Source organism: Pseudomonas sp. Root562 (assembly GCF_001427125.1).
In the GTDB taxonomy this organism is placed as follows: Bacteria; Pseudomonadota; Gammaproteobacteria; order Pseudomonadales; family Pseudomonadaceae; genus Aquipseudomonas.
Genome location: NZ_LMGK01000022.1, coordinates 384,155 through 429,759, shown reverse-complemented (window position 1 = coordinate 429,759; position 45,605 = coordinate 384,155). Strand labels below are relative to the sequence as shown.

45 protein-coding genes (1 of these 45 cut by a window edge) are annotated in these 45,605 nt (G+C 59.7%); 25 read left to right on the top strand and 20 right to left on the bottom strand.

Annotated features, from left to right (window positions below; all coding sequences use genetic code 11):
• Positions 1 to 150: 150 nt before the first annotated feature.
• On the bottom strand, positions 151 to 1,014 hold the full coding sequence (locus ASD60_RS19565; protein WP_056855581.1) for a universal stress protein: 864 nt from the start codon (positions 1,012 to 1,014) through the stop codon (positions 151 to 153).
• Positions 1,015 to 1,176: 162 nt separating this feature from the next.
• On the opposite strand from ASD60_RS19565, the gene ASD60_RS19560 reads away from it, so the two are divergent.
• Positions 1,177 to 1,785: a tRNA-(ms[2]io[6]A)-hydroxylase gene (locus ASD60_RS19560; protein WP_056855580.1), complete on the top strand. Its 609-nt coding sequence runs from the start codon at positions 1,177 to 1,179 to the stop codon at positions 1,783 to 1,785.
• Between the two features lie 23 nt (positions 1,786 to 1,808).
• On the opposite strand, the gene ASD60_RS19555 is transcribed toward ASD60_RS19560, so the two are convergent.
• From ASD60_RS19555 to ASD60_RS19535, 5 genes are all read right to left on the bottom strand, one after another.
• Entirely contained in the window at positions 1,809 to 2,297 is a 489-nt protein-coding gene (locus tag ASD60_RS19555; protein WP_056855579.1) for a GFA family protein, read from the bottom strand.
• 81 nt (positions 2,298 to 2,378) lie between these two features.
• Positions 2,379 to 2,996, bottom strand: coding sequence for a DNA-3-methyladenine glycosylase family protein (locus ASD60_RS19550; protein ID WP_056855578.1), 618 nt, complete (start codon positions 2,994 to 2,996; stop codon positions 2,379 to 2,381).
• A gap of 36 nt (positions 2,997 to 3,032) precedes the next feature.
• The gene (locus ASD60_RS19545) at positions 3,033 to 4,115 is read right to left on the bottom strand and encodes a bifunctional transcriptional activator/DNA repair enzyme AdaA (protein ID WP_056855604.1); all 1,083 of its coding nucleotides are present in this window, start codon (positions 4,113 to 4,115) and stop codon (positions 3,033 to 3,035) included.
• Positions 4,116 to 4,188: 73 nt separating this feature from the next.
• Positions 4,189 to 4,809, bottom strand: coding sequence for a LysE family translocator (locus ASD60_RS19540; RefSeq protein WP_056855577.1), 621 nt, complete (start codon positions 4,807 to 4,809; stop codon positions 4,189 to 4,191).
• Between the two features lie 87 nt (positions 4,810 to 4,896).
• Positions 4,897 to 5,793, bottom strand: a complete 897-nt coding sequence (locus ASD60_RS19535) for a DMT family transporter (protein WP_056855576.1) — start codon at positions 5,791 to 5,793, stop codon at positions 4,897 to 4,899.
• 90 nt (positions 5,794 to 5,883) lie between these two features.
• Between ASD60_RS19535 and ASD60_RS19530 the strand changes: the two genes are divergently transcribed.
• Together ASD60_RS19530 and ASD60_RS19525 are read left to right on the top strand one after the other, a co-directional pair.
• Positions 5,884 to 7,215 carry an aminotransferase-like domain-containing protein gene (locus ASD60_RS19530; RefSeq protein WP_056855575.1) on the top strand — a complete coding sequence of 444 codons (1,332 nt, stop codon included), beginning with the start codon at positions 5,884 to 5,886 and terminating at the stop codon, positions 7,213 to 7,215.
• 90 nt (positions 7,216 to 7,305) lie between these two features.
• The gene (locus tag ASD60_RS19525; protein WP_056855574.1) at positions 7,306 to 7,893 is read left to right on the top strand and encodes a LysE family translocator; all 588 of its coding nucleotides are present in this window, start codon (positions 7,306 to 7,308) and stop codon (positions 7,891 to 7,893) included.
• On the opposite strand, the gene ASD60_RS19520 is transcribed toward ASD60_RS19525, so the two are convergent.
• On the bottom strand, positions 7,894 to 8,727 hold the full coding sequence (locus tag ASD60_RS19520) for a helix-turn-helix transcriptional regulator (RefSeq protein WP_056855573.1): 834 nt from the start codon (positions 8,725 to 8,727) through the stop codon (positions 7,894 to 7,896). It abuts the gene before it with no gap.
• Between the two features lie 33 nt (positions 8,728 to 8,760).
• On the bottom strand, positions 8,761 to 9,264 hold the full coding sequence (locus tag ASD60_RS19515) for a VOC family protein (RefSeq protein WP_056855572.1): 504 nt from the start codon (positions 9,262 to 9,264) through the stop codon (positions 8,761 to 8,763).
• A gap of 265 nt (positions 9,265 to 9,529) precedes the next feature.
• On the opposite strand from ASD60_RS19515, the gene ASD60_RS19510 reads away from it, so the two are divergent.
• From ASD60_RS19510 to ASD60_RS19485, 6 genes are all read left to right on the top strand, one after another.
• On the top strand, positions 9,530 to 9,778 hold the full coding sequence (locus ASD60_RS19510; protein WP_056855571.1) for a hypothetical protein: 249 nt from the start codon (positions 9,530 to 9,532) through the stop codon (positions 9,776 to 9,778).
• Positions 9,778 to 10,932: an NnrS family protein gene (locus ASD60_RS19505; protein ID WP_056855570.1), complete on the top strand. Its 1,155-nt coding sequence runs from the start codon at positions 9,778 to 9,780 to the stop codon at positions 10,930 to 10,932. The genes ASD60_RS19510 and ASD60_RS19505 overlap by 1 nt, the downstream gene beginning before the upstream one ends.
• Before the next feature lie 354 nt (positions 10,933 to 11,286).
• Positions 11,287 to 11,742 carry a (2Fe-2S)-binding protein gene (locus tag ASD60_RS19500; RefSeq protein WP_056855569.1) on the top strand — a complete coding sequence of 152 codons (456 nt, stop codon included), beginning with the start codon at positions 11,287 to 11,289 and terminating at the stop codon, positions 11,740 to 11,742.
• Positions 11,743 to 11,749: 7 nt separating this feature from the next.
• Positions 11,750 to 13,918, top strand: coding sequence for a xanthine dehydrogenase family protein molybdopterin-binding subunit (locus ASD60_RS19495; RefSeq protein WP_056855568.1), 2,169 nt, complete (start codon positions 11,750 to 11,752; stop codon positions 13,916 to 13,918).
• A gap of 1 nt (position 13,919) precedes the next feature.
• A complete protein-coding gene (locus ASD60_RS19490; RefSeq protein WP_056855567.1) occupies positions 13,920 to 14,501 on the top strand; it encodes a hypothetical protein in 582 nt (193 codons plus the stop codon).
• Positions 14,502 to 14,575: 74 nt separating this feature from the next.
• Positions 14,576 to 15,157: a GGDEF domain-containing protein gene (locus ASD60_RS19485; protein WP_056855566.1), complete on the top strand. Its 582-nt coding sequence runs from the start codon at positions 14,576 to 14,578 to the stop codon at positions 15,155 to 15,157.
• Between the two features lie 120 nt (positions 15,158 to 15,277).
• On the opposite strand, the gene ASD60_RS19480 is transcribed toward ASD60_RS19485, so the two are convergent.
• From ASD60_RS19480 to gloB, 9 genes are all read right to left on the bottom strand, one after another.
• Positions 15,278 to 15,703, bottom strand: coding sequence for a VOC family protein (locus ASD60_RS19480; protein ID WP_056855565.1), 426 nt, complete (start codon positions 15,701 to 15,703; stop codon positions 15,278 to 15,280).
• 218 nt (positions 15,704 to 15,921) lie between these two features.
• Positions 15,922 to 16,716, bottom strand: a complete 795-nt coding sequence (fabI, locus tag ASD60_RS19475) for an enoyl-ACP reductase FabI (protein ID WP_007937760.1) — start codon at positions 16,714 to 16,716, stop codon at positions 15,922 to 15,924.
• 20 nt (positions 16,717 to 16,736) lie between these two features.
• Entirely contained in the window at positions 16,737 to 18,347 is a 1,611-nt protein-coding gene (locus tag ASD60_RS19470) for an ABC transporter ATP-binding protein (RefSeq protein WP_056855564.1), read from the bottom strand.
• A 1-nt stretch (position 18,348) separates the two neighbouring features.
• On the bottom strand, positions 18,349 to 19,368 hold the full coding sequence (locus ASD60_RS19465; protein ID WP_056855563.1) for an ABC transporter permease: 1,020 nt from the start codon (positions 19,366 to 19,368) through the stop codon (positions 18,349 to 18,351).
• 1 nt (position 19,369) lies between these two features.
• Positions 19,370 to 20,443, bottom strand: coding sequence for a microcin C ABC transporter permease YejB (locus ASD60_RS19460; protein WP_056855562.1), 1,074 nt, complete (start codon positions 20,441 to 20,443; stop codon positions 19,370 to 19,372).
• A 4-nt stretch (positions 20,444 to 20,447) separates the two neighbouring features.
• On the bottom strand, positions 20,448 to 22,289 hold the full coding sequence (locus ASD60_RS19455; protein WP_056855561.1) for an extracellular solute-binding protein: 1,842 nt from the start codon (positions 22,287 to 22,289) through the stop codon (positions 20,448 to 20,450).
• Positions 22,286 to 24,106 carry an extracellular solute-binding protein gene (locus ASD60_RS19450; RefSeq protein ID WP_442966013.1) on the bottom strand — a complete coding sequence of 607 codons (1,821 nt, stop codon included), beginning with the start codon at positions 24,104 to 24,106 and terminating at the stop codon, positions 22,286 to 22,288. The genes ASD60_RS19455 and ASD60_RS19450 overlap by 4 nt, the downstream gene beginning before the upstream one ends.
• A gap of 326 nt (positions 24,107 to 24,432) precedes the next feature.
• The gene (locus tag ASD60_RS19445; RefSeq protein WP_056855559.1) at positions 24,433 to 25,881 is read right to left on the bottom strand and encodes a transglycosylase SLT domain-containing protein; all 1,449 of its coding nucleotides are present in this window, start codon (positions 25,879 to 25,881) and stop codon (positions 24,433 to 24,435) included.
• A 99-nt stretch (positions 25,882 to 25,980) separates the two neighbouring features.
• Positions 25,981 to 26,748: a hydroxyacylglutathione hydrolase gene (gene gloB / locus ASD60_RS19440; protein WP_056855558.1), complete on the bottom strand. Its 768-nt coding sequence runs from the start codon at positions 26,746 to 26,748 to the stop codon at positions 25,981 to 25,983.
• 65 nt (positions 26,749 to 26,813) lie between these two features.
• On the opposite strand from gloB, the gene ASD60_RS19435 reads away from it, so the two are divergent.
• The 5 genes from ASD60_RS19435 to ASD60_RS19415 all read left to right on the top strand — a co-directional run bounded on the left by ASD60_RS19435 (position 26,814) and on the right by ASD60_RS19415 (position 32,202).
• Positions 26,814 to 27,572 (top strand): class I SAM-dependent methyltransferase, encoded by a 759-nt coding sequence (locus tag ASD60_RS19435; protein WP_056855557.1) that lies wholly within the window; start codon positions 26,814 to 26,816, stop codon positions 27,570 to 27,572.
• Positions 27,573 to 27,662: 90 nt separating this feature from the next.
• Positions 27,663 to 28,115: a ribonuclease HI gene (gene rnhA, locus ASD60_RS19430; protein ID WP_056855556.1), complete on the top strand. Its 453-nt coding sequence runs from the start codon at positions 27,663 to 27,665 to the stop codon at positions 28,113 to 28,115.
• Positions 28,116 to 28,304: 189 nt separating this feature from the next.
• The gene (gene dnaQ / locus ASD60_RS19425) at positions 28,305 to 29,063 is read left to right on the top strand and encodes a DNA polymerase III subunit epsilon (protein WP_056855555.1); all 759 of its coding nucleotides are present in this window, start codon (positions 28,305 to 28,307) and stop codon (positions 29,061 to 29,063) included.
• A 254-nt stretch (positions 29,064 to 29,317) separates the two neighbouring features.
• Complete coding sequence (locus tag ASD60_RS19420; RefSeq protein ID WP_056855554.1) at positions 29,318 to 31,573, top strand: Orn/Lys/Arg decarboxylase N-terminal domain-containing protein; 2,256 nt, start codon at positions 29,318 to 29,320, stop codon at positions 31,571 to 31,573.
• A gap of 14 nt (positions 31,574 to 31,587) precedes the next feature.
• Positions 31,588 to 32,202 (top strand): GNAT family N-acetyltransferase, encoded by a 615-nt coding sequence (locus ASD60_RS19415; protein ID WP_056855553.1) that lies wholly within the window; start codon positions 31,588 to 31,590, stop codon positions 32,200 to 32,202.
• Here the strand turns inward: ASD60_RS19415 and ASD60_RS19410 are convergent.
• Both ASD60_RS19410 and ASD60_RS19405 read right to left on the bottom strand, forming a co-directional pair.
• Complete coding sequence (locus ASD60_RS19410; protein ID WP_056855552.1) at positions 32,168 to 33,061, bottom strand: LysR substrate-binding domain-containing protein; 894 nt, start codon at positions 33,059 to 33,061, stop codon at positions 32,168 to 32,170. The two genes, ASD60_RS19415 and ASD60_RS19410, sit on opposite strands and share 35 nt — an antisense overlap.
• An 87-nt stretch (positions 33,062 to 33,148) precedes the next feature.
• Positions 33,149 to 33,376 carry a hypothetical protein gene (locus ASD60_RS19405; protein WP_056855551.1) on the bottom strand — a complete coding sequence of 76 codons (228 nt, stop codon included), beginning with the start codon at positions 33,374 to 33,376 and terminating at the stop codon, positions 33,149 to 33,151.
• 181 nt (positions 33,377 to 33,557) lie between these two features.
• Here ASD60_RS19405 and ASD60_RS19400 point away from each other — a divergent pair, with 181 nt between their 5' ends.
• The 3 genes from ASD60_RS19400 (at position 33,558) to ASD60_RS19390 (ending at position 35,897) form a co-directional block, all read left to right on the top strand.
• Entirely contained in the window at positions 33,558 to 34,118 is a 561-nt protein-coding gene (locus ASD60_RS19400) for an NADPH-dependent FMN reductase (RefSeq protein ID WP_056855550.1), read from the top strand.
• A gap of 116 nt (positions 34,119 to 34,234) precedes the next feature.
• Positions 34,235 to 34,582, top strand: coding sequence for a metalloregulator ArsR/SmtB family transcription factor (locus ASD60_RS19395; RefSeq protein ID WP_056855549.1), 348 nt, complete (start codon positions 34,235 to 34,237; stop codon positions 34,580 to 34,582).
• Positions 34,583 to 34,613: 31 nt separating this feature from the next.
• Positions 34,614 to 35,897, top strand: a complete 1,284-nt coding sequence (locus ASD60_RS19390; RefSeq protein ID WP_056855548.1) for an arsenic transporter — start codon at positions 34,614 to 34,616, stop codon at positions 35,895 to 35,897.
• 41 nt (positions 35,898 to 35,938) lie between these two features.
• On the opposite strand, the gene ASD60_RS19385 is transcribed toward ASD60_RS19390, so the two are convergent.
• Positions 35,939 to 36,889, bottom strand: coding sequence for a DUF1853 family protein (locus ASD60_RS19385; protein ID WP_056855547.1), 951 nt, complete (start codon positions 36,887 to 36,889; stop codon positions 35,939 to 35,941).
• A gap of 118 nt (positions 36,890 to 37,007) precedes the next feature.
• Between ASD60_RS19385 and ASD60_RS19380 the strand changes: the two genes are divergently transcribed.
• From ASD60_RS19380 to ASD60_RS19345, 8 genes are all read left to right on the top strand, one after another.
• Positions 37,008 to 37,898 carry an NAD(+) kinase gene (locus ASD60_RS19380; protein ID WP_056855546.1) on the top strand — a complete coding sequence of 297 codons (891 nt, stop codon included), beginning with the start codon at positions 37,008 to 37,010 and terminating at the stop codon, positions 37,896 to 37,898.
• The gene (locus ASD60_RS19375) at positions 37,898 to 38,869 is read left to right on the top strand and encodes a metallophosphoesterase (RefSeq protein WP_056855545.1); all 972 of its coding nucleotides are present in this window, start codon (positions 37,898 to 37,900) and stop codon (positions 38,867 to 38,869) included. Before ASD60_RS19380 ends, ASD60_RS19375 begins: the two co-directional genes overlap by 1 nt.
• The gene (locus ASD60_RS19370) at positions 38,866 to 39,735 is read left to right on the top strand and encodes a rhomboid family intramembrane serine protease (protein WP_056855544.1); all 870 of its coding nucleotides are present in this window, start codon (positions 38,866 to 38,868) and stop codon (positions 39,733 to 39,735) included. Before ASD60_RS19375 ends, ASD60_RS19370 begins: the two co-directional genes overlap by 4 nt.
• 31 nt (positions 39,736 to 39,766) lie before the next feature.
• Complete coding sequence (locus ASD60_RS19365) at positions 39,767 to 40,027, top strand: YeaC family protein (protein ID WP_056855543.1); 261 nt, start codon at positions 39,767 to 39,769, stop codon at positions 40,025 to 40,027.
• Entirely contained in the window at positions 40,024 to 40,854 is an 831-nt protein-coding gene (locus tag ASD60_RS19360) for a DUF2797 domain-containing protein (protein ID WP_056855542.1), read from the top strand. The genes ASD60_RS19365 and ASD60_RS19360 overlap by 4 nt, the downstream gene beginning before the upstream one ends.
• Positions 40,855 to 40,864: 10 nt before the next feature.
• Positions 40,865 to 43,522 carry an aminopeptidase N gene (gene pepN / locus ASD60_RS19355; protein ID WP_056855541.1) on the top strand — a complete coding sequence of 886 codons (2,658 nt, stop codon included), beginning with the start codon at positions 40,865 to 40,867 and terminating at the stop codon, positions 43,520 to 43,522.
• 743 nt (positions 43,523 to 44,265) lie between these two features.
• Positions 44,266 to 45,318: a WD40/YVTN/BNR-like repeat-containing protein gene (locus ASD60_RS19350; RefSeq protein WP_056855540.1), complete on the top strand. Its 1,053-nt coding sequence runs from the start codon at positions 44,266 to 44,268 to the stop codon at positions 45,316 to 45,318.
• Between the two features lie 28 nt (positions 45,319 to 45,346).
• A protein-coding gene (locus ASD60_RS19345) for an efflux RND transporter permease subunit (protein ID WP_056855539.1) crosses the window boundary here: on the top strand, positions 45,347 to 45,605 show its 5' portion. It continues 2,126 nt past the right edge of the window; 259 of the gene's 2,385 nt are visible here — the first part of the coding sequence; its start codon is at positions 45,347 to 45,349; the stop codon falls past the right edge of the window.

Sequence of the window (45,605 nt, the reverse complement as noted above, 5' to 3'; positions counted from 1 at the left end):
TGGGCGTGCATGCGTTCCGGAGAAGAATTTAATACGGCCAAGCTTTTTAGCGAAAAACATCTCGCGAAAGCTTGACCGTGAACAGAGTATCTACAGGTTTTGTAGGCGGGAGGCTTGCCCGCGAAGACGATCTAACCGACGCGACACCTCTCAATGCTTTGCTGCGATCTCTTCGAGATGATCCTCGACCTCTTGAGGCTTGAGCACCAGTACATCGCTTTCCACCGCATCCAGCACCACTTCCGCGGTATTGCCGATCAGCGTCCCCGATAACCCGGTACGCGCCACCGTGCCAATCACCGTCACGGCCGCCTGCAGCTTGTGCACCATGAACGGAATCAACACATCCGCCGGCCCTTCGGCAATGTGCAGGTGATCGTTGTCGATGTCGAACTCCGCCTGGAACGCCCTGCATTGCTCGCGATAGCGCGCCTCGATGGTTTCGCTGAGCTGCAACGTCGGATCGGACGCCGACAGCATCGGCGAGGGATGGGCGCTGATGACGTGCAGATGCGCTTTGGCCAGGCTGGCGATGTCATAGCCGTAATCGATGATGGTGTTGTGCAGGTGACGGTGTTCGGGGTCGGTGTTGCCGACGTCGACGGCCGCCAGAATCACCTTGTCCTTCCACGAGCCTGAAGTCTTCACCAGCAGCACCGGAGTAGGGCAGTGGCGCAGCAATTTCCAGTCTGCGGGGGTCAGCAGCGCCTTTTTCAGTGCGCTGTCAGGGAAATGCTGCTTGATCACCAGGCCACAACCTTCGGCCTGCTGCACATCGACGATGGTTTCGTGCAGGCTCTGATTCCAGGCCTGTTCGGTGGTGACGCTGTAGCCGTCCTCCAGCAATGCGGCCTTGAGCACACCCAACATGCCGCTGTGATCATGCTTGGGGTCGCACACCAACAAGTGCAAATGCGCCTGCGTTACCCCGGCAATCAACTTGGCTCGTTTGAGCGCCAGGCTTTCCGAGTGTTCGGGCTCGATGACCACCAGAATGCTGCGAATGGCTTGCATGATCGGGATCTCCTGAAAATGAATAAGCATGGCGTTGCTCAACTATAGTTGCTGCCCGGCATTCAGCGACTTGATGCATATCAACGGTCGGTGTCTGGTGGTCTGCCGACAGGCCGGTATAATCGGCGCCCTTCGTTTTGAACCTTTTATCCCGTGGGCCACATGATCCTTCCCGAAATTCACGAGTTCCTTGGCTGTCGCACCCCTGACGGCTGGGTCCAGGCCGCACTGGCCGATCAGGAAACCTTGCTGATCGATCACAAGAATTGCGAATTCAAGGCTGCCAGCACCGCGCTGAGCCTGATAGCCAAATATCACTCCCACGTCGATCTGATCAACATGATGTCGCGTCTGGCCCGTGAAGAGCTGGTGCATCACGAGCAAGTCATGCGTTTGATGAAAAAGCGCAAGATCGAACTGCGTCAGCTGTCCGCCGGGCGTTACGCGTCGGGCCTGCGCAAAGTAGTGCGCAGTCACGAACCGGTGAAACTGGTCGATACGCTGGTGGTCGGCGCGTTCATCGAAGCCCGCAGTTGCGAGCGTTTCGAGGCATTGGTACCGCATCTGGACGAAGAACTGGGCAAGTTCTATTTCGGCTTGCTCAAAAGCGAAGCCCGGCACTTCCAGGGATATCTGAAACTGGCTTACCAGTACGGGGATGCCAAGGACATTGCCCAGGTGATCGACAGGGTTCGCGCCGCCGAGCAGGCGCTTATCGAGTCGGCGGATGTGGAGTTCCGGTTCCACAGCGGCGTGCCGGTAGCCGCATAATCAAAAGATCGCACCGCTGACACTCAGCCACTCAACCCCAACCGTTCATGCCATTGGGCAATCGACTCTTCGGGATAAACATCAAACTGTTTGTCACCCGGTTCGACCTCTGCCTCGACCCAGGACGCTTTTGAACTGAGCATTAAATGCGTATGCACCGGCGGCACCGGCAGCGGTGTGTCGATGGCTGACGCAAACGGGTGAATCAGTTCCGGCCATTCAGGGCTGAACAGCCACAATCCTGAGCCGCAAACCGAACAAAAATGGCGCTCGGCAGTGCTGCGGTGCGCCCGTTTTTCGCCGTCGCCCTTGAGCAGCGCATGGTAAATCGCGATGTTCTTGCGCCCGCGCACTTTCAGGCTGTTGGCGTCACCGGCGATATTGATCGAATAGCCGCCACCGCCCTGGGTCTTGCGGCAGATCGAACAGTAGCAACGTTGATAAGGGTAAGGGTGGGCGCTGGTCAGGCTGAACGACACCGCACCGCAATGGCAGGAACCTTCGAGTTGCATGGCGACCTCCGGCAGGCCATGGGTTTATCCCTTGAGACTAGACCGGTACCAGAATCGTAGCGCCTGTCGCGAGCAGTTTCTCTAATTGCCCGTCACCCGCCACAAATACCACGCAGCGACCGTCCGATAAGGGCTCCACGCCAGTCCGATCTCGATCATCTGTTTGCGCGTCGGCTGTACGTCCAGACCTTTGAGTCGACGATAACCCTCGCGGACCCCGAAATCGTCAGCCGGCAGGATATCCGGTCGATCCAGGCTGTAAATCAGCAGCATTTCAACGGTCCAGCGACCCACACCACGCAGGGTGATCAGGCGTTCGATCAACGCTTCATCATCCATGGCCAGCGCCGTGGTGTAATCCGGCACCACGCCATCCAGTGCCGCTTGGGCGATGCCCTGGATGGTCGCGATCTTGCTGGCGGAAAAGCCGCAACTGCGCAGTCGATCAAAATCCGTGGCGATCAGTTGTTCGGGCCTTGGGAATGCCTGCCCGGGAAACAACGCCAGCAACCGCCCGACAATCGCATCACCGGCCCTGGCGTGCAGTTGCTGGTAGGCAATCGCCCGCACCAGCGATTCGTAGGGATCACGGGCGGCGTGGGGTTGATGCCGGCACGGGCCGACGGCGGCGACATGGCGCCGCCAGTCGTCGTCGATGGACGCGAGGAACTGCGTGGCGGGCATATAGGGGTCGGGCATCAATCATCCTTGCGTACTGACGAACACGGCTTGCGATCAGAAAGCCAATTGCCGGGTGATCTGGTCGGCGGCGCTTTCGAGTCTGAGCAAAAACGCCTTGCGCGGTTGTCCCCCACCATAGCCGGTCAATGAGCCGTCAGCCCCGATTACCCGATGGCAAGGCACTACAATCGAAAGACGGTTCTGTCCATTGGCCAGGCCGACCGCACGACTGGCGCCGGGCTTGCCCAGCCTGGCCGCGATGGCGCCGTAAGTGGTGGTCTTGCCGTAGGGAATGAGTGCCAGCTCAGCCCAGACCTGCCGACTGAACTCGCTCCCGGGCAGGTGCAGCGCAACGTTGAATTGCGTCAGTTGGCCGGCGAAGTACTGCGCCAGTTCCTGTTCGATCTGCTGCAAATGCCCATTGTGCCCAGGCGCCACGGCGTAGCCATAACGGCGCTGCAATTGCTCGACTTCCCGGGTCAGCGCCGGACGGTCGAGAAACTCCAGCAAAACCAGGCCACGACGTTCGGCCATGGCGATCATCGGCCCCAGCGGGGTCGTCAGACGTGTGAACAACAAGGGCTCGCTGTTGGCGGCGCGTCCCGGGGTGATGTGAAACGACTTTTGAAAGGCATCGCGAAAGCCGCTCAGGGATTCGTAGCCGGAGTCGAACGCCACACTGTCGATGGAATCACCTTGTTTGATTCCGCCCAATGCCATGCCCAGGCGCCGGGTGCGCAACCAGGAGTGGAAGGTCATGCCGAAATGCTGTTTGAACCAGCGACGCAGCTTCAGCGGCTCGATCCCTTCGGCCAGCAGTTGGGCGTCGGTCCAGCGCTGCTCGGGATCGGCGTCCACCGACTTGAGCAGGTTCTGCACCCAGTCCGGCGCTATGGCGGCAGCGTCCAGCGGCTTGCACCGCAGGCAGGCGCGGTAGCCCGCCGACAGACATTCATCGGCGTGGGCGAAAAACTCGACGTTTTCCGGTTTAGGCTTGCGCGCCGTGCAACTGGGGCGACAGAAAATCCCGGTTGTCTTGACTGCAGTAAAGAACACCCCCTCGTAGGCGGTGTCGCGTTCGAGCATGGCGCGGACCATCTCGGCATGGGGCGGAAGTAGCGTGCTTTGTAGGTTCATGAGCCCAGCATAGTGCGCGACATCGACAGCCTCCACCGCAAAATCGACAGAGAATTGCGCGCACACCCGTTCCTCAGGTGCGGCGTGCCAGCAGTAAAACTGAGGCCGCCGCCGACAACAGACCGGCGCAGCAGCGATTGAACATCCGTTTGCCCGACGGTTTGGCAAACCAGCGGCGCATGTGCAGACCCATGTAGGCATAGGCCGCGATAGCAACCCATTCGAGCATCAGGAACAACGCGCCCAGCACGGCAAATTGCGGCGTGATGGCGCGGGTCGAATCGACAAACTGCGGCAGGAATGCCGTGAAGATCAGGATCGCTTTGGGGTTGCCCGCCGCCACCAGGAATTCCTGCCGTGCCAGTGCCAGCATGCCGACCGGCGCACCGGTTACCAGGCTTTCTGCCCCAGGATCTGCTCGCCACAGCTGCCAGGCGAGATAGAACAGATACGCTGCGCCGAGAATCTTGATCCCGTAGAACAACAGCTCGGAGGTTTGCAACACCACCGCCAGGCCCGCCGAGGCGAGGGCAATCATTGCGGCGAATGCCAGCAAGCGCCCGATCCCGGCCAGGCAAGCGGTGCGGTAGCCATAACGGGTCGAATTGCTGACCGACAGCAAGTTGTTCGGGCCGGGCGCCATGTTCAGGGCGAAGCAGGCCGGGAGAAAGAGGCTAAGGGTGGCGAGGTCCATGGGGCAGGTTCCAGTTGCGAGAGCGGTATTTTTATCACAGCTGCCGCAACCTCGGACCCGTACAGTCACCGGCAAATTGGCCGAACATCAGCGGGCGAATTTCTTGGCCCCGGCGACACACAGGATCACCGCGACCGTTACCCCAAGCATGCCGATGCTGACGTGTTCATGCAGCAGGGTTGCCGCCAGCGCCAGGCCAAAGAACGGCTGCAGCAGTTGCAGTTGACCGACAGCGGCAATCCCGCCCTGGGCGAGGCCGCGATACCAGAAAACGAAGCCAATCAGCATGCTGAACAGCGACACGTAAGCCAGGCTGAACCAGGCCGGTGTGCTGATGCCGCTGAACGACGCCGGCATCCGCCACCAGGCCAGTGCCGCCATGACCGGCAGTGCGAGCACCAGCGCCCAGGAAATCACCTGCCAACCACCCAGCGTGCGGGACAGCTTGGCGCCTTCGGCATACCCAAGGCCACAGGCGAGGATCGCCAACAACATCAGGATGTCGCCTTGAGGTGAAGCGCTCAGGCCTTGTGACGCGGCAAAACCAACCACCAGCAGACTGCCGAGCACCGAGAACAACCAGAACACTGGCCGTGGCCGTTCGCCACCGCGCAACACGCCGAACACCGCGGTGGCGAGAGGCAGCAGGCCGACAAACACAATGGAATGTGCCGATGTCACGTATTGCAGTGCCAGCGCGGTCAACAGCGGAAAACCCACCACGACGCCCAGAGCCACGATGATCAGCGGCACCAGCTGATGGCGTGCGGGGCGTTGTTCCTTGAACAACAGCAGCAGGCACAGCGCCAGAAGTGCGGCGAGGGTGGCGCGGGCCACGGTGAGGAACACCGGATCGAATTCCAGCACCGCCACCCGCGTTGCCGGCAGTGAGCCGCTGAAAATCACCACGCCGATCAGGCCATTGATCCAGCCGCTGGCATTGCTGTCCAGCGTACGGTTTTGCAGGTTCGAAGTCCTTTCCATGTTCGCTCTCACTCATTGTTTGATTGCACGAAAGTCATGGTAGGGTTGGCAATCGATACAATCAAAAAATTGTCATGGATACATCGCCTCATGCCGAAATCCCGCTATAAAACCCTGGTTGACAGCTTTGCCGCCGACATTCGCGCGGGGCGTTTGCCGCCGGGTACACGGCTGCCGACCCACCGCCAACTCGCCACCGAGCATGGCCTGGCGCTGGTCACCGCCAGCCGGGTGTATGCCGAGCTTGAAGGCATGGGGCTGGTCAGTGGTGAAACCGGGCGCGGGACCTTTGTCCGGGAGACATCGCTGCCGCCTGGCCAGGGCATTTCGCAATCCGTGGTAGCGGCGGGGATGATCGACCTGAACTTCAACTATCCATCGCTGCCGGGCCAGGCCGACCTGTTGCGCCAGGCGTTGCGTCAACTGGCATTGTCCGGGGACCTGGAGTCGTTGTTGCGTTATCAGCCCCACGCCGGGCGCTTGCACGAGCGGGCCTCGGTTGCACGCCACCTGCGTGAGCGCGGAGTGAACGTACCGGCCGAACAGGTACTGATCGTCAGTGGTGCCCAGCATGGATTGGCCGTGGTGATGATGACGTTGCTCAAACCCGGCGACGTGATTGCCGCTGATGCGTTGACCTATCCCGGGTTCAAGACCTTGGCCGAAACGCTGCACCTGGAGGTTTTGCCCATTCCTGTCACGGACAAAGGGCCGGATCTGTCAGCCCTGGACAAACTGTGCCGCATTCGTCCGGTGCGGGCGGTGTACTCGATGCCAACCTTGCACAATCCGCTGGGTTGGGTGATGGACGCAGAGCAGCGTGAGCGACTTGTAGCGATTGCGCGTCAGCATGACCTGATGATCATCGAGGACGCGGCCTACGCATTTCTCGCCGAGAACCCGCCACCACCGTTGGCTGAAATGGCGCCGGAAAGAACCGCGTACGTTAGCGGTTTATCGAAGAACATTGCCACCGGATTGCGCGTCGGTTTTATCGCAGCCCCCACTCACTGGATCGCGGGATTTGAACGCACCGTGATGGCGACGACCTGGAACACGCCGGGGGTGGTGACGGCTATCGCCACGGCCTGGCTGGATGACGGCACGGTGTACCAACTGGAAGCACAAAAACGTGCGGATGCGCAGGCCCGGCAGGCCATTGCCCGCGAGGTGCTGGCGGGCCTGAGCATGGTCAGCCATCCGTCTTCGTATTTCGTCTGGCTGCCGTTGTCCGAAGACGCCCGGGCCGACCGGATCGCCATGGCGCTGATGCGCGAACAAGTGTCGGTGTCGCCTGCCGAGCCCTTCGCAATCACCCCGCATGTACCTCACGCCATTCGCCTGGCGCTGGGTTCGGTAGACATGGATTCCCTGCGTCAGGCATTGATCAAAGTGAAGAGGGTGGTGGGCTACTTCGCCTGACGGTCGATCTGAGGGCAGTTTTGTTCAATACGCACACCACCGGGCGCTTTACCGTGGCGCCTGGTTCATTTGACTGAAAGTAGGTGTGCGATGAGTTTGATCATGTCCATGGCGGCATTTGCGTTGGCCGCTTCGATCACCCCGGGGCCGGTGAATATCGTGGCCTTGAGTTCCGGGGCGCGCTTCGGTTTCAAGGCCAGCCAACGGCACGTGGCCGGGGCGACCCTGGGATTCGTATTGCTGTTGGTGTTGATGGGGTTGAGCTTGCACCAGTTGCTGCAGCTTTGGCCCGCCATGACCCAAGTGGTGCAGTGGGCCGGTGTGGCATTCCTGTTGTACATGGCCTTCAAACTGGCGGCCGACGATGGGCAGCTGGAGGCGAATGATTCAGGTCGCGCGCCGTCGATGCTCTACGGCGCGGTCATGCAATGGCTCAACCCGAAGGCCTGGCTGGCCTGCGTAGCGGGCATGGGCGCGTTCGTTGCCGATGGCGAGGCGCGGTTGGTGTGGCAATTCGCGGCAATCTATCTGGTGATCTGCTATGTGTCGGTCGGCTGCTGGGCTTATGCCGGGACATTCTTGCGCGGCTATCTGAACAATCCGGCAAACATGCGCTGGTTCAACCGGAGCATGGCGTTGCTGCTGGCGGTGAGTGCGGTGTACCTGCTGCTCCCTTGATCAACCGCGATACTGACCTGGCGTCGCTGCCAGATGCTGCTTGAACGCCCGCTGAAAATGCGCCTGATCGGCAAAACCGGCTTCCAGCGCTACCTCGGCGATCAGCTTGCCGTTACGCAACTGATCGCGGGCGAACTGGATGCGCCGGTTGACCAGGAAAGCATGGGGCGTCATGCCGTAGTGCTGCCTGAACGCGCGGATCAGGTAGGACGGTGACAGCTGCGCCGCTGCGCAAATATCTTCGAGCTTGAGCATTTGCGTGCAATGTTCGCGGATGAATTCGGCGGCGCGTTCCAGTTTGAAATTCGGTTCGCGCAATGGCTGATCGACGGGATTGAGTCGCTGTTGCACATCGCTGAAAAACTCCACCGCAGCACTGTGCTTGCGCAGCACGTCCTGTTGCTGATCGACCAGCACCTCATAAAAGCCCAGCAGACCCGCAAACAGATCGGCGTCAGCGGTATGGGTGATCGCAAAGCGGCGAAACGCCAGGTCATCGCTGAACCCCAACTGATGCTGCAAGTCGGTCAGCCATGCAGTCTCGACATACAGCATCAAGTACGACCAGGGCTCGTCATCGATCGGATTGCAGGCATGCACATCGCCTGGGTTCATCAACACCACGGTACCGGCGTTGACCTCGAGCTGCGAGTGCTCGTGGACATAGGTGCTGCGCCCGGCAGTGATCGCACCGATGGAAAAGTGCTCGTGGGAATGCCGGGTGTAGCAGACCTCGCGTCCGTCGGCGATGGCGCGTGCTTCGATGAAGGGCAGGGCGTCATCACGCCAGAAGCGCGGGGCCTTGTCGGTATCCTTGGGCTTTGAGAGCTTCATGGTCAATCCTTGGCAGGTTCGCCTCGGAGTGTATTAGCTCTCACCGTCAAAGGCTCGTTTCAGCGTGGCGATATCGAGCTTTTTCATCTGCATCATCGCGGCCATGGCCCGTTGGGATTTGTTCGTGTCCGGGTCTTTGAGCATCTCCATCATCGCCACGGGCACGATCTGCCACGACACACCGTACTTGTCTTTGAGCCAACCGCATTGCTGGGCCTCGACCGGTCCACCCGCAGACAGCCGTCCCCAGAAATGGTCGACCTCTTCCTGGGTCTGGCAGTTGACTTGAAAAGAGATCGCCTCGTTGAACTTGAACTCAGGGCCACCGTTGAGTCCGGTGAACGTCTGTCCGTCGAGTTCGAAGCTGACCGTCAGCACGGAGCCTTCGGGGTGACCATGGATTTCTTGTCCGGCCTTGCCGTAGTGCGTGATGGCGGTGATTTTTGAGTGATCGAAGATCGCGCAATAGAACTTCGCAGCCTCTTCAGCCTGGCCGTCGAACCACAGGCACGGCGTGAGTTTTTGTACGTGGAGCATGGCGGGTCTCCTTGGCAGGTTTTTGCATGCTGGACTTTCAGCGTAGCCAGCCGCGGCCTCTAGGGTGGTGCCGTAGATCGACAAGTGTGCAAGCAGATGTTGTTGGATTGAAGTCAATATGACTATTCAATGAGTCGTAAAGACTATTATTGGGCAGAGTCGTTTTGACTCGGATTTGTTAACTGATTGATTATTAACGGCTGAATTTCTGGCACGGGACTTGATACCTCTCCAGTACAACTGAACTGCTACAGGAGTACGGAAAATGTTCCATTTCTTCAGCAATCCTCAGAATGTTCTGCAGCTTTCCAGTCGCGTGCTCGTGACTGGCCTGGCGATGCTAATGGCAGGCATCTACGGCGCTTACCTCTATGAAGGCCATCTGTCGATCCTGGCGCTGGTGTCGCTGCATGCGATGACCATCGTTGGGCCGACGTTGCTGAAAATCGGCTATGTCATGCGCCTGCTGTCCCAGCACCAGTTGTACAGGCCTTTCTCGAAGGTGATGGTTTGATGCGCAAACTGGCGGCTGCGCCGATTTTCAGTCTCGGGTTTCGTCCATTCTTTCTGGCGGGCGCGGCGTTCGCTGCGTTGGCGGTGGCGATCTGGGCCTTGTGGTTGTACGGTCGCTTGCCTGGCGCGCAACCGGTGGGCGGCATGCTTGCCTGGCATCGGCATGAAATGCCGTTCGGGTTCGCCGTGGCGATCATCGCCGGCTTCTTGCTGACAGCCGTACCGAACTGGACAGGTCGGCCGGGGCTCAACGGGTGGCCATTGATCGCACTGATGCTGGTGTGGCTGCTGGCGCGTCTTGCCTGGGTCCTGCCGGTGTCGCCTGCTGTGTTGCTGTTGTCGCAGCTTCCGTTTTTGCCCTTGTTGGCCTGGGTGCTGGGCCGTGATCTGGTGGCTGCCGGCAAGCGCGACAATTATCCGGTTTTGTTGATGGTGACGTTGCTGGCCGGGTGTCAGGCCATGACACTTTGGGGCCTCTGGATCGAAGAGCTCGATCTGCAGCGGCGTGGAGTGCTGGCGGCGTTGTGGCTGATCGGTTCGTTGATGAGTGTGATTGGCGGTCGAGTCATCCCGTTCTTCATTCAGCGTGGATTGAATCGGCCGGCTTTACCGGCAGCCAATCCATGGCCGACCCGGGTCTTGTTGGTGAGTGGTTTGCTGGTCACGCTGACATTCCTGGTGGGTTTGCAGGACGTGCCCAGGCTGTGGCTGGCGGCGGTGTTTGCGCTGATGGGGTTATTGCATTCGTTTCGTCTGTGGCGCTGGCATGATCGAGGCCTGTGGCGGGTACCGCTGTTGTGGTCGTTGTATCTGTCTTACGTCTGGTTGGTGGTAGCGGTTTTTGCCATGGTGCTGTGGCACCTCGGGTTGATGGCGCAACAGAGTCTGGCCACTCATTCGCTGGCGGTCGGTGGTGCGGGTGGGTTGATTTTGGCAATGATTGCCCGGGTCAGTCTGGGGCATACCGGGCGCGCGTTGCAGCCTTCCAGGTTTGTGGTGATGGGGTTTGTGCTGATTCTGCTGGCGGGTTTGTCGCGGGTAGTGCTGGTGCCGTTTTCCGGGTTGGGACTCGGGCTTTCGGCGTTGTTGTGGTGTATGGCGTTTGCGGTGTTTTTGTTGCGTTATACCGGGGTTTTGATGGGGCCAAGGGTTTAGAGCTTGCGAAAATTGAGTCGGTTGACCCACCGCATGCTCGCGAAAAACGTCCGGCCAACGCGATCATTCAGACAGTGCGCGTCATCGTTAACGTCCATCGCGGGCAAGCCCGCTCCCACAGGGACCTCTAGCGCCTCAATCCCGTGTATGACCGGGATCACTGTGGGAGCTGGCTTGCCAGCGATGGCGGCCTACAGGCACCACAAAACTCACCATCGGTGACCGGTGGTCGATACACCCCGGCCATCAAGTCATTTTGCGCTTAGCTGTAGGGATAACCCGAGGCGGCGCACAGGGATCAGATCACCGCAGCGACGCCCCTTCAGAACACCGTGAGTCTGAGGACCTTCGCAAATGCTGACCCTGAATATCAATGGCAAGGACCAGGAACTGGATGTCCCCGCGGATATGCCGCTGCTCTGGGTCTTGCGTGATGTTGCTCACCTGACCGGAACCAAGTTTGGCTGCGGCATGGCCCAGTGCGGTGCCTGCACCGTGCACGTCGACGGCACGCCGCTGCGTTCCTGCATCACGCCGGCCACCGCAGTGGCTCACGGGCAAAAAATCCTCACGATCGAAGGGCTCTCCCTCGACGGTTCGCACCCGGTGCAACAAGCCTGGGCCGAACTCGATGTGGTGCAGTGCGGTTACTGCCAGTCAGGGCAGATCATGTCGGCCGCGGCGTTGTTGGCGAAGATCCCGAAGCCGACCGATAGCGACATTGATCAGGCGTTGTCGGGCAATATCTGCCGCTGCGGCACTTACCCGCGGATCCGCGCCGCAGTCAAACGCGCTGCCGAGTTGGGGTGAGGTGATTATGGACAGTCTCAATCGGCTTTCACGTCGCGGTTTTCTCAAGGGCACTGCCGTGCTGGGTGGGGGGCTGGTGGTGGCGTTCGTCATCCCCGGTGCCCACCGTTTTGCCGGGGCGGCGGAGAATCAGGGCAATGTGTTCGCGCCTAATGCATTCCTGCGGATCGGCAATGACAACAGCGTTACTGTACTGCTCGGCCATTCGGAAATGGGTCAGGGGATCTGGACCGGCCTGACCATGTTGATCGCCGAAGAGCTGGACGCCGACTGGTCGAAAATCAAGGTCGAGCATTCGCCAGCCTCGGCTGTTGATTACGGCATGGCCGGGTTCGGCGGGATGCAGATCACCGGCGGTTCCACCTCGACCTGGATGGAATTCGACCGGTATCGCCAGGCCGGCGCGGCGGCGCGGTTGATGCTGATCGAGGCCGCGGCCAAGCGTTTCAATGTGCCGCCTTCGCAGATTCGTACCGAATCCGGCGTGGTCATTGCCGGCGACCAGCGCGCCACGTACGGCGAGTTGGCGGATGATGCCGGCAAGTTGCCTGTGCCGGACCCGGCGTCGATCAAGCTCAAGGAAGCCAAGGACTGGAAGTTGATTGGCAAACCCACCAAACGCCTGGACACCCCGGAAAAAATCACCGGTCGGGCGAAGTTCGGCATGGACGTGCAGTTCGACGGTTTGCTGACTGCCATGGTCGCCCGATCGCCGGTGTTCGGTGGCAAAGTCAAATCCTTCGAAGGTGCCGAGGCGTTGGCGATACCGGGCGTGCACAAAGTGGTGCAGGTGCCGACGGGCGTGGCGGTGATTGCCGATCATTACTGGGCGGCGAAGCTCGGTCGCGATGCCCTGCACGTCGATTGGGACCTGGGGCCGAATGCCGGTCTCGACAGTCAGAAGCTGCTGGAAAACTTTCGCAAACTCGCCGCCACCCCAGGCTTGCCCGCCAGCAAGGCAGGGGATGCCCAGGCAGCGTTGGCCAAGGCTGCAAAGAAGCTTGAGGTCGAGTACAGCGTGCCTTACCTGGCCCACGCGCCGATGGAACCGCTCAACTGCACCGTAAAGATCACCCAGGATAAATGCGAGATCTGGACGGGCACGCAATTCCAGACCCTGGACCAGATGATCGCCGGGAAAATCACCGGTCTTAAACCCGAGCAAGTCGAGATCCACACCGAATTCCTTGGAGGCGGTTTCGGCCGACGGGCCAACCCGACCTCGGATTTTGTCGCCGAAGCGGTGCACGTGGCGAAAGCGGCGGGTGGACCGGTCAAAACCGTGTGGGCGCGGGAGGACGATATCCGTGGCGGTTATTACCGCTCGGCGTTCCTGCACCAGGCGCAGGTTGGCCTGGGTGCGGATGGGCTGCCGGTGGCGTGGAAGCACGTATTGGTCGGGCAGTCGATCATGGCCGGCACTTCGCTCGAAGCGAGCATGGTCAAGGATGGCATCGACAAAACCTCGGTCGAAGGCGTGGCGGACAGTCCTTACCTCGCGGGAATGGCCGATCATCAGGTGGATCTTCATTCGCCGCAAACCGGCATCAGCGTGTTGTGGTTGCGTTCGGTGGGGCACACGCATACGGCTTTCGTCATGGAATCATTGATCGATGAATTGGCCGATGCGGCGGGCAAGGACCCGGTGGAATATCGACGGACACTGCTCAAGGAGCACCCGCGTCATTTGGGTGTCTTGAACCTGGCCGTGGAAAAGACCAACTGGAAAGCACCACTGCCGGACGGTCATGCCCTGGGCGTGGCGGTGCATGAATCCTTCGGCAGTTACGTGGCGCAGGTCGCCGAGGTGTCCCAGGACAACCTGGCAATCCGCGTGCATCGCGTGGTATGCGCAGTGGATTGCGGGATCGCGGTCAACCCGCAAAGTATCACCGCACAGATGGAGTCAGGCATTGCCTTTGGCCTGGGTTTCACCCTGCACAGCCATCTGACGTTCAATGAGGGTCAGGTGGTGCAGTCCAATTTCCATGATTATCAAGTGCTGCGGCTCAACGAGATGCCGATAGTGGAAGTGCACATCGTGCCCAGCAGCGACAAGCCTGGAGGGATCGGCGAAGTCGGCGTACCGCCTACCGCACCGGCAGTGGCCAATGCGGTTTTTGCCTTGACCGGGCAACGCCTGCGGGAATTGCCGCTGCAACTGTCGGGGGTGTGAGATGAAACGACACCATTGGTTGCTCGGCTCGGTGTTGTTGCTGGGTCTTTTTGTTTATGCGACGGAGCTATTTGCCGAGGACAAGGCGGCATTGAAAGCCTTCGACACCGTGCAACAAGTCTTCCAGAGCCCACGTTGCCAGAACTGCCACATTTCCGGCGATGCGCCGTTGCAATTCGATGCCGGAACACCCCACGCGATGAATGTGGTGCGAGGCCTGGACGGCAAGGGGGCGGCCGGGTTGCCTTGCGCCAGCTGCCATGCCGAAGCCAATCCCCCGGCCAGTTACGGTCCCAACGCACCACCGGGAGCGCCGCACTGGAGCCTGCCGCCAGCGGCGCACAAGATGGCCTGGATCGGCCTGCCACCTGACAAGCTGTGCGCCATGATCAAAGACCGCGGGAGCAATGGCGACCGTGATTTCGCCGCGCTGCTCAAACATGTCAGCGAAGACAAGCTGGTGCTATGGGGCTGGAATCCTGGCGGCAATCGCGCCCCGGTGCCGGTAGCGCACGATGTTTTCGTCGCGCAATTCAAGCTCTGGACGGAGGCCGGTGGGCCGTGTCCGGTGACGGGTAGCTGACCAACGGCTTTTAAACAGGGAGTCAAACCCGATATCCAGGGCTCTAAAGAACATACCCGCCAATGGAGTATGTGATGCTGATTTCAGGCAAGCCACACAAGAAAAGCGTCTGCGCAGACCCTCTGCGCACGCCCGCACAGGAGCGCGAAATGTTGCGCGACCTGGCCCGCAAGGCTGAACAGGAGCTGACGGGCGTGCAGATGGCTAGCATGGATGAGCTGACGCTGTTGTCTAATCGCCATGGCTTTTTGGCCTTGGCCCAAATGGGGCTGGATGCCTGCGCTCAACTGGAACGGCCAGCGACGCTGCTGTTCTTCAACCTCGATGATTTCAAGCGTATCAACTACCTGTTCGGGCATGCCGAGGGCGACGATGCCTTGAAAACCTTTGCCGATGTGTTGCGCATCGGCTTCAGGGAAAACGATGTGATCGGCCGACTGGAAGGCGCAACCTTTGTCGCGTTGTTGACCGGTTCCGGCAGCGTGGATCCCGCGGCGATCAAGGCGCGGCTTGAGGAAATGCTCGATGAGCGCAACGCCACGGTGCATCGTGGCTATGACATCAGGTTCAGCATCGGACAGATCGAATTCGACCCCACCGTGCATGGCTCGGTGGAAGAGCTTTTGGCTGAGGCGCAAGCGGTATTGGGCCGCTAGTTTTGTGCTGAATTGGCTGGCCTCATCGCGAGCAGGCTCGCTCCCACAGTTTGATCAGCGGTGTTCACAAATCCCCTGTGGGAGCGAGCCTGCTCGCGATGAGGCCTTTACAGTCAGCGCTTATTTGGCAAATAACTGCCCGATATCCTTGAACGCCTTGAATTCCAGCGCATTCCCGCATGGATCGAACAAAAACATCGTCGCCTGTTCACCCACCAACCCTTGAAAGCGAATCCCCGGCTCAATCACGAATCGCGTACCCAGGGACTGCAAACGCTCAGCCAGCGCCTCCCATTCCGCCATCCCCAGCACCACACCGAAATGCGGCACCGGTACGTCATGCCCGTCAACGGCATTGGTATGAGCGGCTTCTTGTGAGGCATTTTTCGGTGCCAGGTGTATCACCAGTTGGTGGCCGAAAAAGTTGAAATCGACCCAATGATCGCTGGAGCGACCTTCTTCCAGGCCAAATACCGCACCATAAAAGTGCCGCGCGGCGGCCAAGTCGTAAACGGGGATGGCCAAGTGAAAGGGGGATAGTTGCATCGGGCTAGTCTCGGTCATGGGAAGTTGAGTTGAGTTTAGCCATGTGTATATCGATTAAAAGACGATAGTTGTTGCGACGAGCTCTTCAGGCAAGGCGCGTTATCGTTGACGTCCATCGCGAGCAGGCTCGCTCCTACAGGGGGTTGCGTTGTTTCCTGAACATCCCAGCCAATAAAAAACCCGCCGAAACAGGCGGGTTTTTTGGGGCTAAGCGAAGATCACTCTTCGATGTTGCCCATCGCGGTGGTGTTGAAGCCGCCGTCGACGTACATGATTTCACCGCTGATGCCCGACGCCAGGTCGGAGCACAGGAAGGCGCCGGCGTTGCCGACTTCTTCGATGGTGACGTTGCGACGCAGCGGGGTTTGCGCTTCGTTGGCAGCCAGCATCTTGCGGAAGTTCTTGATGCCGGAAGCGGCGAGGGTGCGGATCGGGCCAGCCGATACGCAGTTGACGCGGGTGCCGTCCGGGCCCAGGGAACCGGCCAGGTAACGCACACCAGCTTCCAGGGAAGCCTTGGCCATGCCCATCACGTTGTAGTTCGGCATGGTGCGCTCGGCACCCAGGTACGACAGGGTCAACAGGCTGCCGTTGCGGCCTTTCATCATTTCGCGACCGGCCTTGGCCAGGGCTACGAAGCTGTAGGCGCTGATGTCGTGAGCGATGCGGAAACCTTCACGGGTGGTGGCTTCGGTGAAGTCGCCGTCCAGTTGGTCGCCCGGGGCAAAGCCGACAGAGTGCACGATGCAGTCCAGGCCGTCCCACTTCTTGCTCAGCTCTTCGAAGACCTTGGCGATTTCGGCATCGCTGGCCACGTCGCACGGGAAGCACAGCTCCGGGCTCGAACCCCAGCCTTGTGCGAACTCTTCGACACGACCCTTGAGTTTGTCGTTCTGATAAGTGAAGGCAAGCTCAGCGCCCTCGCGATGCATGGCGGCAGCGATGCCGGATGCGATGGACAGCTTGCTGGCGACACCGACGATCAGTACGCGCTTACCGGCGAGAAAACCCATGTGTTGCTCCTCTTTTCAGGTTATTGCGCAGTGGCTGGTGCCAAAAAAGCGGCTTCCAGCAACTGCTGTGTATACGGATGTTGGGGGGCGGCAAAAATGCTTTGCGCGTCTCCCTGTTCGACCACTTGGCCATGCTTGACCACCATCAGTTGGTGGCTCAGCGCTTTGACGACAGCCAGGTCATGGCTGATAAACAGATACGTCAGGTTGTACTTGCTTTGCAGTGAGCGCAAAAGCTCCACCACTTGGCGCTGTACGGTGCGGTCGAGGGCCGAAGTCGGCTCGTCCAGCAAAATCAACGCCGGTTTTAGCACCAATGCCCGGGCAATGGCGATTCTCTGCCGTTGCCCACCGGAAAATTCGTGGGGGTAGCGGTTCCGGGTTTCCGGATCCAGGCCTACCTCCTTGAGTGCCGCAATAATCGCTTGTTCCTGTTCGGCTTCGGTGCCGATCTTGTGGATCCGCAAGCCTTCGCCAACGATCTGGCTCACGCACATCCGTGGGCTCAGGCTACCAAACGGGTCCTGGAACACCACCTGCATCTCTCGACGCAGCGGCCTGACTTGTTGCTGCGTCAGGCAGTCTAGCTGTTTGCCTTCAAAACGGATCGCGCCTGTACTGCCGATCAACCGCAAAATCGCCAGCCCCAACGTCGACTTGCCGGACCCGCTTTCCCCCACAATCCCCAGGGTCTGGCCCTGGGGCAGGCTGAAATTGATCCCGTCCACCGCTTTTACGTAATCCACCGTGCGCTTGAGCAGGCCTTTCTTGATCGGGAACCAGACCTTCAAGTCCTCGACCGTGAGCATCGGCGGGCCTATTTCATTGGTTGCCGGCGTCCCGCTCGGCTCCGCTGCCAGCAAAATCCGAGTGTACGGATGCTGCGGCGCGCGGAACAACTCTTCGCACGATGCCTGTTCGACGATGCAACCGCGCTGCATGACACATACGCGGTGCGCAATTCTTTTCACAAGGTTCAAATCATGGCTGATCAGCAGCAATGCCATGCCCAGGCGTGCCTGCAATTCCTTGAGCAACTCGAGGATTTTCAGCTGAACGGTCACGTCCAGCGCGGTAGTCGGTTCGTCGGCGATCAGTAGCTCCGGCTCGTTGGCCAGCGCCATGGCGATCATCACTCGCTGCCTTTGGCCACCGGACAACTCATGGGGCAGGGCTTTGAGGCGCTTGTGCGGCTCGGGAATGCCAACCATCTCCAGCAACTCCAGGGTACGCCGGGTCGCGATCTTGCCGGTCAGGCCCTTGTGGATGCCCAGCACCTCGTTGATCTGCTTCTCGATCGAGTGCAGCGGGTTGAGCGAGGTCATCGGCTCCTGGAAGATCATTGCGATACGGTTGCCGCGGATGTGGCGAATGGTTTTTTCCTTCAGGTCCAGCAAGTTCTGGCCGGCATACTCGATGGTGCCGGATGGATGCCGGGCGAGCGGGTAGGGCAGCAGGCGCAGGATCGAGTGCGCAGTCACTGACTTGCCGGAGCCGCTTTCACCGACCAAAGCCAGGGTTTCGCCACGCTTGATGTCGAAACTGACGCCTTCAACCACACGCTGACTGTTGTCACCGACAACGAATTCGACGGCGAGGTCGCGCACTTCGATCAGATTGTCCTGATTCATTTCACTTCCTCGGGTCGAAGGCATCGCGAGCGGACTCGCCGATAAACACCAGCAAACTCAACATCAACGCCAGCACCGCAAACGCGCTCATGCCCAGCCACGGCGCCTGCAGGTTGGATTTCCCCTGGGCCACCAGCTCACCCAGTGACGGACTGCCGGCCGGCAAGCCGAACCCGAGGAAATCCAGGGCGGTCAGCGTACCGATGGCGCCGGTCAGGATGAACGGCATGAAGGTCATGGTCGAAACCATGGCATTGGGCAGGATATGGCGAAACATGATCGCGCCATTCTGCATGCCCAGCGCCCGCGCCGCACGCACGTATTCCAGGTTACGCCCACGCAGGAACTCGGCGCGCACCACGTCCACCAGACTCATCCAGGAAAACAGCAGCATGATCCCCAGCAGCCACCAGAAGTTGGGCTGGACGAAACTGGCGAGGATGATCAGCAGATACAGCACCGGCAACCCGGACCAGATCTCCAGGAACCGCTGTCCGGCCAGATCGACCCAGCCGCCATAAAACCCCTGCAACGCCCCGGCGACCACGCCGATGATCGAACTCAGCAGTGTCAGTGTCAGGGCGAACAGCACCGAGACACGGAACCCGTAGATCACTCGTGCCAGTACATCGCGGCCCTGATCGTCGGTGCCCAGCAGGTTGTCCGCCGAGGGCGGTGCCGGTGCCGGGACTTTCAGGTCGTAGTTGATGCTTTGGTAGCTGAACGGGATCGGCGCCCATAACACCCAGGCGTCCTTGGCCTTGAGCAGCTCGCGGATATACGGGCTCTTGTAGTTGGCTTCCAGTGGGAATTCGCCGCCGAAGGTGGTCTCCGGGTACCGCTTGAGCGCCGGGAAGTACCAACCGTTGTCGTAATGCACCACCAGCGGCTTGTCGTTGGCGATCAGCTCGGCGCCCAGGCTGGCGCCGAACAGGATCAGGAACAGCCACAGCGACCACCATCCGCGCTTGTTGGCCTTGAACAGTTCGAAGCGGCGGCGGTTGAGAGGGGACAGGTTCATCTCAATGCTCCCGGCTTTCGAAGTCGATGCGCGGATCGACAAAGGTATAGGTGAGGTCACCGATCAGTTTCACCACCAGCCCCAGCAGGGTGAAGATGAACAGCGTGCCGAACACCACCGGGTAATCGCGGTTGATCGCTGCTTCGAAACTCATCAGGCCGAGGCCGTCGAGGGAGAAGATCACTTCGACCAGCAGCGAGCCAGTGAAGAAAATCCCGATGAATGCCGACGGGAATCCGGCGATCACCAACAGCATGGCGTTGCGGAATACGTGGCCGTAGAGCACGCGGTGTCGGGTCAGGCCCTTGGCTTTGGCGGTGACCACATACTGCTTGTTGATTTCGTCGAGAAAGCTGTTTTTGGTCAGCAGGGTCATGGTCGCGAAGTTGCCGATCACCAGCGCGGTCACGGGAAGCGCCAAGTGCCAGAAGTAGTCAAGAATCTTGCCGCCCGTGCTCAGTTCATCAAAGTTGTTCGAGGTCAGCCCACGCAAAGGGAACCAATCCAGATAACTGCCGCCAGCAAACACCACGATCAGCAGGATGGCGAACAGGAACGCCGGAATCGCATAGCCGACAATGATCAGCGAACTGGTCCAGACATCGAAGTGGCTGCCATGTCGCGTGGCTTTGGCGATCCCCAGGGGGATCGACACCAGGTACATGATCAGCGTGCTCCACAGTCCCAGCGAGATCGACACTGGCAGCTTTTCCTTGATCAGGTCGATGACCTTGGCATCGCGGAAAAAGCTGTCGCCGAAATCCAGTGATGCGTAGTTCTTGACCATGATCCACAAGCGTTCCGGCGCCGATTTGTCGAAGCCGTACATGTGCTCGATTTCCTTGATCAGCGCCGGGTCCAGGCCCTGGGCACCGCGATAGGCGGACCCGGCCACCGACACCTCGGCACCGCCGCCGGCAATGCGGCTGGTGGCGCCTTCGAAGCCTTCGAGCTTGGCGATCATCTGTTCCACCGGCCCGCCGGGGGCGGCCTGGATGATCACGAAGTTGATCAGCAAAATGCCGAACAGGGTCGGAATGATCAGCAGCAGTCGCCGAAAAATATACGCCAGCATCTGATTACTCCATGCCTGCAGGGTCGGCTTGCAATTTGGTTTCGATTTCTATGGCCGGTTTGGCATCGGGCTTGATCCACCAGGTATTGATGCCGATGTCGTATTTGGGCGAGACCTTCGGGTGACCAATGTGATTCCAGTACGCCACGCGCCAGGTTTTGATGTGCCAGTTGGGAATGACGTAATAGCCCCATTGCAGCACTCGGTCCAGTGCCCGGGCATGGGCCACCAGGCTTTTGCGCGAATCAGCGTTGATCAATTGCTCCACCAACTGATCCACCACTGGATCTTTCAGGCCCATGGAGTTGCGGCTGCCAGGTTTGTCGGCAGCTGCGGTCATCCAGAACTCACGCTGTTCGTTGCCCGGCGAGTTGGACTGCGGGAAGCTGCCGACGACCATGTCGAAATCCCGCGAGCGCACGCGGTTGACGTACTGTGAGACGTCGACCCGGCGAATCACCAGCTCGATGCCCAGGTCGCTGAGGTTGCGTTTGAACGGCAGTAAAACCCGTTCGAACTCGGTCTGCGCCAGCAGGAATTCGATACTTACCGGTTTGCCGGTGGCATCGACCATTTTGTCATCGACGATACGCCAGCCGGCCTCTTGCAGCAGTTGATAGGCCTTGCGTTGCTGGGTGCGGATCATGCCGCTGCCGTCGGTGACCGGGTTCTGGAATGCTTCACTGAACACCTGCTCGGGAATCTTGCCGCGAAACGGATCGAGGATCGCCAGTTGATCGGCGTCCGGAAGGCCGGTGGCAGCCATTTCCGAATTCTCGAAATAACTTCGAGTGCGCGCGTAGGCGCCGTTGAACAGCTGCTTGTTGGTCCATTCGAAGTCCAGCAACAGCGTCAGGGCCTGGCGCACACGCACGTCCTGGAACACCGGTCGGCGCAAGTTGAAGACGAAGCCTTGCATGCCGGTGGGGTTGCCGTTGGGGATCTGTTCCTTGATCAAGCGACCCTCGGTGACAGCCGCAATGTTGTAGGCGTTGGCCCAGTTCTTCGCGGTCATTTCCAGCCAGTAATCGAACTGCCCGGCCTTGAGCGCTTCGAGCGCCACGGTGTTGTCACGGTAATAGTCGGTGGTCATGACATCGAAATTGTAGAAGCCGCGATTCACCGGCAGGTCCTTGCCCCAATAATCCTTGACCCGCTCATAGCGCACCGAACGTCCGGCCTTCACCTCGCTGACTTTGTACGGACCGCTGCCCAGCGGCACTTCGAGGTTGCCTTTGTTGAAGTCGCGGGTGGCCCACCAATGCTTGGGCAGCACCGGCAACTGGCCGAGGATCAATGGCAGTTCGCGATTGTTGCTGTGCTTGAATTTGAACAGCACGGTCAGCGGGTCTTCGGCAACCACATCGGCGACGTCGTTGTAGTAGCCGCGGTACATCGGCGCGCCATCCTTGATCAGCGTCTGGAAGCTGAACACGACGTCTTCGGCACGCACCGGATGGCCGTCGTGGAAGCGCGCTTCGGGCCGCAGATAGAAGCGCACCCAGTCGTTGTCCGGAGCCTTCTCGATCCTGGCCGCGATCAGGCCGTACTCGGTGAAGGGCTCGTCAAGGCTCTGCTTGGCCAGGGTGTCGTAGATCAGGTCGATGTCGTTGGCCGACACGCCTTTGCTGATGAACGGGTTGAGGCTGTCAAAGCCGCCGAACCCGGCCTGGCGAAATTTGCCGCCCTTGGGAGCATCCGGATTGACGTAGTCAAAGTGTTTGAAATCGGCCGGGTATTTCGGCGGTTCGTTGTACAGGGTCAGGGCATGTTGCGGGGCGGCGCTGGCCAGCCCGGCGAACAGCAGGGCGCTGGCCTGCAAGAGCAGGGCGCTGATGGCTTTCATCGATCTTTCTCCGAAGATTTCAGCCACCACGCGCTCAAGCCCAGAGTGTAGGGCGGCGTGGTGACGAAGGCGAACCGGTTGCGGTACGCCAGGCGGTGATAATTGAGGTACCAGTTGGGAATGATGTAGTGCTGCCACAGCAGCACCCGGTCGAGGGCTTTGCCGGCGGCGACTTGTTCGTCGCGGGTCTTGGCCGCGAGCAATTGCTCGAGCAGATGATCGATCACCGGGTTGGCGATACCGGCGTAGTTCTTGCTGCCCTTGACCGCGACCTGGCTGGAATGGAAGTACTGCCACTGTTCCAGGCCGGGGCTGAGGGTCTGGTTGAGGGTCATCAGAATCATGTCGAAGTCGAACTGGTCGAGGCGCTGTTTGTATTGGGCGCGATCCACCGTGCGCAAGCGCGCATCAATGCCGATGCTGGCGAGATTCTCGACGTAAGGCTGGAGAATGCGTTCCAGGTTCGGGTTGACCAGCAGGATCTCCAGGCGCAGCGGCTGCCCGGCGGCGTTCTGCAAGCGCTGACCATTGAGCTTCCAGCCGGCTTCGGCGAGCAGGCTCAGGGCCTTGCGCATGGTTTCCCGGGGAATGCCGCGACCCTGGGTCTGCGGCAGGCTGAACGGTTCGCTGAGCAATCGGGCGGGCAGTTGCTCGCGGTACGGCTTGAGCATTAGCCATTCATGGCCGACCGGCAGGCCGGTGGCGGAAAACTCGCTGTTGGGGTAGTAGCTCGTGGCGCGTTTGTAAGCGTCGCTGAACAGCGTGCGGTTGGTCCATTCGAAGTCGAACATCAGCCCCAGCGCTTCCCGAACCCGGGGTTCAGCAAACGTCGGGCGCCGGCTGTTCATGAACAAGCCTTGGGTCTGGGTGGGGATCTGGTGCGCAATCTGTGCCTTGATCACTTCGCCACGACGGATTGCCGGAAAGTTGTACCCAGTGGCCCAGTTCTTGGCCTGGTGTTCGATATAGATGTCGAACTCGCCGGCCTTGAACGCTTCGAACGCCACGTCGCTGTCGCGATAGAATTCGACTTCCATACGGTCGACATTGTACTTGCCGCGGTTGACCGGCAGGTCCTTGCCCCAATAGTCCTTGACCCGTTCGAAAACGATTTGTCGCCCCGGCGTCACCGAGGTGACGCGATACGGCCCGCTGCCCAGCGGTGGTTCGAAGGTCGTGGCCTTGAAGTCGCGGTTTTTCCAGTAATGCTGCGGCAGCACGGGCAACTCGCCAAGGCGCAGGATCAGCAATGGATTGCCGGCGCGCTTGAATACGAAGCGAATGCGCTGAGGATTGAGGATGTCGACCCGCAATACTTCCTGAAGATTGGTGCGGTATTGCGGGTGACCTTCCTTGAGCAGCAAGCGGTAGGAGAACGCTACGTCATAGGCGGTGATGGGCGTGCCATCGTGGAAGCGCGCTTGCGGACGCAGGTTGAACACCACCCAGCTGCGGTCTTCACTGTACTCGACCGATTGCGCGATCAGGCCATAGCTTGAGGTGGGCTCGTCGCCGGACGGTGCGTACTGGCCGGTGCCGACCATCAGCGGTTCGTTCAACTCGTTGATGCCGTATTGAAGGAAGTTCGGCGTGGCGACCGGGCTGGTGCCTTTGAAAGTGTAAGGGTTGAGCGTATCAAACGTGCCAAACGCCATTACCCGCAACGTACCGCCCTTGGGCGCTTGCGGGTTGACCCAGTCGAAGTGGGTGAATCGGGCCGGATACTTGAGCGTGCCGAACTGCGCATAACCATGGCTTTCGCTGATCGTCGCGCTTGCGGTGGAGCTCAAGGCCAGGCTGATCAGGAGCGGGAGCAGGGGACGCTTCAAATAAGAAATCCGATCCAGCGGCTTGGGCTTTGTGGCCCGTACAGTAACAGCTTGTATGGACAGGAAAAAGACGGGGGGTTAATGCGCTCTTAATTACTGGCAAGACAGTTCTGCCTGCGCCAATCCCGTGGCGAGGGAGCTTGCTCCCGCTCGGCGGCGAAGCCGTCGTAAATCCAGTGCACGCGGTATGTCAGAAGTATCCAGGGATCAGGGTTTGGGGCTGCTGCGCAGCCCAACGGGAGCGAGCTCCCTCGCCACAAAGCCTTTCGATGCTGCAAAGATAAAAAAGCCCCTGATAATCAGGGGCTCGTTTTTTAGTGCGGATTGGAAACCGTCAGCATCTGACCTGGCTTCAATGCCTGGCCGACACGTGGGTTCCAGCGCTTGAGGTGCTGCATTTCAACATTGAAGCGCTTGGCCACGATGTACAGCGAATCGCCTTGCTGAACCTTGTACTTCGACTGCGGTTTTTTGTCCGGGCTTTTGGTCTTGGCATTGGCCGCGACGACGGTGTTGATGCGCCCGGCGCTGCGCTTGCTGGTGTCCTGCATGACCAGGGTCTGGCCGGGCTTGAGGTTCTTGCCGGACAGTTTGTTCCAGCGCTGAAGGTCCTTGACGTCGACGTTGTTGGCCTTGGCGATGGAGCCCAGATTGTCGCCGCGCTTGACCCGGTAACTGCGTTTGGCGCTGGCCACTGCCGTGCTGTCCGAGCCTTCGAAGACCGGTTTGAGCGGTTTCTTGCTGATCAGCTCTTCCGGACGCATCGTCTGCAGGCTGGTGGTCAGCAATTGCGCCTTGGACGTCGGCACCAGCAAATGCTGTGGGCCGTCGATGGTGGTGCGTTGCTTGAAGGCCGGGTTGAGCTGGAACAGTTCGTCTTCGTCGATGTTGGCCACTGCGGCGACCTTGGAAAGGTCCATGCGCTGGTTGATTTCGACGACCTGGAAGTACGGTTCGTTGGCGATCGGGTTGAGGTTCACCCCGTAGGCTTCCGGTGCCAGCACCACTTGCGACAGGGCCAGCAGCTTCGGCACATAGGCCTGGGTTTCTGCCGGCAGCGGCAGGTTCCAGTAGTCGGTTGGCAGGCCGAGCTTTTCATTGCGCTCGATGGCACGGCTGACCGTGCCTTCACCGGCATTGTAGGCGGCCAGCGCCAACAGCCAGTCGCCGTTGAACATGTCGTGCAGGCGGGTCAGGTAATCCATCGCGGCGGTGGTCGAAGCGGTGATGTCGCGACGGCCATCATAGAAACGGGTCTGGCGCAGGTTGAAGTAACGCCCGGTGGACGGGATGAATTGCCACAGGCCCACCGCATTGGCGCGGGAATAGGCCATCGGGTTGTAGGCGCTTTCAATCACCGGCAGCAGCGCCAGTTCCAGCGGCATGTTGCGTTCTTCCAGGCGTTCGACGATGTAGTGAATATAAAGGCTGCCGCGTTCCCCGGCGTTTTCGAGGAAGGACGGATTGCTGGCGAACCACAGGCGCTGTTGTTCGATGCGCGGGTTCACGCCGACGTTGTCCTGCAACTGAAAGCCCTGGCGCATGCGCTCCCAGACGTCCTGCGGGATCTGCGGGCTCGGCTTTTCGCTGAGCCAGATGGGCTTCTGCTTGGCGCGGGCCGCCACGTTCGGCGTATGTGTCGCTTCAGGCTGCGGAGCGTGGCTGGAACAGCCCGCCAACGTGGCGGACACAGCCACCGCTATGGCTTGAGCCAAGCGGGTCAATGCGTCTGAATTGATGGACTTACGTATGGATGACGACATTGGCTGGAAGTAAGTTCCGGGCAAAAATGTCGGGCGATTCTAGAAAGCGGACCCCCTGCGGTCAACCATTCAGCGTTTTTGGACCATCGTGCAAGCTGTTTAGAACGTGTCTTTCCACGCCCTGAGCGCAGCAAAAACCATATCGGGCCGAGAGTTATCGGTGCCGGTCCGTTCGTCCGCTTTTTCTTTAACGGATGTTTCGCCGGTGCGCAAAAACGGATTAGTGCGCTTTTCCAGGGCCACCGTGGAAGGCAGTGTGATCTCCCCGGCTTCTCGTTGTCGAGTGACGCTAGCCAGGCGTTCAAGGGTGTCTGGATTGCCCGGTTCGACAGCAGCGGCGAAGCGCAGATTGCTCAGGGTGTATTCGTGGGTGCAGTAGACGCGGGTGTCCTCGGGTAGGGCGGCCAGACGCGACAGCGAGGCGTACATCTGTTGCGGCGTGCCTTCGAACAATCGCCCGCAACCGGCAGCGAACAGGGTATCGCCACAGAACAGCAGACCGCTGTGATAATAGGCAATGTGGCCCAGGGTATGACCGGGTACGGCGATGACATCAAAATCATGGCCCAGTACGGTAATCCGGTCGTCGTTCTTCAGCGCGACGTCCCGCGCCGGGATTTTTTCGCTGGCCGGACCATAGACCTTCGCGTCCGTCGCTTTCTTCAGCTGCTCGACGCCGCCGACATGGTCATGATGATGGTGAGTGATCAGAATATCAGTCAAGGCCCAACCCGGATTGGCCGCGAGCCAGGCTTGCACCGGGGCTGCGTCCCCTGGATCGACCACCGCGCAGTGGCGGGTGGCAGTGTCTTGTAACAACCATATGTAGTTGTCGGTGAAGGCGGGCAGGGCAGTGATCTGTATCATCGTCGGATTCGCCAAGCTGGAAACAATGGCGCATCTTAGAACTTCCTGGCGCGTTGGAGAATGCAATGACCGATAAAGCGTTCGCTCAAGCTGATCCTGACTGGCTGGCGCTGATCAGCATGGCCCGTGAATGGCTGTCCGGCCCCATCGGGCAATTTTTGCTGGACGAAGAACGGCGCATGCTCGAAGACGAACTCGGGCGCTTCTTCGGTGGCTACCTGGTGCATTACGGCCCCTCGGCGCAGACGCCGCCTTCTGCACCTCAGGTGCAGCGCAATGTGCGCTTGGGTGCGCCCTTGCCGGGTGTCGAGATCGTCTGCGAAGAGCAGGCCTGGCCACTCAGTGAGCATGCCGCCGATGTGGTGGTGTTGCAGCACGGACTGGATTTCTGCCTGTCGCCCCATGGGTTGCTGCGTGAAGCCGCGAGCAGTGTGCGGCCTGGCGGGCACCTGTTGATCATCGGTATCAATCCCTGGAGCAGTTGGGGCTTGCGTCATGTGTTTGCCCATGACGGGTTGGGCAAGGCTCGCTGCATTTCTCCGTCACGGGTGGCTGACTGGTTGAACCTGCTGGGCTTCGCGCTGGAGAAACGCCGCTTCGGGTGCTATCGTCCGCCGCTGGCTTCACCTGCCTGGCAGACCCGTCTGGCTGGCTGGGAACGCAAGGCCGGCGACTGGCAGTTGTCTGGCGGCGGCTTCTATTTATTGGTGGCGCGCAAGATCGTCGTAGGCCTGCGGCCGCTGCGTCAGGAACGCCGCGAAACAATGGGCAAGTTGATTCCGCTGCCGATGGCCAAGGTCAATCGTCGCAATATCGAGCCGTAATACCTCATATCATTTTCCGACCGGGTTGCCCCGGTCTCGGGCGTTGTCGATCAACGATCGGCGAGCCACCGCATTTTCTGGATAGATTGCATGAGCGATAGCGTAGAACTCTTCACCGATGGCGCCTGCAAAGGCAACCCTGGCCCTGGCGGCTGGGGTGCGTTGCTGGTGTGCAAGGGCGTTGAAAAGGAACTCTGGGGAGGCGAAGCCAACACCACCAACAATCGCATGGAGTTGATGGGCGCGATTCGCGGCCTGGAAGAACTCAAGCGTTCATGCGATGTGCTGCTGGTGACCGACTCCCAATACGTCATGAAAGGCATCAACGAGTGGATGGCCAACTGGAAAAAACGCGGCTGGAAAACCGCAGCGAAAGAACCCGTGAAGAACGCCGACCTGTGGAAACTGCTCGACGAACAGGTCAACCGCCACAACGTCACCTGGAAGTGGGTGCGCGGGCACATTGGCCATCACGGCAACGAGCGCGCTGACCAACTGGCCAACCGCGGCGTGGATGAAGTGCGCGGTTACAAACAAGACTGAATGTGTGCCTGCTGATCGTTCCCATGCTCTGCGTGGGAATGCAGTCCGGGACGCTCTGCGTTCCATTGGAACCCGGAGCGTCCCTTGAGGCGTTCCCACGCAGAGCGTGGGAACGATCAATCAAAGACCCCAGCGAGCGTGTTAACATCGCCGCTTTTGCACGATTGACCGATTGAGAGCTGAGCACTGATGGCCACCAGATCCGTTGTACTCGATACCGAAACCACCGGCATGCCGGTGACCGACGGCCACCGGATTATCGAAATTGGTTGTGTCGAGTTGATCGGTCGGCGCCTGACCGGTCGGCATTTTCACGTTTACCTGCAACCGGACCGTGAAAGTGACGAGGGTGCCATCGGCGTCCACGGCATCACCAACGAGTTTCTGGTAGGCAAGCCGCGTTTCGCTGAAGTGGCCGAGGAATTCTTTGAATTCATCAAGGGCGCGCAGCTGATCATCCATAACGCGGCGTTCGACGTTGGCTTCATCAACAACGAATTCGCTCTGATGGGCCAGCACGATCGTGCGGACATCACGCAGCACTGTACGATCCTCGATACGCTGATGATGGCCCGGGAACGTCACCCCGGGCAGCGCAATAGCCTCGATGCCCTGTGCAAACGCTATGGCGTCGACAACTCCGGTCGTGAACTTCACGGCGCCTTGCTCGACTCCGAAATTCTTGCTGACGTCTACCTGACCATGACGGGCGGCCAGACCAGCCTGTCGCTGGCCGGCAATGCCTCCGACGGCAATGGTTCCGGTGAGGGGGCTGACAACTCCGCCACGGAGATCCGCCGTTTGCCGGCCGGTCGCACGCCAGCCCGCATCATTCGCGCCAGTGAAGAAGAATTGGCCCAGCACGCAGCGCGCCTGGAAATCATCAGCAAATCCGCGGGCGCTCCGGCGTTGTGGTTGCAATTGGCTGAGGCGCAAGCGCAGGCCTGATGTGCGCTCATCTGCATGCGCTCATCTGTCTACGGTCATCTATCTGCGGTCATCTGTAGGAGCAAAGCTTGCTCGCGATAGCGTTTATAAGATCGCTATCGCAGGCAAGCCTTGCCCCTACAAAAAAAATTTTCGCTACAAAATAGTGCGGCGCCGGTACCGCTTCAGTGCAACGCACTCGCCACATCGGCTGCGACCCTCTACCCTGAGGTGATTGGCAGGCTCTGGCCTGCCGCCTCAGGACACTGAGCCCCATGTATAAAGATTTGAAATTCCCGGTCCTGATCGTCCATCGCGACATAAAGGCCGACACCGTTGCCGGCGACCGTGTGCGTGGAATCGCCCGGGAGCTGGAACAGGAAGGTTTCAGTATCGTTTCGGCGATGGACTACACCGAAGGACGCTTGGTCGCATCCACCCATCACGGCCTCTCGTGCATGTTGATTGCGGCGGAGGACGCCAGCGCTCACTCGCATTTGTTACAGAATATGGCTGAACTGATCGGATTGGCGCGAGTGCGTGCGCCCGATCTACCGATTTTCGCCCTCGGCGAGCAAGTGACTTTGGAAAACGCACCCGCCGACGCGATGGCCGAGCTGAATCAGTTGCGCGGCATTCTCTATCTGTTCGAAGACACGGTGCCGTTTCTCGCAAGGCAAGTGGCGCGGGCCGCACGCAAATATCTGGATGGGTTGCTGCCGCCGTTCTTCAAAGCCTTGGTGCAACACACCGCCGATTCCAACTATTCGTGGCACACCCCCGGACACGGTGGTGGCGTGGCGTACCACAAGAGTCCGGTGGGGCAGGCGTTTCATCAGTTTTTTGGGGAAAACACCCTGCGCTCGGATCTGTCGGTGTCGGTGCCAGAACTTGGCTCTTTACTGGACCACACTGGCCCACTGGCCGAAGCCGAGGCCCGGGCGGCGCGCAATTTTGGCGCCGATCATACGTTCTTCGTCATCAATGGCACGTCCACCGCCAACAAGATCGTCTGGCATTCGATGGTCGCCCGCGATGACTTGGTGCTGGTGGACCGCAATTGCCATAAATCGGTGTTGCATTCGATCATCATGACTGGCGCCATCCCGTTGTACCTGTGCCCGGAGCGTAACGAACTGGGGATCATCGGTCCGATTCCCTTGAGCGAATTCAGTCCCGAAGCGATTCAGGCCAAGATCGACGCCAGCCCGTTGACCAAGGGCCGGGCGCCCAAGGTCAAGCTCGCGGTAGTCACCAACTCGACGTACGACGGCCTCTGCTACAACGCCGAGCTGATCAAGCAGCAACTGGGCAACAGCGTCGAGGTATTGCACTTCGACGAAGCCTGGTATGCCTACGCGGCGTTTCATGAGTTTTTCAGCGGGCGTTATGGCATGGGCACCTCCCGTGGACAGGACAGCCCGTTAGTGTTCACGACCCATTCCACCCACAAGCTGCTGGCGGCATTCAGCCAGGCGTCGATGATTCACGTGCAGGACGGCGGTGCCAGGCAACTGGATCGAGACCGTTTCAACGAAGCGTTCATGATGCACATCTCGACCTCGCCGCAGTACGGCATCATCGCCTCGCTGGATGTCGCTTCGGCCATGATGGAGGGGCCTGCCGGTCGTTCGCTGTTACAGGAGATGTTCGATGAGGCCTTGAGCTTTCGCCGCGCCCTGGCCAACTTGCGTCAGCACATCGCGGCGGATGACTGGTGGTTTTCCATCTGGCAGCCACCCTCCGCTGAAGGCATCAATCGTGTGGTTACCGAAGACTGGTTGCTGCAACCGGACGCTGACTGGCACGGCTTTGGCGGCGTGACCGACGATTACGTGTTGCTCGATCCGATCAAGGTCACCCTGGTGATGCCGGGGTTGACCGCCGGTGGTGCGCTCAGTGAGCGTGGGATTCCCGCAGCGGTTGTCAGCAAATTCCTTTGGGAGCGTGGGCTGGTGGTGGAAAAGACCGGGTTGTATTCGTTCCTGGTGCTGTTTTCCATGGGTATCACCAAGGGCAAATGGAGCACGTTGCTCACCGAATTGCTGGAGTTCAAGCGCAGCTATGACGCCAACGTCAGTCTGGCCAGCTGTCTGCCGTGCGTGGCACAGCAACATGTCACGCGCTATCAGGGCATGGGGCTGCGTGACCTGTGCGATCAGTTGCATGCCTGTTATCGCAGCAATGCCACGGCCAAACACCTCAAGCGCATGTACACGGTCATGCCGGAAATCGCCATGAAGCCGGCTGACGCCTATGATCATTTGGTACGTGGCGAAGTCGAAGCCGTATCGATCGATGCGCTGGATGGGCGAATCGCTGCCGTGATGCTGGTGCCGTATCCCCCGGGCATTCCGTTGATCATGCCAGGGGAGCGTTTTACCGGAGCGACCCGCTCAATCATTGACTACCTGGCGTTTGCTCGCACGTTCGATAGCAATTTTCCGGGGTTCGTTGCTGATGTGCACGGATTGCAACATGAAGACGAGGGCAATGGGCGGCACTACACCGTCGATTGCATCAAGGAATGAGGACCTTTCCCAGTATGCAGCCGGTCATGAATCCGAATCATCCAGGGCTGTCGGTGCGCGTCGCCGACGAAGGTTTTGCTGCCTACATCTGGGGCAGCGATTTCAGTTTTGAGGTTGCCGCCTACGGAGCGCCTGAAATAGGGCAGCCGGTCGAGCAATGGCGAGTCACCCCCATTACCCCTTATCGTAAATGCTATGGCATCGATCCCGAGGAATTCAGCAGTTTTCGCGATGCACCGGACAGTGCGATTTTCATGGCATTCCTGGATGACGAGCCGGTAGGGCACTTGGTGATCAGTACCAATTGGAACGGTTTTGCCCATATCGACGAACTGGCGGTGCACGCTCCGGCGCGGCGCCATGGGGTGGCCAAGGCGTTGCTGGATGTGGCGCAGTTCTGGAGTCGCAAGAAGAAACTGCCGGGCATCATGCTCGAAACCCAGAACAACAACCTCGGTGCCTGCCGCTTGTACGAGCGTTGTGGCTATGTGATTGGCGGCATCGACCACCTGCGCTATCGCGGCATTGACCCCAATACTGCCGAGGTCGCGCTGTTCTGGTATCGATTGTTCGATAACCCGCTGGAAAACCCGATCAGTTCGTCAGCATCGCCGCGGCTTGTTCCGTAATGATGGTCAACAAGGTCTGGACGGCGGGGGATGGCTCGCCGTTCTTCAAGGTCAATGCGTAGACGCTGATCGGTACGGCAGGTGCCAGTGGGCATACATCGAGCCCGGCCGATTTGGCACCGAGGGCGGTAAAGGGGTCGACAATGGCCAGGCCTTCACCGGCCTCGACCATGCTGCGCATCATCTGGTGGGTCTGAACCCGGGTCTGGATCACCGGTGCCGGACGCAAGCCATGCAGTTTGTTTTCCAGAGCGGGGCTCAGCGGGTCATGGCCTTCGAGACCGACCATCGCCTGGCCAGCCAGGTCTTGCAGGGAGATGTACTTTTGCTTCGGTTGCAGCCAGCCATGGGGAGCCAGCAATTGCAGCTTGCCTTGGGCAATCACCTGGCAATCGATTTCTGCGCGATCCGGGTCATGCAGGCTCAGGCCCAGGTCGCTTTCGCGCAGCAAAAGGCTTTTGACGATGTCCCGGGTGGGCTGGCTCAGGAGGGTGCAAGGTGCGTCGGGCAGGCGTCGGCGCAAGGCCGCGATGCTTTGTGGCAACAATTGTTGGGCGAGGGGCGGGGTGCAGATGATGCGTAACGGCGGTGCCAGGTATTGTTTGAGGCTATTGGCCAGGCGTTGCACCGGTTCAAGCGCATCGTAGACGCGGGCAATTTCTACCTGGAGCTCCCGTGCTTCGCGCGTAGCCTGCAACCGCCCGCGCACGCTGGAGAACAGCATGAAACCCAACTGGCCCTCTGCGTCGCGCAAAATACCTTCGACCTCGGCCACCGGCAACTGCAACCATTCGGCGGCGGTGCCTGTGTGACCGGTCTGAAGGAGCGCCTGGATCACTTCGATATGGCGTAAGCGCATGCGTGAAGTCCATGTTCAGCAGGTGAGGAGTCAGTCACTGAATCCTAACCCAAGTCCGCGCATATGACTTCTGCTCATAACATCGAGTTATGACGCGACGCAGGTTGCCGGCTCACGGGTGAGAGTGACGCCCGTTTGCACCAGCATGAACTCATTGTCATCAACTTTGTTGACCCGATCGCCAATGGCCAGTTTGTACGTGGTTGCAGGCCCGGAACCGTCTGCGGACGGGGTGGACTCCTGAAACTCGTGTACCGAATAAATACGGCCTTCCGCGTCTCTTGCATGGAACTGACCGACGAGTACTGCTGCCATCTGCTTAGAACCTCTGGAGATAAAACACTTGATTGACGGCTTTGTAGACCGCCGTCGAGCACGGTAAGTTTTCCTGCTCGAAAAAAATAATCAGGACGCAGATATACCTGTGTTTACTGGTTGAAACATCGTCCGATCATCTATAACTACAGGCTCCCCCACGGACAATCGAGAGTCTTCCATGAGTAGTGTCTATAACGTCGCCGTTATCGTCGGCAGCCTGCGCAAAGCATCGATCAACCGCAAGATCGCGCTCGCCCTGGCCGATCTGGCGCCGGCGAATCTGAAGCTCACTATCGTTGAAATTGGCGATCTACCGCTTTACAACGAGGATATCGATGTTGATACACCGCCGGCAGCCTACAGCACTTTCCGACAACAAGTGAGCTCATCCGACGCGGTGTTGTTCGTTACTCCTGAATACAACCGTTCTGTGCCGGCCCCGATGAAAAATGCGATCGACGTGGGTTCGCGCCCGTATGGCAAGAGTGCCTGGAGCGGCAAACCAGGCGCGGTGATCAGCGCTTCGCCGGGCGCGATTGGCGGTTTCGGCGCCAACCATCACCTGCGCCAGTCCATGGTGTTTCTCAATGTGCCGCTGATGCAGCAACCCGAGGCCTATCTGGGCGGCGCTGGCTCGGCGTTTGATGAGGCCGGCAAACTGTCGGAGTCGGTCAAGCCGTTCCTGCAGAGTTTCATCAATGCCTATGGGCAGTGGGTCGAGCAACACAAAAAGCTGTGATTGCCGCTTCTGGCGCTCCGGGTGACGGAGCGCCGGAGGTGCTTTTCCAGGCAGTGCTTTACTGAATATTCGAAATTCCATATATTCACGCCTCGTTCGCACAGAGGCGTGTTTTCGTGTCCGACTTCCGCAGTCCCGTCGATGTTTTCAAGGCCTTGGCCGATGACACTCGCAGTCGTGTTGCCTTGCTGATCGCTCGTGAAGGCGAACTGTGCGTATGCGAGCTGACGGCTGCGCTTGACCTCAGCCAACCGAAAATTTCCCGTCACCTGGCGCAATTGCGCAGTAATGGCTTGCTGACGGATCGACGGCAGGGGCAATGGGTTTATTACCGATTGAACCCGCAACTTGCACCTTGGGTCGCCACGATGCTGCAAGAAGCGTTGGCGGCCAATGCTGATTGGCTTGCCGCCGATGTGGTACGTCTGCAGGCGATGACAGACCGACCGGTTCGTTGCTGCTGATTATCTCTCCATTCTTTAAAGGCAGCTGCGCATGCTTGTAGCGTCACTGATTTTCCTGCTGACGATCACACTGGTGATCTGGCAACCCAAAGGGCTCGGCGTCGGTTGGAGCGCGGTACTGGGCGCGGTGCTGGCTTTGATGTTCGGCGTTGTGCACCTGAGCGACATTCCATTGGTGTGGCAAATCATCTGGAACGCCACCGGAACCTTTGTCGCACTGATCATCATCAGTTTGTTGCTGGACGAGGCCGGATTTTTTGCCTGGGCAGCGCTGCATGTGGCCCGTTGGGGAAGGGGGAGTGGGCGCCAGTTGTTTGCCTACATGGTGTTGCTCGGGGCATTGGTGTCGGCGTTGTTCGCCAATGACGGCGCGGCGCTGATCCTCACGCCCATTGTGATTTCCATGCTGTTGGCATTGCGTTTTTCTCCGGCGGCGACGCTGGCGTTCGTCATGGGCGCCGGCTTCATCGCCGATACGGCCAGCCTGCCGCTGGTGGTGTCGAACCTGGTGAACATCGTTTCCGCTGACTTCTTCAACATCGGTTTCAACCGGTACGCGGCGGTGATGATCCCGGTCAACCTGGTCAGTGTCGCGGCCACCTTGGCGGTATTGATGTGGTTTTTCCGCCGCGACATCCCCAAAAACTATGACCCTGAGCAATTGGAACATCCGGCGTCGGCGATCCATGACAAGGCGACGTTCTACGCCGGCTGGGCGGTGCTGGTGATTCTGCTGCTCGGCTGCTTCGCGCTGGAACCGCTGGGCATTCCCATCAGTGCCATTTCGGCCGTGTGCGCGGCCTTGCTGTGGGCGATTGCCGCCCGTGGTCACAAGATTTCCACGCGCAAAGTGCTGAAGGAAGCGCCTTGGCACATCGTGATTTTCTCGCTTGGCATGTATCTGGTGGTCTACGGCCTGCGCAACGCCGGACTCACAGGCTATCTGGCGGGCTGGCTCAATGGCTTTGCCGAGTACGGTGTCTGGGGCGCGGCAATGGGTACGGGGGTGTTGACCGCGTTGTTGTCCTCGATCATGAACAATTTGCCGACGGTGTTGATCGGACTGCTATCCATCGATGCCAGCCAGGCGAGCGGGGTGGTCAAGGAAGCGATGATCTACGCCAACGTCATCGGCAGTGACCTGGGGCCGAAAATCACCCCGATAGGCAGTCTGGCAACCTTGCTGTGGCTGCATGTGCTGGAACGCAAAAACATCCGGATCGGCTGGGGGTATTACTTCAAGGTCGGGATCGTGCTGACGGTGCCGGTGTTGTTGGTGACGTTGGCGGCGCTGGCTTTGCGGTTGTCCATTTAGATTGTTGAAAGGCTGGTTCAAAAGTTCGCACAAGATTCGGATCAGCCTTGGCCGGGCACATTCGGCCAAAGGTCCGACACCAGGAACAATCGCTCGGCTTCTTCCCAGTCGCCATGGGCATTTTCGGTCAATCGCACCAGCAATTGTGCCGGCGCCAGCGGGTCGAGGTCGCACAGCCAGGCGTTCAATTGCTCGACGTTCCAGGTGTGTTCCGCCGAGTAGTGCGCCGGCGCCAGCCAAGCGTGGCGGGGCAGGGGTTGCCAGCGCCCCGGCGGACTTTGCTCGACAAAATCCTGCCAATCCTTTTGATGCAACCAACGACCGCGCAAATGTTGTGGATGTGCACCGCTCGGTGCTGCCGCGTGCCCCGGCCATGGATAGAGCAAATAGCCGCCCAGCCACAAATGCGCGGTGAACTGGCGGATATCCAGCGCTGCCAGCACTTCGCGGCTCTCGGGACGTGCGGATATCGGCAGTTGATGCTGGCTCAGGTGCGCCAGCTTGCGGTCCAGTCGATCGTGACAACCGGGGCCAAGCCATTGCGCGGTGTCGCATCCATCACCTGATTGAGGGCCCAGATACAGCTTGATCGCCAGTTCCAGGTGATGCACACCGTCGCGGTCACGCAGCAGCATGTCCAGCTCGCCGAGCGTATGGCCTTCGCGACGGATCGGCATGTTGGCGGCGATCAGTTCGATGCCGGGCGCATGCTCCACGGCAAATTGCCAGAGACGCTCGTAGTACAAGCCCAGACGCCGGGTGCGGGCCTGGGCCAGCCAGTGCAGCAGTCCGTAGCTGTCCTGGTCCAGCTGACGCAGCCAGTGTTCCAGGCGCTCAGGTGCCTGCACCCAGTCGCTGCCGGCCAGCGGGTGGCGTTGCGGCCACGGTGTGTCGACGAGCATCGGCGGCGCGAGGATGACCCATGCCAGGTCGCGCACTTCGGGGTGGCGCAACTGGTGGGGCAGCTGGAGCAAATCTGGAAATAGGATCATCTTGCGAGCATAGCCCGAAACCCGAGCACACCCTTGAGACTGAAAGGATTTTGTCTATCAGCGGCTTTCGCCCATAATCGTGTTTTTCGTCGTCGCACAGATTCCCAGCAGGAGCCCCATGGAGCAATTTCGCAATATCGGCATCATCGGTCGCCTGGGCAGTTCCCAGGTGCTGGATACCGTCCGCCGACTGAAACGGTTTCTGCTCGATCGTCACCTGCACGTGATCCTCGAAGACACCATTGCCGAAGTCCTGCCGGGTCACGGCCTGCAAACCTCGTCGCGCAAGATGCTCGGTGAAGTCTGTGACATGGTGATTGTGGTGGGCGGTGACGGCAGCCTGCTCGGTGCCGCCCGGGCGTTGGCCAAGCACAATATTCCGGTACTGGGGATCAACCGGGGCAGTCTTGGTTTCCTGACCGATATCCGCCCTGACGAGCTGGAACTCAAGGTCGCCGAAGTGCTCGATGGCCACTATCTGGTGGAGAACCGCTTCCTGTTGCAGGCTGAAGTTCGCCGGCATGCCGAGGCTATCGGCCAGGGCGATGCGCTGAACGACGTGGTGCTGCACCCCGGCAAATCCACGCGGATGATCGAGTTCGAGCTGTACATCGACGGCCAGTTCGTCTGCAGCCAGAAGGCCGACGGCCTGATCGTCGCCACGCCGACCGGTTCCACCGCCTACGCGCTGTCTGCCGGCGGGCCGATCATGCATCCCAAGCTCGACGCCATTGTAATCGTGCCGATGTACCCCCATACCTTGTCGGGTCGGCCAATTGTGGTCGATGGCAACAGTGAGCTGAAAATCGTCGTGTCCAAGGATATGCAGATTTACCCGCAAGTCTCGTGTGACGGGCAGAACCACTTTACCTGTGCGCCCGGCGACACCATCACCGTCAGCAAGAAAGCCCAGAAGCTGCGGTTGATTCATCCGCTCGACCACAACTACTACGAAGTCTGCCGGACCAAGCTCGGCTGGGGCAGCAAGTTGGGTGGTGGAGGCGACTGATGCTCGATCCCGCGCGTAGCTACGACCTGATCGGTGACGTGCACGGTTGCGCAATGACCCTTGAGCATTTGCTCGACCGGCTCGGTTATCACAAGCACGGTGGCGTCTGGCGCCATGCGTCGCGCATGGCGGTGTTCGTCGGCGACATCATCGACCGTGGCCCGCGAATTCGCGAGGCGTTGCACATCGTCCACGACATGGTCGAGGCCGGGCAGGCGCTGTGCATCATGGGCAACCACGAGTTCAACGCGCTGGGCTGGGTCACGCCGGCACTGCCCGGCAGTGGCAAGCAGTTCGTGCGCGAGCACACGCCGCGCCATGCCCGGCTGCTTCAGGAAACCCTGACCCAGTTCGAACATCATCCCGGCGACTGGCATGACTTCCAGCAATGGTTCTATGAGCTGCCGCTGTTCGTCGATGCCGGGCGTTTCCGGGTGGTGCATGCCTGCTGGGATGCCGGGCTGATTGAACCTTTGCGCCAGTTGTTTCCCGATGGCTGTATCGACGAGCACTTCCTCCAGGCTTCGGCCCAGTCGGGCTCATTTGCCTGCACCGTTTTCGACCGCTTGCTGCGCGGCACCGACATGCGCCTGCCTGACGGCCTGACCATGACCAGCGGCGATGGCCTGGTGCGGTCGTTCTTCCGTACCAAGTTCTGGGAAGACGATCCGCAAACCTACGGCGACATCGTCTTCCAGCCTGACGCCTTGCCGGACCCGGTGGCCCGCACACCGCTGTCTTCGACCGAGAAAAACATGCTGCTGCGTTACGGCATCGATGAACCGTTGCTGTTCGTCGGACATTATTGGCGCAGCGGTAAACCGGCACCGATCCGCCCGAACCTGGCGTGCCTGGATTACAGTGCCGTGCTCTACGGCAAACTGGTCGCCTATCGGCTGGATCAGGAAACGCGGCTCGATCCGCATAAATTCGTCTGGGTCGATGTCGAGCGGCCAGAGGTTCTGCGATGAGTGCAGTAGCGGTGTTGCGTCTGCCCCTGGCGGTAGACCTGAGCGGCTTCGTCAAATTGCTGGAACGCATGCAGGTGCCGCATCGGGTCAGCGAAGAGTCCGGTGAGCAGGTGTTGTGGGTGCCGCAGAACATCAGCGAAGACGTCCGTGCGCTCTACGAACGCTTCCCGGCGGGCGACCCCGATCAACAACTGGACATCCAGCCGGCGCAAACCCGAAAGCGTCCGGGGTTCGCCGAGCAGGTTCGCCACGCAAAAGCCACGGCGCTGGTGCTGATCCTGAGTCTGATCGTCGGTGCGATCACGTTGCTCGGCGACAATCTCGATACGCTGCGCTGGCTGACCTTCCTCGATTTCCGCGTCGTCGGCGAATACATCCATTTCGTGCCCCTGGCTGACAGCCTGGCGGCGGGGCAGTGGTGGCGACTGGTGACGCCGATGCTGATCCACTTCGGCATTTTGCACCTGGCCATGAACGGCATGTGGTACTGGGAGCTGGGACGACGCATCGAGTCGCGCCAGGGCACTATCAACCTGGTCGGGTTGACCTTGCTGTTCAGCCTCGTCTCCAACTACGTTCAGTTTGTTTTCAGCGGCCCGACCCTGTTCGGCGGATTGTCCGGGGTGCTTTACGGTCTGCTGGGGCATTGCTGGATCTTCCAGTTGCTGTCGCCGAACGCCGCTTACCGCCTGCCCCGTGGCGTGCTGGCGATGATGCTGGTGTGGTTGCTGCTGTGCCTGTCCGGGCTGGTCTCGATGATCGGCTTCGGCGAAATCGCCAACGCGGCCCACGTCAGCGGGTTGCTCGTCGGATGCTTGACCGGTTTGTTGGGTGGTTTGTACAACCGCCGTAAACTGACCGTCTGAAACCGTTGTGTATAGAGAACGCGGAGACCCAATGTCCTCTTTTAACGAAATGATCAAGAACATCACCCCGGACATCTACCAGAGCCTTAAGCTGGCGGTGGAAATCGGTAAATGGTCCGACGGTGGCAAGCTCACCGCCGAGCAACGCGAACTGTCGCTGCAAGCAATGATCGCCTGGGAAATCCAGAACCTGCCCGAGGAAGAGCGTACTGGCTACATGGGTCCGCAAGAATGCAGCTCCAAGTCGATTCAAGTGCCCAACATCCTGTTCAAGTCGGATGCCATCCATTGATCGAGATTGGCCGCGGTGCAATCAGCAAAATGTCGGCGCGCCTGGACGGGCCGAACGTGCAATACGCATTTCGTCTGGGCGACGCAGAGGTTCCGGTCAACCCTTTGATCGGCACCACTGTGCGCCTGGAATATCTGGGAGCGATCCACTGCACCCATTGCGGACGCAAGACCAAAACCAGTTTCAGCCAGGGGTACTGTTACCCGTGCATGACCAAACTGGCCCAGTGTGACGTGTGCATCATGAGCCCCGAGCGCTGTCATTTCGAAGCCGGCACCTGCCGGGAGCCGGAGTGGGGCGAGAAGTTCTGCATGACCGACCACATCGTCTACCTGTCGAACTCATCCGGGGTAAAGGTCGGCATCACCCGCGCTACCCAGTTGCCGACCCGCTGGATCGATCAGGGTGCCAGCCAGGCGTTGCCGATCATGCGGGTTTCCACACGCCAGCAATCGGGCTTCGTCGAAGACCTGTTCCGCAGCCAGGTAGCGGACAAGACCAACTGGCGTGCCTTGCTCAAGGGCGATGCAATATCGGTGGACCTGCCACAGATCCGTGACCAGTTGTTCGATCGCTGCGCCGAGGGCCTGCAAGGATTACAGGAACGATTCGGCCTACAGGCGATCCAGACGATTGCCGACGTCGAACCGCTCGAAATCCGCTTTCCGGTCGAGCAGTATCCGGCGAAAATCGTCAGCTTCAACCTGGACAAGAATCCGATTGCCGAAGGCACGCTGATGGGGATCAAAGGCCAATACCTGATCTTCGACACCGGCGTGATCAATATTCGTAAGTACACGGCCTATCAGCTCGCCGTGCATAGTTAAGGACTCCAGCATGCGCACCGAACAACCGAAGATGATCTACCTCAAGGACTATCAGGCCCCTGAGTACCTGATTGATGAAACACACCTGACCTTCGAGTTGTTCGAGGACCACAGCCTGGTCCACGCGCAACTGGTGATGCGCCGCAACCCCGAACGCGGTCCGGGCCTGCCGCCGCTGGTGCTGGATGGCCAGCAACTGGAACTGCTATCGGTCACGCTGGCCGATCAGGCGCTTACAGCGGCGGAATATCAACTGACCGACAATCACCTGACCCTGCACCCGACCAGCGCTACCTTCACGGTCGATACCAGCGTCAAGATCCATCCCGAAACCAATACCGCGCTGGAAGGCCTGTACAAGTCCGGCACGATGTTCTGCACCCAGTGCGAAGCCGAAGGTTTCCGCAAGATCACCTATTACCTCGATCGCCCGGACGTGATGAGCAAGTTCACCACGACCGTGGTCGCCGAGCAGCACAGCTATCCGGTGCTGCTGTCCAACGGCAATCCGATTGCCAGCGGCCCCGGCGAAGATGGCCGGCACTGGGCGACCTGGGAAGACCCGTTCATGAAGCCTGCGTACCTGTTCGCGTTGGTGGCCGGTGATTTGTGGTGCGTCGAAGACACCTTCACCACCATGACCGAGCGCACCGTGGCGCTGCGCATTTATGTCGAGCCGGAAAACATCGACAAATGCCAGCACGCCATGAACAGCCTGAAGAAGTCCATGCGCTGGGACGAAGAGGTCTACGGTCGCGAGTACGACCTGGACATCTTCATGATCGTCGCTGTGAACGACTTCAACATGGGCGCCATGGAGAACAAAGGTCTCAACATCTTCAACTCCAGCGCCGTGCTGGCCCGCGCCGAAACCGCCACCGACGCCGCGCATCAGCGGGTCGAAGCGATCGTCGCCCACGAATATTTCCACAACTGGTCGGGCAACCGCGTGACCTGCCGCGACTGGTTCCAGTTGTCGCTCAAGGAAGGCTTTACCGTATTCCGCGATTCGCATTTCTCCGCCGACATGAACTCGGCGACGGTCAAGCGCATCCAGGACGTGGCGTACCTGCGTACCCACCAGTTCGCCGAAGACGCCGGCCCCATGGCTCACGCCGTGCGCCCGGACAGCTTCATCGAGATTTCCAACTTCTACACCCTGACCGTGTACGAAAAGGGTTCGGAAGTGGTCGGCATGATCCACACCTTGCTTGGCGCCGAAGGCTTCCGTAAAGGCAGCGACCTGTACTTTGAGCGCCACGACGGCCAGGCCGTGACCTGCGACGACTTCATCAAGGCCATGGAAGACGCCAACGGTGTGGACCTGACCCAGTTCAAGCGCTGGTACAGCCAGGCGGGCACGCCACGACTGGCAGTGAGCGAGTCCTACGACGCTGCAGCAAAAACCTACAGCCTGACCTTCCGCCAGAGCTGCCCGCAGACTCCGGACAAGGTCGAAAAACTGCCGTTCGTGATCCCGGTGGAGCTCGGTCTGCTGGACAGCAAGGGTGCTGAAATAGCCCTGCGTCTGGCTGGTGAAGCGTCGGCGCAAGGCACCTCGCGGGTGATCTCGGTGACCGAAGCCGAGCAGACATTCACCTTCGTCGACATCGCCGAACAGCCGCTGCCATCGCTGCTACGCGGCTTTTCGGCCCCGGTGAAACTGAGCTTCCCGTACAGCCGCGATCAGTTGATGTTCCTCATGCAACACGACAGCGACGGTTTCAACCGCTGGGATGCCGGCCAGCAATTGTCGGTGCAGGTGTTGCAGGAATTGATCGCCCAGCAACAGAAGGGCGAAGCGCTGGTGCTGGATCAGCGTCTGGTATCCGCTTTGCGTACCGTGCTGTCCGATGAGACGCTGGATCAGGCGATGGTCGCCGAAATGCTTTCGCTGCCAAGCGAAGCTTATTTGGCCGAAATCAGTGAAGTGGCCGATGTGGACGCCATCCACACCGCCCGCGAGTTTGCCCGCAAGCAGCTGGCGGATGCGCTGTTCGAGGCCTTGTGGCTGCGTTATCAGGCCAACCGCGACTTGTCCAAGCAAACCCCGTATGTGGCCGAAGCCGAACATTTCGCCCGCCGTGCCTTGCAGAACATCGCGCTGTCGTACCTGATGCTCAGCGGCAAGCCAGAAGTATTGGCCGCGACACTGGAGCAGTTCGCCGCGTGCGACAACATGACCGAGCGCCTGACCGCCCTCGCGGTGTTGGTCAACTCGCCCTTCGAAGAGCAAAAAGCCAAGGCACTGGCGAGCTTCGCCGAGCACTTCAAGGACAATCCGTTGGTCATGGATCAGTGGTTCAGTGTCCAGGCCGGCAGTACGTTGCCGGGCGGGCTGGAGCGGGTCAAGGCATTGATGCAGCACCCGGCGTTCAACATCAAGAACCCGAACAAGGTGCGGGCGTTGATCGGTGCGTTTGCCGGGCAGAACCTGATCAATTTCCATGCGGCGGATGGTTCCGGGTATCGCTTCCTGGCGGATCTGGTGATCGAGTTGAACGGCTTCAATCCGCAGATTGCTTCTCGCCAGTTGGCGCCTTTGACTCGCTGGCGCAAGTATGACGATGCGCGTCAGGCGTTGATGAAGGGCGAGCTGGAGCGGATTTTGAATTCGGGGCAGTTGTCCAGTGATGTGTTTGAGGTGGTGAGCAAGAGTTTGGCTTGATGTTGGATCTTGACCTTGGCGGCCTTTGGGTCGACCAGGTTCTTGGTTGATTGGGGGCATATCCGTTATTTCGGTAACGGCAGCTGGCGGTTTCGCCCTTACGGCGAGTCACTTTTTTACAAGCGCCGGAGTGCCGGCCCAGCAAAAAAGTAAGCAAAAAACGCTCGCCCCTGACGTACGGCCCCTCGCTAAGGCTCGGGGTACCTTCGCTCCGGCATTCATCCGGGGGCATCGCCTCCGGTCTGCTTCGCGACAACCTCCTCTCGATGTGTGCGGCTTCGCCGCACGGCGCTACGCGCCCACCCCCGGATGAACGCCTCCACTCAGCCTGCCGATGGGGCGGGTGAATCAAGATCAAAAGCTGCAGGCGAGCTAACGCTCGGCCTGTAGAGTGGTTAGAAGCAACGGCGGTTGTATGGCGTTCTGCTCTTGCTTTTGCTCTTCTGTGGGAGCTGGCTTGCCAGCGATGGCGGCCTGCCAGCCGACCACTTTCTACCAGATGCCCCCCAATCACCCCACCTGATACCCCACCATTCAGAAAAAACAACCACCCCTGCGGTTAACAAAACATAACGTGCCGTCGATTGTCAGCCCTTCGAAAACACCGATAGGATAAGCCAGCTTCCGAAGGGGCTCTGGATTGCGGGTTTCAGGTCTATGCTCTGAAACAGGTAATCCCGGTCAGCACCCTTGCGGCGCCCAGAAAGGTTGAATGACCTAACAATAATAATGGGGGAAGGTCTATGAGTGAGCCTGTCATGGGTGTGGGTATCTGCCGCCCGCTGGCATTACGCAAATTCGCGTTGCTGGCTACAGCGCTCTCGCTGTTGGGCTCTGCCATGCTGTCAGCACCTGTGCTGGCCGCGGCTGCGCCGGCATCCGACGTTGTTTATTCCATTGAATCGGCCAAGGCCAGCAAAAGCCTGATGCTCGATGTCGTCCACGCTGGCAAGCGCCTGGTGGCGGTCGGGGATCGTGGGCATATTCTGTATTCTGATGACCAGGGTGCTACCTGGATGCAAGCCAAGGTCCCGACCCGGGCATTGCTGACCTCAGTGTTTTTTGTCGATGACAAGCACGGCTGGGCGGTCGGCCATGATGCGCAGATCCTCGCCAGCGAGGACGGCGGTGTCACCTGGACCAAACAATTTGAAGACCTCAAGCGTGAATCGCCACTGCTCGACGTCTGGTTCCGCGACGTCAACAGCGGCTTTGCCGTGGGCGCTTACGGGGCGTTGCTGGAAACCAGCGATGGCGGCAAGCACTGGGAAGACGTCAGTGATCGCCTGGACAACGAAGACCAGTTCCACCTCAACGCCATCGCCGCCGTCAAGGATTCCGGTCTGTTCATCGTCGGTGAGCAGGGCAGCATGTTCCGCTCCGCCGACTGGGGCCAGACCTGGGAAAAACTTGAAGGCCCTTACGAAGGCTCGCTGTTTGGTGTGATCGGCACCGCGCAACCTTCTACCCTCTTGGCGTATGGCCTGCGTGGCAATCTGTATCGCTCGACCGATTTCGGTAGCAACTGGGAACAGATCGAGTTGAAGGCTGAGCGCGGCGATCTGGAGTTCGGTCTGTCCGGCGGCACGCTGCTCGAAGACGGCTCCATCGTGATTGTCGGTAACGGCGGTTCGGTGATTCGCAGCAGCGACGATGGTGAAACCTTCAAAGTGGTCAACCGCGCGGATCGTATTTCCGTCTCGGCGGTCACGGCGGCAGGTAATGGCAATCTGGTTCTGGCAGGACAGGGTGGCGTTCGCGTCACTTCGCCGAACGGCACCGAGTCGGGCAAATGAGCCAGGTTAATAATAAGAAGGCGCAGCTATGACTTCCTTGAGTACTCATCACCAGGAAAAGGCGACACTCCTTGAGCGCCTGATCTTCAACAACCGCCCGGCAGTGATCTTCATCTGCCTGTTGGTCAGTATTTTCCTGTTCTGGCAGGCGACGCTGATTCGTCCGTCCACCAGCTTCGAAAAAATGATCCCGCTCGAGCACCCCTTCATCCAGAAGATGATGGAGCATCGCAACGATCTGGCGAACCTGGGCAACACCGTGCGGATCTCGGTGGAAGCCACCGATG

Bases quoted from the DNA above. Each gene is read 5' to 3' on its own strand.
- ASD60_RS19565 (WP_056855581.1), bottom strand. From the start codon at position 1,014: ATGCAAGCCATTCGCAGCATTCTGGTGGTCATCGAGCCCGAACACTCG.
- ASD60_RS19560 (WP_056855580.1), top strand. From the start codon at position 1,177: ATGATCCTTCCCGAAATTCACGAGTTCCTTGGCTGTCGCACCCCTGAC.
- ASD60_RS19555 (WP_056855579.1), bottom strand. From the start codon at position 2,297: ATGCAACTCGAAGGTTCCTGCCATTGCGGTGCGGTGTCGTTCAGCCTG.
- ASD60_RS19550 (WP_056855578.1), bottom strand. From the start codon at position 2,996: ATGCCCGACCCCTATATGCCCGCCACGCAGTTCCTCGCGTCCATCGAC.
- ASD60_RS19545 (WP_056855604.1), bottom strand. From the start codon at position 4,115: ATGAACCTACAAAGCACGCTACTTCCGCCCCATGCCGAGATGGTCCGC.
- ASD60_RS19540 (WP_056855577.1), bottom strand. From the start codon at position 4,809: ATGGACCTCGCCACCCTTAGCCTCTTTCTCCCGGCCTGCTTCGCCCTG.
- ASD60_RS19535 (WP_056855576.1), bottom strand. From the start codon at position 5,793: ATGGAAAGGACTTCGAACCTGCAAAACCGTACGCTGGACAGCAATGCC.
- ASD60_RS19530 (WP_056855575.1), top strand. From the start codon at position 5,884: ATGCCGAAATCCCGCTATAAAACCCTGGTTGACAGCTTTGCCGCCGAC.
- ASD60_RS19525 (WP_056855574.1), top strand. From the start codon at position 7,306: ATGAGTTTGATCATGTCCATGGCGGCATTTGCGTTGGCCGCTTCGATC.
- ASD60_RS19520 (WP_056855573.1), bottom strand. From the start codon at position 8,727: ATGAAGCTCTCAAAGCCCAAGGATACCGACAAGGCCCCGCGCTTCTGG.
- ASD60_RS19515 (WP_056855572.1), bottom strand. From the start codon at position 9,264: ATGCTCCACGTACAAAAACTCACGCCGTGCCTGTGGTTCGACGGCCAG.
- ASD60_RS19510 (WP_056855571.1), top strand. From the start codon at position 9,530: ATGTTCCATTTCTTCAGCAATCCTCAGAATGTTCTGCAGCTTTCCAGT.
- ASD60_RS19505 (WP_056855570.1), top strand. From the start codon at position 9,778: ATGCGCAAACTGGCGGCTGCGCCGATTTTCAGTCTCGGGTTTCGTCCA.
- ASD60_RS19500 (WP_056855569.1), top strand. From the start codon at position 11,287: ATGCTGACCCTGAATATCAATGGCAAGGACCAGGAACTGGATGTCCCC.
- ASD60_RS19495 (WP_056855568.1), top strand. From the start codon at position 11,750: ATGGACAGTCTCAATCGGCTTTCACGTCGCGGTTTTCTCAAGGGCACT.
- ASD60_RS19490 (WP_056855567.1), top strand. From the start codon at position 13,920: ATGAAACGACACCATTGGTTGCTCGGCTCGGTGTTGTTGCTGGGTCTT.
- ASD60_RS19485 (WP_056855566.1), top strand. From the start codon at position 14,576: ATGCTGATTTCAGGCAAGCCACACAAGAAAAGCGTCTGCGCAGACCCT.
- ASD60_RS19480 (WP_056855565.1), bottom strand. From the start codon at position 15,703: ATGCAACTATCCCCCTTTCACTTGGCCATCCCCGTTTACGACTTGGCC.
- fabI (WP_007937760.1), bottom strand. From the start codon at position 16,716: ATGGGTTTTCTCGCCGGTAAGCGCGTACTGATCGTCGGTGTCGCCAGC.
- ASD60_RS19470 (WP_056855564.1), bottom strand. From the start codon at position 18,347: ATGAATCAGGACAATCTGATCGAAGTGCGCGACCTCGCCGTCGAATTC.
- ASD60_RS19465 (WP_056855563.1), bottom strand. From the start codon at position 19,368: ATGAACCTGTCCCCTCTCAACCGCCGCCGCTTCGAACTGTTCAAGGCC.
- ASD60_RS19460 (WP_056855562.1), bottom strand. From the start codon at position 20,443: ATGCTGGCGTATATTTTTCGGCGACTGCTGCTGATCATTCCGACCCTG.
- ASD60_RS19455 (WP_056855561.1), bottom strand. From the start codon at position 22,289: ATGAAAGCCATCAGCGCCCTGCTCTTGCAGGCCAGCGCCCTGCTGTTC.
- ASD60_RS19445 (WP_056855559.1), bottom strand. From the start codon at position 25,881: ATGTCGTCATCCATACGTAAGTCCATCAATTCAGACGCATTGACCCGC.
- gloB (WP_056855558.1), bottom strand. From the start codon at position 26,748: ATGATACAGATCACTGCCCTGCCCGCCTTCACCGACAACTACATATGG.
- ASD60_RS19435 (WP_056855557.1), top strand. From the start codon at position 26,814: ATGACCGATAAAGCGTTCGCTCAAGCTGATCCTGACTGGCTGGCGCTG.
- rnhA (WP_056855556.1), top strand. From the start codon at position 27,663: ATGAGCGATAGCGTAGAACTCTTCACCGATGGCGCCTGCAAAGGCAAC.
- dnaQ (WP_056855555.1), top strand. From the start codon at position 28,305: ATGGCCACCAGATCCGTTGTACTCGATACCGAAACCACCGGCATGCCG.
- ASD60_RS19420 (WP_056855554.1), top strand. From the start codon at position 29,318: ATGTATAAAGATTTGAAATTCCCGGTCCTGATCGTCCATCGCGACATA.
- ASD60_RS19415 (WP_056855553.1), top strand. From the start codon at position 31,588: ATGCAGCCGGTCATGAATCCGAATCATCCAGGGCTGTCGGTGCGCGTC.
- ASD60_RS19410 (WP_056855552.1), bottom strand. From the start codon at position 33,061: ATGCGCTTACGCCATATCGAAGTGATCCAGGCGCTCCTTCAGACCGGT.
- ASD60_RS19405 (WP_056855551.1), bottom strand. From the start codon at position 33,376: ATGGCAGCAGTACTCGTCGGTCAGTTCCATGCAAGAGACGCGGAAGGC.
- ASD60_RS19400 (WP_056855550.1), top strand. From the start codon at position 33,558: ATGAGTAGTGTCTATAACGTCGCCGTTATCGTCGGCAGCCTGCGCAAA.
- ASD60_RS19390 (WP_056855548.1), top strand. From the start codon at position 34,614: ATGCTTGTAGCGTCACTGATTTTCCTGCTGACGATCACACTGGTGATC.
- ASD60_RS19385 (WP_056855547.1), bottom strand. From the start codon at position 36,889: ATGATCCTATTTCCAGATTTGCTCCAGCTGCCCCACCAGTTGCGCCAC.
- ASD60_RS19380 (WP_056855546.1), top strand. From the start codon at position 37,008: ATGGAGCAATTTCGCAATATCGGCATCATCGGTCGCCTGGGCAGTTCC.
- ASD60_RS19375 (WP_056855545.1), top strand. From the start codon at position 37,898: ATGCTCGATCCCGCGCGTAGCTACGACCTGATCGGTGACGTGCACGGT.
- ASD60_RS19370 (WP_056855544.1), top strand. From the start codon at position 38,866: ATGAGTGCAGTAGCGGTGTTGCGTCTGCCCCTGGCGGTAGACCTGAGC.
- ASD60_RS19365 (WP_056855543.1), top strand. From the start codon at position 39,767: ATGTCCTCTTTTAACGAAATGATCAAGAACATCACCCCGGACATCTAC.
- pepN (WP_056855541.1), top strand. From the start codon at position 40,865: ATGCGCACCGAACAACCGAAGATGATCTACCTCAAGGACTATCAGGCC.
- ASD60_RS19350 (WP_056855540.1), top strand. From the start codon at position 44,266: ATGAGTGAGCCTGTCATGGGTGTGGGTATCTGCCGCCCGCTGGCATTA.